This window comes from Rhizobium sp. P1_B8 (assembly GCF_056406515.1).
In genome coordinates, this window is record NZ_JBFTZZ010000004.1 from 165,383 (window position 1) to 221,445 (window position 56,063).

Sequence of the window (56,063 nt, forward strand, 5' to 3'; positions counted from 1 at the left end):
TCGTCGTTTCGGGATCCGAGTGAACCAATGCTGACGAGATGTCGCCGCCGAGAGCGTTGTTCCCATTACCGCCGTTGCCGCCGACGCCGGCGAGGATGGTGGCATGCTGATCGGCCACGAGCTGCGTATATTGTGTCGCGGTCGTAGCCGCATGCACGGAGGCCGTGTCGCCGCCGCTCGAGTTTCCTTGGCTGCCGTTGGAGTGGGAATCTCCCCCCGCGCCGCCGTCGCCGCTGTTCGTGACCTTCGCCAGGAAGCCGTTCTTGGCCTGAGCAAAGCCACCGTCTCCGCCACTGCCGGCGTCCCAATCTGCCTTCTGCCAAACGTGATCGCCATTGTGCAGATGGGTATCTGCCCCGTAGACCGTTTGCACGGGGTCTACATATGCAACCGGGTTGTAGTTGATGTTCCCATCGTTGTGGCCATCACCGCCGTTGCCGGCATTCGCGTCACCGGCATCCGGGTTATGGAGTTGAATCGTGTCAGATATCTGTGGAATAGGCATTGATGTCACTCCTTCTACTTCGTTTCGTCAGCGTTACTTTTACGGCGTGGGTATCCAGCATGTCACCGCCAGCCAATACAACCGCAATCGAATAATGCATGCGATTTAATCTGTGAACTATCTAGATATTCGGTGGTGCTCATTCGGATATATACTTGCAGGCGGCGGAACGTTATTTATGATTAGTACGAAGTGATTTGCGGCCGGATGGCATGGTCATGATCATGTCTGCGACCTCGTCGAAGCGACGCCGTTTTTCGGAGCAACGGCCACCCAAGCGAACCGGCTGCATTCCGGGGTTCTGATCAGGCTGCGCTTGGCGCAGGAGACCCCGCTTGGAGGTGAAACGCTTTCATGATCCGCCGCGAGAACGAGTGTGCAAGATGTTGGGCCTCTAACCCAAACGGGGATTGAGTGCTTGCAAACTCGCGCAACGGGCGCCGCGGCCATGACAGCCAAATGGCTACAGTACTAGCCGATGAGATGTAGACGAATTGCAGGCTCTGCTTTTCCGGCGTTCAGATGCACAATGCCTGAACAATTCAGGCTGCAGAGCGCCGCACGCTCGGTGGCCGTGCGGTTGACCGCGAATGGAGACGGTAATGGCGGAAACTCGTTCCTCATCGGAAGACTTGCCCAAGGCGGGCACCGATCAACACCTCGTCTCCAACGTGGCCGCGGGGCACCTGGCGCTGATGCCGACCTGGCTTCCATTGGATGTCGCTTCCGGTCCAAGCTATAATTCCGCCGGCAGCGGTGGCGATGGAATAAGCGAAGGCGTGATCAGCAGCAATTCATTGGCCGTCTTCATGCCGTCCAATGCCGCTATTGCAGGACCTCATTCGGGTGCCGACGCTTTCCAAGGCAACGATGCGCTCATCAATCAGCATCCCACCGAAATGGCTGGGATAGGCGGGAATGGTGGAAGCAGCAATGTTGCCATCGGCAGCGGCGATGGCGTCAATCATGCCGGCACCGGCGGCAACGGGCTCTTCTACGGTGGACTGGTCAGCACCGAAGTCGCGCTGTTTGCCCCCGTCAATACCGCCGTGGCTGCAGGCCCTGGCGCGGAGGCTCACGCCGACCAATCGAACAACGCCCTGTTCCTGCAGGGCGCAACCCAGATCGGCGGCATGGGCGGCTCGGGCGGAGACCATAACGTCGCGGGCCATGGCCCGTCGATGAGCCCGGGAACTGCGCTCACATTGACCGGCGACTTTTATGCGGGTCATGGCGGCGATGGATATTTCGTCGGCACTATGGTCGACGTGAGTATCGCCATCTTCTCACCGATCAACATCGCCGTCGGCGCCGCGGGCGGCTCGGCGGAGGCCCATCAGACAAACAATGTCATTTTCGATCAGGGTGCTGTGCAGATCGCAGGCATCGGCGGCAATGGCGGTGGCTTTAACCTGTCGTCAGATACGATTTTTACCGGCAATCACGCGGGTGGCGGCGGTGGGGACGGATCGTCAACCGGCAGCATGGTCGATGTCAATTTCGGCTATTTCCATCCCATCAACATTGCCGTTCCCGCCGGCGGGACGGCGGACGCCCAGCAGATCGATCATGTTCTCTATGACCAGCATGCGCTGCAGTTGGCCGGCATCGCCGGCCACGGCGGAGAGGGCAACCTCACGGACGCCCATTCGGCTCTCGTAAACGACATTCTGGACTTCATGCACAGCTAGCAGATGGGCTCCACCTCGCGGAGGCTCAACTGCACGAAACCGTTCTTCATGCGATCTTTCAAGCCATATTGTTTCCGCCGCCCGGCATTCGCCTCCTTGGCCGCCATGGCACTGAACGGCGGGCTCACTGAGATGCTGAACCTTCCACCATGACCTCATCAGCATTGCCGCCGATTTCGGCCGCCAGAGGCCGTGGCCTCTGTCCGGTATCTGGCGGTGCCGGCGCAGTGCTGCCTGAGCGAAACAACTGGTATTAACGCGTCATTAGAGCGCCGTTTTACTAATCATAACGGGTAATCAGCGATCTCAGGCTTTTGTTTCTTTTCGCGTTTGTCATTTTGCTGCCGGGTCTGCGACTGCTTTGAATTGAGGTATGGAAACAACGCCCGGCCGATCGGCAGTTCGTTCTATCCAATGGCTCTTTCCTAAATGGGTCTGTCGCAGATCGGTTGCATTTACAGTGCCTTTGAAAGCTTTGTTGACCCGCTTGCCGTACGTGAATTCGGCGAAGGCTGATAAGTCTGCAGCGACAAGTCGAACCAGAAGGCCATCATGAACAATCCCTTAAATGTTCTCTGCAAGCCCAGTTATCTATCGATGAAATCTTATAGACTATAAGAATTATCATGAGAGATCAGACTATTGATATCTGAAATACACTCACTTTTTATCATGACATGTAGTGAGAACAGGAATAATATGAATGGCTGTTGCGTTGCAAATATTCTTGGGGAGCACGCAAGTGTCCGACATTGCTACAGCTAGGCGCCGTACGGGGCGCAATGCACCAACTGTGATCATCATTGAGCATTCTACATTGGCGCGCACCACCGTGGTGAAGCTTCTTGAGCGTGAACTCACCGGGTGGAACGTTATAGATCTGATCTCGACCGAGAGTCTCGATCGAGCTCTTGGATCCGAGGTGCGTTTGATTGTATTAGGTCTGGCCGGCGGAGGTGTTGAGAGCACCAGCCTGCGGGATGATCTCGCGGCGATTGCTGCACGTTTTCCTGAGGCTCCTGTCACGTTGCTCTCAGGTACGGATGACGCCATCATAGCCCGTCAGGCACTCAAGATGGGCATCCGCGGCCTTTTCTCGACTTCACTTCCCATTGACATTGCCCTTGCCGGTCTTCGCCTCGTCCTGGCAGGAGGAACATTTTTCCCGCAGCTATTGGGAGCTGGTACAAACGGCTCGAGCGAGCATAGTCCGGCCCGAAATGAGGCCGAAAAGAGCTTGGATGATAGGACGCAGTACTTGGCGTTTGCTGATTTCACTCCCCGGGAAGCGGATGTCCTCGCAGAGCTGCAATGCGGCTGTTCAAATAAGGTAATTGCAGGAAAACTCAATTTATCGGGGCATACGGTGAAGATGCATTTGCAACACATAATGCGCAAGTTGCAGGCGCAGAACCGCACTGAAGTGGTTGCCCGCTTAATTCAAAGAGCCGCCGGTGGGCCCGACGTCTCGCCGAGTTAGGCGGTGTCGTCTGTACCGGCGTGTATCGGCGGACGCTCGTTTCAGCCAGTCTCATATCGTGATGCCTTGATCGGAACCGCGACTCCGCCCGTCCGTTACCCATTGGTGGAACGGAGGATATGGACATGCGCAAGAGAAAAGCCATCGTCGAGGCGGCGCTCGAATCCGAGTACGAGCGCCAGGCACTGGGGATCATGAATACGGAGCAAGCTCTAAAGCTTGAGGATTCCGACGGACTTGTCTTCAGTCATCCGGATAAAGAGGCCGGCGTAACCGATCATTTTATTGATCAAGATGAGCTGCGCCGGTTGGTGCGGCGGTCAACGTCGCCGCTTCCCGTATTGCAATCGCGGGCTCGTACCACGCGGTAGTCCTGAACTTCAGGCGATCATGTAGCCGCCGTCAACCGGCATCGATATCCCGTTCACCATCGCAGCCTCGTCGGAGAGCAGGAAAAGAACAACCTCGGCAATGTCTGCTGGCTCGGCGAAGCGACCGACGGGAATTCGTTTCATCATCCCCGCGGCCTTCTCGGGATCGCTCCATGCCTTCACCGCCATCGGGGTCAGCGTCACCGTGGGATGGATTCCGTTCGCGCGGATGCCGTGCGGTGCAAGCTCCTTTGCCATGACCCGGGTCAAGCCATCCAATCCACCCTTCGACGCGCAATAGGCAGCGTGGTCGGCGAGGCCGACGAAGGAGGCGACCGACGAGACATTGACGATGGCGCCTTTGCGGCCCTGCTTGATCAGCGAACGGGCATATTCCTGGGCGACGATCATCGGAGCACGCGTGTTGACCGCGACAAGACGGTCGAATGCTTCGACGGTTGTCTCCAGGAATGGCTGGAGCTCGGTCGTGCCGGCGCAGTTGACGAGGAAATCGGCGGGAAGGGCAGCGATGGCAGCCTCTCTGGTCGCATCGGCGTCCGCAAGATCGACCTGTATAGCCCGGCAGCCGGATTCCCCTTGCAGCGCTTCGACATCGGCAGCACTCCGGGTCAGGGCGACGACTTGCGCTCCCCGTTCGGCGAGCATCCTTACAATTTCGCGTCCGATGCCTTTGCCGGCGCCGGTAACGATGACCGTCTTTCCTTTGAAGTCCATGGGCCGTCCTCCTACAGTCTCTGGCCTGTTTCCCGATCGAAGATGTGTGCACGCCGGGGATCGATATGGAAGTACATTGTCCGTCCAGGGTCTACCTCTATGCGCTCGCGGATCAGCGCGTCGATCGGCACGCCTCCCGTGCGGCCGAAGATCAATGTCTCCGAACCCGTGGGCTCGAACACCGATACCTCCACCGGAACGCCTTCATCGCCGATCGTGATGTGCTCCGGTCGGATGCCGTAGGTAACGGCTCTTCCTTCATCCGCATTTGTGTCTGCCATCGGAAGGGTGATGCCCTGGTCGGTGACGACGACCTTCCTGCCGTCGCTGGTGGCGATGCGGCCCTGAAGGAAGTTCATCGATGGGCTGCCGATGAAGCCGGCGACGAAGAGGTTTACCGGGAAGTCGTAGAGATCGAGAGGCTTGCCGATCTGCTCGACCCTGCCGTCGCGCATCACCACGATCTTGTTGGCCATCGTCATGGCCTCGATCTGATCGTGCGTGACGTAGACGGTGGTAGTCTTCAGCCGCTGGTGAAGCTCCTTGATCTCGACACGCATGGTGACGCGAAGCTTGGCGTCCAGGTTCGACAACGGCTCGTCGAACAGGAAGACCTTCGGATCTCGGACGATGGCACGACCCATCGCCACGCGTTGACGCTGTCCGCCCGACAGTTGCTTCGGATAGCGGTCGAGATAACGCGTCAGGTCGAGTATCTCGGCTGCCTTGCCGACCTTCTCGTCGATCTCCGCCTTCGGACGCTTGGCCATCCTCAGTGGAAAGCCCATGTTTTCGGCGACCGTCTTGTGGGGATAGAGCGCATAGCTCTGAAACACCATCGCGATGTCACGCTCCTTTGGAGGAGCGTCGGTGACGACACGGCCGCCGATCCGGATGTCTCCGCTGCTGACCGTCTCAAGACCGGCGATCATGCGGAGCAGGGTGGATTTGCCGCATCCGGATGGACCGACGAGCACGACGAATTCGCCGTCCTCGATGTCGACGCTGACGCCGTGCATGACCTGAAGAGAGCCATACCTCTTGGTGACGTCGCTAACCTGTACGTTTGCCAATGTCGTTCCTCCCTAAAGCAGCACGGCTTTGATGTTGTTGATGGAATTCATCGGCTCATCCCTTCCAGACGATGTAGGCGCCAAGGACCGCCGAGATCGCTGCCGCGAACCATACCGAAAGCCCGAACGGCTCGATGAACCGCATCCAGAACAGCGAGAGCGCGACCCAGATCACGATCGAGATGAAGAGCCGGTCGAACCAGTTCGTTTCGATCGGCAGAAACCCCGGCTTGCGTTCGTTATTTCCTGATTGAGACGTCATCTTTTCATCCTTTCACGGCACCGAAGGTCAGGCCGGCGACGATGTGACGCTGCACCACCGAAAAGACGATGAGCGCCGGAACCAATGTCAGCATCGAGATCGCGGCCATGATGCCCCAGGCCGTCCCCGTCGTCGTCACGTATTCCGACAAACCGGTGGTCAGAGTTCGCGCATTGAAGTTGGTGAGCGTCGCCGCGAGCAGGTATTCGTTCCACGCGAAAACCCAGGTCAGGATCAGCGTCACCGCAAGTCCGGGCCGTGCCAAAGGAAAGATGATGTCATAGAGAACGGTCCATGGGCTCGCGCCGTCCATATAGGCCGCCTCGTCCAATTCCTTCGGAATGCCTTCCACGGTCGGGCGTAGCGTCCAGATGGCAAAAGGAAGATTGAAGGAGCAGTAGACCAGGATCATGCCCAGCCGGGAATCGGCGAGCGAGAAGTCGCCGATCCTGTAGACCTGCGTCAGCAGCAGGAAAAGCGGCAGGAGGAAGACCGCCGGCGGCGCCATGCGGTTGGTGATCGTCCAGAAGAAGATGCTTTCCTTGCCGGCGAGATCGAAGCGCGTCAGGGCGTAGCAGGCAAGGAAGCCGAGCGTGGTGACGAGCAGCGCATTGCCTGACGAAATGATCAGCGAGTTGAGCATGTATCCGCGCAAGGTCGGATTGGTCAGCACGTCCTGGTAATTCTTCCAGAAGAAGCTCCGCAGAATGACATCGGGCGTCGAGAACAGGTCGAAGGGCTGTTTCACCGATATGACGAAGAGCCAGTAGATCGGGAAAAGGGTCACAAAGCTTATCAAGGTCCACAGGAGGACCGGAAGCCAGGGATTTTTGGTCTTCATCGCTTCAACCTCTCTTCACGCGGGGCGCAATCAAGCCGACATAGAGCAGCCAGCAGACGACGATGGTGAGGTAGAGAACGATGACGGAGATCGCCGAACCGTAGCCGTAATTCGTCTTGGGAAAGACTTCCCTGAAGATATGGACGCCGATGTAGCGGGTTGAAGAGCCCGGGCCGCCTCCGGTCAGCATCAGGACTTCGTCGACGGTGCGCAACGCGTCCATGAGCCTGATGAACACAGTGGCCAGCATGGCCGGGCGGATCAAGGGGAGCGTGATGTGCCAGAAGATCTGGCTCTTGCCGGCGCCGTCGATCTGCGCCTGCTCGAACGGGTCTGATGGAAGCGAGACGAGTGCGGCGATCAGCGAGAGGGTGACGAGCGGCGTCCAGTGCCAGATGTCCATTATGACAGTGACAGTGAAGGCCGCAACGGCGCTCTGGCCGATATTCAGATCGTACCCGAACCAGCTCCTGAGGAGATAGGGAATGATGCCGATGGATGGGGTGGTCATCAGCTTCCAGACTGAGCCGACGATGATCGGCGCCATGATCAGAGGCAGAGTGTGGATCGTGCGAAACACCGCTTTTCCGGGAAAGTCCTTGAGCAGCGCCTGGGCGAGGATGTAGCCGAGGACCAGCTCCGACACGACCGCGAAGAAGACGAATGCCAGGGTTATGCCAAGCGATGCCAGGAACTGTGGGTCGAAGACGAGCCGCCGATAGTTTTCAGCCCAGTTGAAGATCATGCCCGGATTGGCCGCGAACGGGTTCCATGAATGGAAAGAGACCCAGAGGACGTAGATGAAAGGAAAGATCCCGAACAGTCCGAGGATCACTATGGTCGGTGACAACAACAGCCACCCGAGCTTCTGCGAATGCATCGCCTATCCCCCATTGAACGCTATGTGGACGTCCGCTCCATCAGGGAGCGAAAGATGACGGGTCGTCGGAACGACCCGTCAGTTGGGGAGGATATTTTATTTGCGATAGCCGAGCGAGGTGAGCTCCTCTTCGGCCTTGGCCGCCATCTGGTCGAGGCCTTCATCGGGAGCGATCTTGCCGGTCAGGATGTCGTAGAAGATGGGAGCGGTCGCTTCACGCACCTGAGCGTGGAAGGGGTAGGGAGGAGCGCCGGCGAAGAGCTTGCCCTCGTCCTTCAGCATCGTGTAGAAGCCGCCGAGCTTGACGTCCATTTCCTTCACTTTTGGATCATCGAATGTCGCCGTGTTGGTGATGCGCGGTGCGGCGATAGCCCAATCGGGCTGCACTTCGTTCTGACCGATGAATTCGAGGAAGAGCAGCGACGCATCCTTGTTCTTGGACGTAACCGGCACGCCGAAGGCGCCGCCATCATAATAGCCGATATAGCCCTTACCGGCTTTCGCGTCGTCCAGCACGCCCGGCTCGAGCGGCGGCAGAGCGAATCCGACCTGGCCGACCACCTTCGACTGCGCTGGATCGCTTGCGATCCACGCGGCGTTCTCACCGTAGATCAGCCCCTGGGCGACACGGCCGGCGGCGAAGGTCGTTGCCGTTTCCGTCCAGGTTGACTGTGTCGATTCCGGAGGAGCGATGTCGCGCAGGTGCAGCCAATACTTCAACGCCGCCTTCGCTTTGTCGCTGTTCATCGCGCCGCCATGTTCGACCGTCGCCGCATAGTTGTTCTTGGCGTCGATGCCCCAATTGTAGACGCCGAAAGTCGGCACGATGGACTCGAAGAATTCATACCACGACGCCGGATGGCCTGTATGTGCCTGAGCGGTCGTGCCCCAGAGCTCCATGCCATTGTCCTTGCCGTACTTCGTGAAGAAGTCGGCGATCTCGGTGTATTCCGCGTGTGTGGTCGCCGGCTTCAAGTCCTTGCCGGTTTCCTTCTTGAAGGCTTCCTTGATCTTCGGATCGTCGAAGAGGTCCTTGCGATAGAGATACGTCTTCAGGAAGGCTTCCATCGGAACGCCGAACAGATCGCCGCTCGTGTCCTTGAAGTAATTGGCAAAGCTGGTGAAGTTCGCATCGTCGTAGGTCGGCGCCTTCAGATCCGGCTGGTCTTTCAGCGTCTTCGTGATGTCGACGAGGAAATTCCTGGCCAGATAGGAGTAGATGATGTCCTGCTCGATGTAGACCATGTCATAGATGCCGGTCTTGGCTTCCATGTCCTTGATGGCCTTGTCGTACATCTGATCCCAGGATGTCGTCTCGATGTCGACCTTGATGCCGGTCTTCTTTTCGAATTCCGGAGCGAGCACGTTCCTGATGTAGTTCGATGGCGGGGTGCTTTCGGTGACGCCGTGCAGTGTGACGCCCTTGAATTTGGCTCCGGCGTCGGACCAGAAGTCAGCCCAGGCCGGCGAAGCGGCAGTAGCGAGGCTGAGCGTCAGCGCAAGCGCGCTAGCCTTCAAAGCATAGTTCATTTTCAATCCTCCCAAAGTGCAGCGAGATCATTTCGCCGGTCTTTTGTGTAGGCCAAAAAAACTTCCAGCGCAACATTTGTTGTCTAAACATGCAAATCATGGATCTATCTCATTGATTTTTGCAGAAACTAATTTCCGCCGGCGGGAGAAATGCAGTGATGAGAAGCGTAAAATATTGCATTGCAAGGTAATTTTGCAAAGCAGCAAAAAAATTACACCAAAAATTATTTGTTGTCTTGCCAAACTAAATGGCATAGCACTGTGCGCAGCCAAAGATATTTTTTGGAGGAAAAGGCTATGCGTCGATTGGGTATCCATTCATTTGTATGGACAGGCGGCCAAACGCAGGAAGGGCTGGAGATGGCCCTCAACAAAACGGCTGAACACGGATATCGCACTATCGAATTTGCCTATCTGCGCCCCGAGAAGTTCAACCTCGATAGACTGGCAAAGCTTGCGCAGTCGCTTGACGTCGAGATTGGCGTGACGATGGGTCTGTCGCTCGACAAGGACGTATCGAGCGAGGACATGTCTGCGGTATCCGCTGGCAAGCAGACACTGGCCGACGCCGTTCGTGCGGTCCGTGATATCGGCGGCAACAAGCTCGGCGGGATTCTCTATTCCGCGCACACCAAGTACAATCGCCAGCCGACGAAGAAGGGCTGGGACAACAGCGTCGCTGCGATCGCCGCGACCGGCGAAGTCGCCAGGCAGGCGAACGTCGACCTCGTGCTGGAGGTTGTCAACCGGTTCGAGACGAACCTGCTGAATACGGCGGCGCAGGGATTAAAGTTCATCGCCGAGACCGGATCGGAGCATGTCCGTCTCCACCTCGACACGTTCCATATGAACATCGAGGAAGCCAATCCGGCCGCGGCGATCCGTCTGGCCGGCGACAAGATCGGCTACTTCCACATCGGCGAGAGCAATCGCGGCTATCTCGGCGACGGTGTCATCAACTTCGATCTGATCTTCGACGCCCTGCTCGACATCGACTACAAGCGCGACGTCGTGTTCGAGAGCTTCTCGACGACGGTCGTCGACGAAGGCCTGTCGCTCGCCTGCGCGATCTGGCGCGACACCTGGGAGGATAATGATCCGCTTGCCGCGCACGCGAAGCGCTATATCGAGCTGAAATATGACGAGGCCAAGCGTCGCCGCGCCACAAACGCGCGGCCCTAATTATCCTTCTGACAGCCTGTTCCAGTCGTGTAAGGGTTGGGCCGACTGAAGGGAATTGAAATATGAACGACACCGTCTCCATCGGAAGTTCGCCGCGCAGGATCCGACAGAACAATATCGTCGCCGCCTTGCAGACGATCTACGCCCACCGAAGCCTCAGCCGGGCCGACCTGGCCCGGAAGCTCGGGATGAATCGCTCATCCTCGGGAGAGATCGTCGCTGAACTGACGGAAGGCGGGTTCGTTCAGGAGTCGGACGAGAGCGGCAAGCAGCGCCTGGAGCATTCCCGTGCCGGCCGTCCGGGCATCATGCTCGAACTGGTCCCCGATGCCGCATTCTTCGTCGGAATCGAGATTGGCGTCGAGCATATATCAGCTGCAGTTGTCGATCTCTCCGCCGACGTCCGGGCATGTCGGAAAATAGCGTTCGACACACCATCTTCGACGGTGGAGGAGGCTGTGTCGCAGGGCGTCGAGCTGATTGTCGGCGCGATGGCGAAAGGGATGATCGGACGGTGCAAGGGTCTGGGCATTTCGGCGCCGGCCCACATCCGGCCGGACGGAATTGTCACTCTCGCCCCCATCATCGGCTGGCGAGACGTGTCGTTGAAGGAGATTGGGCGGTCAGCTTTCCCGGCGGCCGTGCCGATCGCGGTCGAAAACGACGCCAATGCCTTTGCGATCGGTGACAGCTATCGTCACGGTGCGGCAGGCGTGACCCTGTTCCTGCTGATGGAGACGGGCGTCGGCGGCGGCATCATGATCGATGGCAAGCTATTCCGGGGCGGCCACGGTCTGGCCGGAGAAATCGGCCACACTCTGGTGCCGGGAAGCGGCGGTCAGAAGTTTGAACAGCTGATCGGTCGCGAGGTGCTCATCAGGCAGTATCGTGAGGCCGTCGGACGTAAACACGCTGATCTGCAGGAATTCCTCGGCGGCGTTCGTGACCGTGTCCCGGCTGCGGTCAATATAGCCGAAACCTGGTCGCGCCATCTCGCATATGCATTGCTGCAGGCCTGTCGTCTGCTCGACCCGGACAGGATCGTGCTGGGTGGCTCCGTGGCGTCTCTCTACCCGATGGTGGCCGCCCGCGTGGCGGTCCACATGTCGGAGGGCCAGAATATACCTTTCCCCACGCCTGAGATCGTCGTGGACGATGATGCGGAATTCGGTTCCGCCTTCGGAGCGGCATGCATGTTGCACCAGCGCTTTCTGTCATTGGAGAGCGAGGAGTTCGGCAGCGAGGACGGTGCGCCGGTCCAATCGGCGACAAGTTGACGACAAGAACGATCGAAAGCAGGATTGCAAATGACTTCAGTACTGGCTCCGGACCAGCTTGGTCCCACGGTTTGCGTAGGGGAGATCCTCGTCGAGATCGTCGCCACGACGGTGGGAGACGGTTTTCTCGAAGCCCAGCCGCTCGTCGGTCCGTTCGCGAGCGGGGCGCCGGCGATCTTCATCTCGCAGTGCGGCCGCCTGGGCGGCAAGGCCGCCATGGTCGGCGCGGTCGGCGATGACGATTTCGGTCGTGTCAATACCGATCGCCTCAAACGTGACGGCGTCGATGTTTCCACGATCTCGATCGATCCGGACTATCCCACAGGAAGCGCGTTTGTTCGCTACCGCAAGGATGGCTCCCGGGATTTCGTCTACAACATCGCCACATCAGCAGCTGCGCGATTCGGCTGGTCTCAAACGGTCGGCGATCTCATCAATCGGAGCGGCCATCTTCATGTGATGGGTTCGGCTCTGTCTGTCCCCAGTGCGCGCGCGGTGATCGACAAGGCGGTCGACATCGTCAAGGCCCGCGGGGGAACGCTCTCGGTGGATCCGAACATTCGCAAGGAATTGAAGCTAGACGCGGACACCGAGCGCCGGTTTTCCATGCTCGTCGCCGCCGCCGATCTGCTTCTGCCGTCCGGAGAGGAACTTGAGCGTGCCGCAGGTGTCGAAGGCGAGGCAGAAGCGATCCGCCGCTTGTTCGAGATTGGCGTCAAGGAGATCGTGCTGAAGCGCGGAGCCGAAGGCGCGACCTACTTCGGCAGGGAGGGAGACCGCATCGACGCTCCGGCATTTGTCGTTCAGGAGGTCGACCCCACGGGCGCCGGCGATTGCTTCGGCGGTGCCTATCTCACCTGCCGGCGGCTCGGAATGTCTCAGAAGGAAGCGCTTACCTATGCCTCGGCCGCTGGCGCCCGCAACGTGACGGTCCTCGGTCCGATGGAAGGTGCCGGCACTCAGCAAGAACTCGATGCGTTTATCGCTTCAACGGAAAGGCGCCCGTGATGCAGGTGCATCTCAACGAACTGGCCAAGGTGAGGATCGAAGGCCACCCAAGAGGCGTGACCTCCGTCTGCTCCGCCCATCCGATCGTGCTTCGAGCCGCACTCCGACACGGGCAGCGAGAGGGAAGCACCGTCCTGATCGAAGCGACCTGCAATCAGGTCAATCACTTCGGCGGCTACACCGGAATGACGCCAAGCGACTTCGCGTCCCTCGTAATGAAGATCGCGGCGGAGGAGGGGTGCCCCGAAAAACTCATCGTTCTCGGCGGCGATCACCTCGGCCCCAATCCTTGGCGCGACCGCCCGGCGGAAGAGGCCATGGCCGAGGCGGAGAAGATGGTTGCCGCCTATGTCGACGCCGGATTCCGCAAGATTCACCTCGACGCCTCGATGGGCTGCAAGGGCGAGCCGGTGGCGCTCGACGACGAAACCACGGCGCATCGTGCCGCCCGGCTTGCGGCGGTCGCCGAGGCCTCGGCGAAGAAGAGCGGCGGCGCAATGCCGGTTTACGTCATCGGCACCGAAGTGCCGCCGCCAGGCGGGGCCGATCATGCCCTGACAACCATCGAACCGACGGCTGCCGCAGCGGCGCTGAAGACGATCGAAGTCCACCGCCGGATCTTTACGGAGGCAGGACTCAGGCAAGCGTTTGGACGGGCCATCGGGCTGGTCGTTCAGCCGGGTGTCGAGTTCGGCAATCACAATGTCATCCTTTATGATCACAGCAAGATAGACGCGCTGAAATCGGTGCTGACCGACGAGCCGCAATTCGTCTTCGAGGCCCACTCGACGGACTATCAGGGGACCCGGCCCTTGACCGAACTGGTGGAGGACGGGTTTCCCATTCTGAAAGTCGGTCCCGAGTTGACCTTCGTCCTGCGCGAGGCGCTCTATGCGTTGGATGCGATCGCGTCGGACCTCTTGTTCGACTACGGCCAGCGTCCGCTCTATGCCGCAATGGAAGCGCTGATGCTCGATCAGTCCGGCAATTGGAGCCGTCACTACCACGGGACAAACGCCGAGATGCGCTGGCTGCGGCACTATTCGCTGTCTGACCGCATCCGCTATTATTGGGCGTCGGCTGAAGCACAAGAGGCCGTCCGGCGCCTGTGCGAGGCCCTTCGAGGGCAAACCGTACCGCTGCCATTGCTTTGGCAGCATATGCCGGCCGCGCAGGATTTCGCAGATGCGCCGCTCGATCCGGAACAGGTTTTGATCTGGAGAGTGACGAAGAGTCTCTCAGACTATCACGCCGCCTGCGGCGTCGGGAAGAATTGACAATCAGGATCAAGACAGGAGGAAAAATCGATGAACGAATTGAATGGGAAGATTGCGGCGGTCACGGGCGCAGCATCCGGAATAGGACTTGCTTCGACGGAGGCAATGCTCGCCGCTGGCGCGACGGTTGTGCTGGTGGACCGCGATGAGAAGGCCCTTGAGAGAGTTTGCGCCCGTCTTGGCGAGCGCGCTATTCCGCTCAAGATCAACTTGCTGGATCCCGGCGAGTGTGCGGGATTACTCGAGGGCATTCTGTCGAAGACCGGCAAGCTCGACATCCTGCATGCCAATGCAGGGACCTATATCGGTGGCGACCTGGTGGAAACCGACCTCGATACCATCGATCGGATGCTCAATCTCAACGTCAATGTCGTCATCAAGAACGTTCGAAATGTCATTCCGCACATGATCGAACGTGGCACTGGCGACATTGTCGTCACCAGCTCGGTCGCCGGACATTCGGCGATTCCATGGGAACCGGTCTATTCGTCATCGAAGTGGGCGATGACGTGCTTCGTCCAGACGATGCGACGCCAGCTTCTGAAAAGTGGCATTCGTGTGGGGTCGGTGTCTCCAGGACCGGTGATCAGCGCTTTGCTCGCGGACTGGCCGGAGGAAAACCTTCGCAAGGCCAAGGAGGCCGGGGCTCTGATCGAGCCCAAGGAAGTCGCCGACGCGATCATCTTCATGCTGACCCGGCCGCGCAACGTCACCATCCGTGATATCGTGGTGCTTCCAAGCGCCTTTGACATCTGAAGGAGCCGAACATGAGTTACCAGCAGAAATTTCGCCTCGACGGCGAACGTGCGGTGGTCACAGGTGGAGGGCGTGCGATCGGGCTCTGCTGCACTGAGGCGCTGGCGGAGGCGGGCGCCGCCGTCGTCGTCATCGAGCGAAACGAGGCCGACGCTGAGCAAGCGCTTGCGCTGCGCGACAAGGGGTACGAAGTCGAAGTTCGGGTCGGCGACGTCACAGACGCGGCCCGAATGGACGCAATCGCAACCGAGCTTGCCGATGGCGGCCGGCCGGCAACGATCCTCGTGAACAATGCCGGAATTGGCCAGAGTGGCATCCCGGCGGAAGAGCTCACCGACGCGGATTGGCTGCGCATGATGGACGTCAATCTCAACGGCGTCTTCTGGTGCTCGCGCGCCTTCGGTCGTCCCATGATTTCGATGAAACGCGGCGCCATCGTGAACCTCGGCTCGATGTCGGGTCATATCTGCAACCGGCCTCAGCCTCAGACGGCCTATAACGTCTCCAAGGCAGCAGTCCATCACCTCACGCGCTCTTTGGCCGCCGAGTGGGCGCCCCACGGCATCAGGGTCAATGCTGTCGCGCCCACCTACATCGAGACGCCGATGGTGGTGGCCGTCGAAGCCAATCGCGAGCGTATTCCGCTCTGGCTCGCCGACACGCCGATGGGCAGGATGGGAACGCCGGAAGAGGTTGCAAGCGCCGTCCTCTTCCTCGCGTCGGGCGGCGCCAGCCTGATGACCGGATCAATCGTCAACGTCGATGCAGGGTTCACCTGCTGGTAGTGCTTGCGCGGGCGAGGCGCGAGCGGCGCCTCGCCCGCATGGGAAGGCCGGCTACGGACAAATCAACGAATGTGGAAACGTTACCACATTTTCTTGACTCGCAATTCTGCTCTGTTTATTCGAATGTGGAAACGTTGCCATATCTGGGAGGAGCATAATGAAATCCGCGCGGTTGAACCGACTTTTCGGCGTGTCTGGAAATTGTTTTGACGTTGCTATCGATCACGGCATGTTCAATGAACGGACTTTCCTTGCCGGCATCGAGAACATGAAGACTGCCATCGAGGTGATCGCGGAAGCGGCGCCGGATGCCATTCAGCTGCCGCCGGGGACGGCACCCCTTCTGCAGGCTATTCCCGGCAAGCAGCGCCCGGCACTGGTGCTGCGCACCGACATCGCCAACATCTATGGCAATCCCTTACCGTCTCAGCTGTTTTCAGAGATGATCGACAGGGCGGTGGAACAGGGCGTTGCATTGGATGCGGCCTGTGTCGTGGTCAATCTCTTGATGCTGCCGGACCAGCCGGACGTCTATCGCGCCTGCGTGCGGAATGTGAACAGCTTGAAACGCGAATGCGAGATCTACGGCATGCCGCTGATGGTCGAGCCGCTTGTCATGCGGGACAATTCCAAGGGCGCCTACATGGTCGACGGCGCGATCGACAAGATCCTGCCGCTTGTGCGCCAGGCCGCCGAACTCGGCGCCGATATCATCAAGGCCGACCCCTGCGACAATGTCGAGGAATATCATCGCGTAGTCGAGATCGCTCAGGGCCTGCCGGTACTCGTGCGCGGCGGCGGGCGCGTTTCGGATCAGGAAATCCTGATCCGCACCAAGCAGTTGATGGAGCAGGGCGCCCGTGGCATCGTCTATGGCCGCAACGTCATTCAACACAACAATCCCGGCGGCATGACGCGGGCCTTAATGGCGATCGTCCATGACAAGGCTTCCGTCGAGCAAGCCTCGCTGCATATTGCCTGACGCGCCTGGGGAGGAGATGTCATGACGAAAATATTCCGCTTCGGCGTCATCGGCTGCGGTCTGATGGGGCGCGAGTTCGCGAGTGCTGCGGCGCGCTGGCTGCATCTGTCCGATGTGAAGGCGCGACCGGAAATCGTCGCCGTCTGTGATACCAACGCGACGCTGCTCGACTGGTTCAGGCATCATGTGCCGACTGTTCGCCAGTTCACCGCCGACTATAAGGAGCTTCTGGCCAATCCTGAGGTCGATGCGGTCTATTGCGCAGTCCCGCATGTGCTGCACCAGCAATTCTACATCGACGTCCTGAAGGCGGGAAAGCATCTTCTCGGCGAAAAACCCTTCGGCATGGACGCCGCTCAGAACCGGGAAATCGTGGCGGTTCTTGCTGAGCATCCCGAACTCCTGGTCCGCTGCTCGTCGGAAATGCCTTTCTTCCCCGGCGCACAGAAGGTCATCGCGCTCGCAAAAAGCGGCGAGATGGGGGATATTCTCGAAGTCGAGGCGGGTTTCCTGCACTCTTCGGATATTGACCGGCAGAAGCCGATCAACTGGAAGCGCAGGGCCGAGATCAATGGCGACTATGGCTGCATGGGTGATCTCGGCATGCATGTGCTGCACGTGCCGCTGCGTCTCGGCTGGCGCCCGACGACCCTGCATGCGCAACTGGTCAAGAAGGTTACCGAACGTCCCGACGGCAAGGGCGGCATGCTGCCCTGCACTACCTGGGACAATGCCACGATCAGCAGCCGCGTACGCACCGGGGATCAGGATTTCCCGATGGTGCTGAAAACCTGGCGCATCGCGCCCGGCGAATCCAACACCTGGTACATCAGGGTTCTCGGCATGAAGAAAAGCGCCTTCTTCAGCACGAAGTCGCCACGCCAGTGGCAATGGATGGACTATAAAGGCGGTGCGCAGGCCTGGAGCACCGAGGATCTCGGCTATGGCTCGCTGTTTCCAGCCATTACAGGCAAGATCTTCGAATTCGGTTTTGCCGACGCCATACAGCAGATGTGGGCGGCCTTCGTCGATGAGCTTGCCGGCGGGAATGCGAACGGTTTCGGCTGCGCGACCCCGGCGGAGGCGCAGGCGCATCATGCGGTCCTGACGGCTGCCCTCAAATCCGGTCGCGAGGACGTCGTGGTGCCGGTCGCGTATGATGGGGCGTCCGTCTGATGCAGCGCTCCGAGATCAACGCCGCGTTGCGGCGGGCAACCGAAACTCTCGAGCGCTGGCACTGGTCCCTGCCGGCATGGGGGTATTGGATGGCGGCGGATTTTGCCTCTCATCCGGAGGCCTCGGCCTATTTGCGCGCCCATCAGCTGGGTTGGGATGTCACCGATTTCGGCTCGAACCGGTTCGCCGAATGCGGCCTCGTGCTGTTCTGCCTGCGCAATGGCATCGTTGATGTCGAGGGGGAGCGGACCTATGCCGAAAAGCTGCTCTTCGTTGGGGAAGGGCAGGTCACGCCGACGCACCGTCATGCGGCGAAGATGGAAGACATCATCAATCGCGCCGGCGGCGATCTCATCATCGAATTCGCCGCAACCGATGCCGATGGCAATGTGCTGACGGAGGATGTGACGGTTCCGGTCGACGGGCTGCCGCGCCGGCTCGCTGCATGGGAACCGCTGGTTCTCCAGCCTGGCCAGAGCGTGACGATCCACACCGGGATTTACCACCGCTTTTACGGCAGGAAAGGGGGCGGACCTGTCCTTGTCGGCGAGGTCAGCCAGGTCAACGACGACAACAACGACAATGTCTTTCTGGAGCCGATCGGGCGCTTCGCCGCGATCGAGGAAGATGAGCCGCCGCAGAGACCCTTGTGGAACGAAGGAGTCAGCTGATGCGAGCCGGGGAGGAGGTTTGCGATCGCGACAGCCAGAAGCAGGGCGGCATCGTCTGCGCGGGAAACTTCATTGTCGATCGCGTCCACACCCTGTCCTATTGGCCCGTACAGGGCAATCTCGCGCATATCCTGCACCAGGATCTGGGCGTGGGCGGCGGGGCGGCCAATGTCGTCACCGATCTGGCCTCGCTCGGATTTCCCGGAAAGCTGGCGGCGGCCGGATGCATCGGCGCGGATCAGGACGGGGAGATAGTCAAGGGCCGCCTTACGGTTGCCGGCGTCGATGTCGGTGGGTTGACGGCGCTTGCCGACCGGGTGACGGCGCATACGCATGTCATGAATGTGCCCGGCCAGAACCGGACCTTCTTCTATCATGGCGGCGCCAACGATGCCGTGACGGATGAGCTTGTCTCACCAGCAGCCTTCGCCAAGGCCGGCTATCGGCTGTTCTATCTCGGTTATCTCATGCTGTTGCCGGGTCTCGAACGGATTGGCCCCGACGGTCGTTCGGGAGCGTCGCGCCTGCTGGAAGCCGCACGCCGCGCGGGGCTGACGACCTGCGTGGATTTCGTATCGAGCGAAGACCCGGAATTTGCGGCCAAAGTCGGCGTCGCTCTGCCCTTCTGCGATTTCCTGATCATCAACGAGATGGAGGCCGGTCGGGCAACCGGCGTCATCGTTCGTGATACGAAGGGAGATTTGATCGAGGCGGGGATTTTGGAAGCGGGCAAGCGCCTGCTGGCCGCAGGCGTCACCAAAGGCGCGATCATCCATGCGCCGGAAATCTGCTTCTGGTTTGCATCAGGCGCCTCCCCGATCATGACGCGTTCACGACCCGTCGATCCCGATGACATCGTCAGTACGGTCGGCGCAGGAGACGCCTTCTGTGCCGCCGTGCTCTACGGCCTGCATGAGAACTGGCCTGTCGAGCATATTTGCGCCGTTGCCCATGCGGCGGCTGCGCATTGCCTCGCGGGTGCGACGGCCACCGACGGCATCCCCGACATGTCTGTGCTCCTTCGGGAGGCGCAGGAGGCGAGCCCGCAATCCGCATAGCCCATTGGCGTCGTCTCAGGAGAGGGCGGTTCCAATCACCATCCAGTCAGAATGGAGGAGCACACATGAAGCTATTCACTATGGCAGCCGCGCACGGCACCCTTGCCGGCGCAGGTCCGAGCGGGGAGGCAGTGCGATGACCCATACGGAAACGGCGCGGCTCTCGGGCAAGGTGGCATTGGTCACAGGGGGAGCGAGCGGTATCGGCAAAGCAGTATGCGAACGCTTCGCCGCCGAAGGCGCTAGGGTTGTCGTGGCGGATCTCGACGGTGAACGATGCGCACGGGTGGCGGAAGCGATCGGTCCGCATGCCTGGGGTGTGGCGCTTGACGTGACCAGCCAGGACAGCATCGAAGAAGCTGCACGCTTCGCCATCGCCACTGCCGGCAAGATCGATATCCTGGTCAATGCCGCAGGCATTTACGAGGTCGAGTCCATTCTGGAAATATCCCGGGAGCGCACCGCTAGGGTATTTCAGGTCAATATCGAAGGCGTGATTTTCATGACACAGGCCGTTGCCCGGCACATGGTGGAGAGAGGGGAGGGTGGACGCATCATCAACTTCTCTTCCCAGGCGGGGCGTCGGGGCGAAGGACCTGCTGTGGCTTACTGCGCTTCCAAGGCGGCCGTCATCAGCATCACGCAAAGCTGCGCTCTGGAGCTGATCCGTTACGGGATCAATGTCAACGCCATCGCTCCCGGCGTCGTCGATACGCCGATGTGGGACGTCGTCGATGCAAAACTGGGCAGCCGGGAAGGTTTGAAACCCGGTGACGTCAAGCGCCGCGTGGCCGCCGCCGTTCCCGCCGGACGATTTGGCGCGCCCCAAGAACAAGCTGCAATGGCCGCCTTCCTGGCCGGGCCTGATGCAGCATACATCGTGGCGCAGTGCTACAATGTCGACGGCGGCAATGTCATGAGCTGAACGCTTGAGCCGCGCGTCGCAGGCGGCTTCATCAGCACGATAGGCAATCGAACTTTAGGTCTGGAGGAGTGGAATGAAGGCTGTACGCTTGGAGTCGATCGGGTCTTTGACCATGCGCAACGTTGAGAAGCCGGTTGCCGGGCCAGGCGAGCTGCTTGTCCGGGTGGCAGCCGCCGGCATCTGCGGTTCCGATCGCCACATGTATAAGGGCGAATATCCGACTGCGATCCCCGTCACGCTGGGCCACGAATTCTGCGGCATCGTGGAAGAAATCGGCGATGGTGTGACACGGTTTGCCGGCGGGGAGCTCGTGACGGTCGACCCCAATATCGCCTGCGGCATCTGTCCGGCTTGCACGCAGGCGCGGCCGAACCTGTGCGAGAGCTTGACTGCCATCGGCGTGACGCGGGATGGCGGCTTTGCGGAATATGTGGCGGTGCCGCACGCGCAGGCCTTCAGGTTGCCGGCCGACCTCGATCCCGTTCACGGCGCCTTCAGTGAACCGCTGGCCTGCTGTATCCACGCCATCGACAAGGCAAGGATCCGTCCGGGCGACAGCGTCGCGATCCTCGGCGGGGGCGTGATCGGTCTGCTGATGGTGCAACTGGCCCGCCTGGCGGGGGCGAGCGAGATCATTTTGATCACGCGCCAGCAGTCGCGACGCCAAACCGCTCTGCGCCTGGGGGCGACGCACGCCTTCGACCCGGCCTCCTCGGACACGATCGCTTCCGTGCGAGAGGTTACCAAAGGCGGCACAGACGTGGTCATCGAGTGCGCCGGCGTGCCCGACACGCTTCAAAGCGGTCTGAGGATGGCGCGGCGCGGTGGCACATTCGTGCTTTTCGGGGTCACGCCGGCAGGTGTCGAGGTGCCGGTTCTGCCCTTCGATCTGCTGGTGAACGAAGTCGATATCAGGCCGGCCTACCTCAATCCTTTCACCCATTCGCGCGCTGCTGCAATGGTAGCAAACGGGGCATTGGAGCTGGACGCGCTGGTCACCAAAACCATCGGTCTCGAGGAGGTCGCCGACGTGGTGGGCAACGCGCCATTACCGGGCGAGATCAAGGTCATCGTCCGACCCTAGCTCACGTCGCTCATCTCCGATCGACACTGCCGCTCAGTTGCGGACGGGGCCGGTGGAATCACGCTCGATCAGCGTGACCGGCACTTTTACGACCGCGCCTTGAGATCCGTCCCCTGTCTGGTGCTCCTCGATCAGCGCTTCCAGCAGCCGTGCTGCCTGCCGCCCGACATCGCGGATCGGCTGCGCGACCGTTGTCAGCCGCGGAAAGACATAGGCTGCCTCCGGCAGGTCGTCGAAGCCGACGACCGAATAGTCGTTCGGAACGGAAAATCCGCGATCCTGAATGGCGTGGATTGCGGCAATCGCCGAAACGTCGGTTGTGCCGATGATCGCGGTGACCTCAGGTCGAGACGCCAGCAATTCTCGCGCCAGTCGGTAGGTTTCCGCAAAGCTGTGCTCTTCCGCCATCGCCACGATGGCAGGTGCGATGCCATCCTTGGCCATTTCCGCCGTGATGCCCTGAAGGCGAAGCTGGATAGGTTGGCTGTGTGCCGGCGCGCCGACGATGGCGATCGCCCGGTGGCCGAGGTCGATCAGATGGCGCGCCATCAGCCGTCCGCCTTCCGCATGATCGGCCATGACAGCGTCGTCTGCAATGCCGTTCAGCTCGCGGTCAATGGCGATGATCGGAATGTGGGCGTCCCTGAGCACTCCGAAATGCTCGATACTGCCGAAGGCGCTCGCCACGATGACGCCATCGACGCGCTGGGCGAGCAGCATGGAGATATAGCGCACCTCGTGGTCCATGTTTTCCGCCGTGCTGCAGATCAACGTCTGATAGCCGTGCTGGAACAATTCCTGTTCGATGGCATGGGCCAGGATGCCGAAGAAAGGCACTTCAATCGACGGCAGCATCAGTCCGATCATCCGGCTTGGTGCACCCCGCAGCATACGTGCACCCTTGCTGGGCGTGTAGTTCAGTGTTCGGATAGCCGCCTCGACCCGGTCCCTGAGCTCAGGCGAGGCATAACCGCTGTTGTTGAGAACACGCGAGACCGAAGAGACTGACGTTCCTGCAAGCTTAGCGATATGTCTGATGCTGGTCGTCACGTGCTCGCATTTCTTTCTCTACGGCGCCGCGCGTCTTTTCAGACGCGCATAGGACGCTAGCACAGGAGCGGTCGAACATTCATGAGACGGGCTGCTGAAGTTCACCTTCATTTCATCATCCACTAGATCACTAGCGGGACGCCGCATCAAGCGCGCCGCTGGTGCACTCCCGTGCAGGCTCAGCAAAGACTTTTCCAGGTGCCGAATATTTTGGCGATCACTTTCCCGTTCTCGCGTCGCAACTGCCCATGGACAGTTCTTTGCTCGTCGGAAAAATCAACAAGGTCGAAGAAAACGCTTTCATTTCGTTCGATATTTCCCAGGAAGAAGACGTCCTTACGGACTGCCGGCCCCTTGCAGGGAAACCAGTTTTCCAAGGCGCGATCGGCGAGAGCCTGATACTCGGCAAAGTAAAATAGTCCCGCGCCGTTGAACTCCTGCGAGGCGCTGGGATCAAACCGAAAAGTTCGGAGCACTTTGTTGGCGAGGACGGAAAACCCGAAATGCGTTGCTAACCGCCCATTCCGGATGCCTGCAGCGTTCTGGGCCAGAAGGCTGGGCTGGAACCGCTGTCCCGGCGGCTCAGGCAACGTCACACGCGCTATCGAGTGATTGTTGTCTTTGATCGTTCTGTAAACGAAGGTTGAGATGAGTTCGACCGCGCCGACGCTTCGTCCGTGGACAGACAATTCATGTCGGGTCGAAGTCCGGGTTCGCGAGACTGCGGACAGTCTCGAATGGATGGTCAAAATATTGTTCGCCTGCACGAGGTCGAAACGTGCATCCGTAAGTGACGTTGCACAGATCGCGGCATAGGCCTCCTCTCCGTCGGCCGTTCTGAAATCCGCATTGTCGATCCCGAGATGACAGGCAAGCATCAGCCAGTGACGATGGCCGAGTTCCTTCATCAGCCAGGTCTCCGATAGCCCGTTTCCATTCAAATGGGGCATGCCGAGCAGCATGTGCGGATCAAGGGCACGTTCCATCAGGTCGCGTGCCGAAGGCCCCGTGGGCGGAAAATCGAGAAGGGCCGCGCTCATGATCAGGCGCTGACCGATTGCTTGAGAGACGATGTCTGCGCCGAACGTCGAGCTGCCAGATGCCCGACCACATGTTCGGCATCTCTGCCGACGCTGAGGAACCGGCCCGAGCCCCAGGTCCAGAGCCAGGGAAGTCCCAGCACGTAGACGCCATCGACGGCAGTGACGCCGCGGCGATGAACGGGATAGGCGTTGCCGTCGAAGATCGGCAGTCCGACGAAGGACCAATCCGGGCTGAATCCCGTGGCCCAGATGACCGAGGTGATCCCTACCGCCTTCAGGTCGAGTTCGGCGATCTCCGCCTCAGGCTCCCAGACGGGGATATAGGGGGACCCGGCCGGAGCCTCGATGCCCTTTTCGGCGATGTGCCGGTCAATCAGGGCATTGATGCCGTTGTAGACACGGTCAGCGCCGTCGAGATTGGCCTTCAGGTTCGGCTCGAACAGCATCCGGCCGGCGGCGACGCCGGACATGCGGCCATAAAGCGCCATGCCCTCCAGCGCGAACTTGCGCAGATCGATATCGCGTCCGCCGTCGCGTCCTGTCAGGTAATGGTTGGTGTCGTGCTTCTTCTTCGTCATGCCATCATGTTCGACCGTGATGTCGTACTGGCCGATATCGGAAAGCCAGTCGACCACATCGCGACCGCGATAGAACCGGGCGCAACGCGGCGCGTTGCCGGTGACGAGATGCACCTTGCGGCCGGCAAGATGCAGATCCTCTGCAATCTGGCAGCCGGACTGGCCGGAGCCGACCACGATGACGCCGCCGTCCGGCAGGTGATCGGCGCTGCGGTAGGCGGCGGTATGGATCTGCATGATGTCCTCCGGCAGGCGCTCGCCAGCACGCGGAATGGCCGGATCTGCATAGAGGCTGGTGGCGATCACCACGGCATCGGCGGTCACCGCGCCAGCCGAAGTCTCGAGCCGGAAGAGGCCGCCATGCTTTTCGAGCGAGGTCACGCTGGTTTGCTCGAAGACCGGCGCATCGACCTTTTTCACGAAGCGATCGACATAGGCGAGTATCTCGTCCTTGACCATAAAACCGTGCGGATCCGTGCCATCATAGGGATGGTCGGGAAGCTGGCATTGCCAGTTCGGCGTCACCAGGCAGAAGGCGTCCCAGCGTTCGTACTTCCACTTATGCGCAACGGTCTTCTTCTCGAAGACCACGTGATCGATGCCGTGCCCCTTCAGATAATGAGAGGCCGAGAGCCCGGCCTGGCCACCGCCGATGACGACTGCACTGTAATGGCTCTTGAGGAATGGTGTGGTCATGGTGGGTCCTTTCAAAGGATGAAGCTTTCGCAGCGGACTTCGGCCCCTGCGTCGGTGAGATAGGGAGTGGCGGCCTGTTCGATGCGCGACAGCTGGCCGAGCGCCAGGGAACAGGGATAGCCGTATTTCGCCTTGACCCTGTCGCTGGCGATGGTCAGTGCCGTGCGGCTGCGATCGAGAAAGTCGGACAGCGGATAGCTTCGGCCCTCGGCGAAATAGTCCTTGATTACCAGCGAGGGCGAGTAACAGGTCTCCTTGCGGCCATCCGGCCAGGCAATGACGAACCGCATTTCAGGCATGGTTGGGCTCCAACAGACTGTGATAGCGGGCAAGATGGGCTATTGCCGTTTGGTGCCAGCCATGGCGGGCGGCAACCTCGAGACCACGGGGAATGATCTGCTCGCGGATCGGTGCGACCAGCGCCAGCGCCATGCCCTCGGCAATCGAGACGGGATGGTGCGGATCGCACCAGATCGCATCGCCGGGACCCAGATATTCGGTAAAGGGCGCAATCGAGGACGTCACGACCGGAATGCCACTGGCCATGGCTTCGAGAACGACGAGGCCGAAACCTTCCTTGAACGAGGGAAATACCAGCGCATCCGCCAGCCGGTAGAGGCTGGGCATGTCGGTATCTGCTATCGGACCGGTGATATGCACCGCCGCGGCGTCCCGACCGAGGCAGGCGAGGCAAGAACGGAACTCTTCCTGATAGTCGCCATGGTCCAGGAGCGAGGCGCCCCCGGCAATGACGAGCTGGGCATCAAGCCGGATGGCGCGGACCTGACGAAAGGCTTCGAGAATACCAAGGGTGTTCTTTCGCGCCTCGATGCCGCCGACACTGAGGAAGATCGGCCCGCTTCCCAGCTGCAGCCTGTCGCGCAGAGCGACCTGCTCCCCGCTCCAGGCAGGCGAGAAGCGGTTGGTGTCGACGCCATTGCCGACTACCACCGCATCAATGCCGCGATCCTCTCTCAGCTTGTCCCGCCAGAGGCGGCTGACGGCGAAGACGATATCGGCCGCGTCGATCGCGCGATCTTGCAGAGCCATCAGACGCGGATCGGCGAACTGGTCGATGTGGTGGACAGTGCGGGCAAAATTCGGGATCAGGCCCTCCAGCTTGAGGGTTGCCAGCGCATTGCCGGAAATGCCGTCATGGGCGTGGAACAGGTCGAAGCCATTGGTTCCGGTTCTTCGGAAGTAACCGACATAGTCAGCAATCCGCTGCTCGACCATTTGCGTCATGTCCGCGGGTGCCGGCCGCACGGCAATGCAGGCCGTGCCGCAGGAGGGCTGACGAAAGAAGCCCGCCCCCTTGGCATCAGGCGCATGCAGGACCACCTCATGACCGAGCGAGGTCAGCGCTTCCGAAAGCTGCATGGCATGAACCACGCCGCCACGCGGGTTGGTGGAATGGCTCAGCATGGCAATGCGCAGGGTTCGGTGCGGCGGGAGGCTCATGCGGCGACATCCTGCCGACCGAGCTGCAGCAGGGGTGTTTCGGCATGATCGCGCACCACTGCACGGCTCTCGCCATCGACCAGTGCGACCTCGGCACCAGCCACGACTGCGCCGATGACCGCGGCGCTGATGCCGCGCGCGGTGAAGCGGGTGACGACATCGGCCGCATGTTCCGGCGCGACCGAGAGCAGATAGCCGAAGCTCGGAAAGGTGACGAGCCAGCGGTCAAGGCTCACACCGGCGGGCAGGGGAATGGCGGTGACGTCGATATCGATGCCGACATGCGAACATTCGGCCAGCATGATGGCCGTGCCGATGATGCCGCCCTGACTGATATCCTTCGCAGACAGCGCCAGCCCGGCCTCGGCGATCTCGGGTAGCAGCTGGAGGTCGCCGCGCAGGCGCGCCGGCGCGGCATCGGTGGCGGCTTCCCAGTTGTTGAAGGGTTCGCGGTAACGGCCGCGATGGTCGATCGCTGCAACCAGCACATCGCCCGGCTTTGCATCGAAGCTCGTCAGCAGCTTCTTGGCACGACCGAGAATGGCGACCGACAATTGGCCGCGTTCGGTGCGGATATTGGTGTGCCCGCCGACGATCGGCACGCCAAAGGCGCTGGATGCCGCCCGCATGCCTTCGATAACGGGTGTCGCGCCAGCCTCGCCATTGGCCCAGACGGCATCAACCACGGCGATTGGCCGGCCGCCCATAGCAACGACGTCGGAGATATTGACCATGACGCCGCACCAGCCGGCGAACCAGGGGTCGGCGGCGACGAACTCGTTCATGAACCCTTCGATGGCAAAAAGCAGATAACCGTCGCCATCGCGCAGCGCGGCGCAATCGTCGCCGACGGCAATCTGCTGCCCTTGCAGGCCGAGCCTTGCCGCGATAGTGCCGATATCCTGCTTGGCGGCGATGCCACTGCTGGTCGAGAGTTTTGCCGCCAGGGTCTTGATGTCGATCGCGACCATTCTCACGCCGCCTTTCTGGAAAGGGCGGTGAAGCCTGCCTCGGGTGTGACGCAGGGCGGATAATAAGCAAGGTCGGCCTTCATCCTGAGATGCGGCTTGCCGTAGACCTCGAACTCCTCGATCACATCCCAGTGCAGCCTGCGAAACAGCAGACGGTTCTGAACCTGCACATTGGCGAGAAATGTGTGGCATCCGATCGCATTGGCGGAGGATACGGCGAGCTTGATCAGGGTCGCCCCCAGGGCGCCGATCTTGCGAAAATCCGGATGGACCGCCAGTCGCGAGCCCCACCAGAGGCCGGGTTCGGCCTGATGGATGCGCACCGTTCCGACCAACTGGTCGGCGGCAATGCCGAGCATGGAGAGAGCCACGATCGGGATGGCGTCGTCGTCGATCGCGTCGCGGTCATCGCCTTCGAAGATCTGCTGCTCCTCGCAGAAGACGGCACGACGCAGCGCATGCGCTTGGCGGCGCTCCCAGGCGGAGGTTGCGAACTTCACCTGGAATTCGCTCGAGCGATAGGGAGCAAAGGCTTCGAGCATCATTTGGTGAGCATCCTTTCATAGGTGGAAAGGGCGGAGCAGGCGCCGCATTTGCCGCAGCCGGCTTTGATGTCGACGGCCTTCAAGCCGCTGGCGACCAGCATCCTGGACAAGGGTCCGAGGATCGAGTGCATGAAGTCGGGCCTCGGCGCCGGGTGGCTTTCGAGCGGCGTGCCGGAGATCGGTACGAAGGGCACGACGAAGGGATAGACACCGAGCGCAACCAGCTTTTCGCAGATATCCAAAATGGCTTCACGGCTGTCGCCGAGACCCGCCAGAATGTAGGTCGAGACCTGGCCGCGCCCGAAAACCTCCACTGCGGCCCTGAACGAGGCCATGTATTTGGCGATCGAGACCTGCGCCTTGCCCGGCATGACGCGGGCGCGCACCTCTGGCGTCACGGCTTCCAGATGCATGCCCAGTGCATCGACGCCGGCCTCCTTCATGCGGGTGAACCATAGATCGTCTTCCGGCGGTTCGCATTGCGCCTGGATAGGAATGTTGACGGCCGCCTTGATGGCGCGGGCGCTGCCGGCGAGGATCGCAGCGCCGCGGTCGTCGCCCTTCGGCGTGCCGGTGGTCATCACCATATGCTTGACGCCGTCCAGTTCGACGGCGGCCCTGGCGACTTCCGCGAGCTGCTCTGGCGTCTTGTGGGCGATAGTGCGGCCGGCGGCCAGCGATTGGCCGATGGCGCAGAACTGACAGGTCTTGGTGCGGCTCTGATAGCGGATGCAGGTCTGCAGCACGGTGGTAGCGAGCACGTCCTTGCCGTGCAGAACGGCGATCTGCGAATAGGGAATGCCGTCAGCGGTCGAGCGCTCGTAGAAGCGCGGGCGCAGGGGAAAGGAAACCTCGCCCAGCACCGTGCCATCCCGGCTGATACGGCTGTGGCCCATCTCGTCCGGCTTTTCCACCAGATAGGGGCTCTCGAACGCAGGTGCGGTGTGAACCGGCACCATCACCGTCATGCCGTCAATGGTCAGCGCCTTGTGGTCGGAAGGTCCGGCACCACCGCGGCGGCTTTCATGTCCGGCTTTGGGGTCAACGAGCCGGGCTCCGTAGGACTGCAATTCGTTGATCAGAATCTCGGTCGGCAGACGTATCGTATTCTCCATCGAAAAAGGTCCTTGCTTCGGCTGTGGGGAGGGATGGCTGGGAGGTGGTGACCATTGGCGCCGTGGCGCGGCCATCCATGACAAGATGCAGCAGCTCGGGTCGGGCATAATGGCCGACCGAATCCATCATCCGCTTGCGTTTGACGATCAGGCTCATGTCGAGATCGGCGATCAGGATGCCTTCGCCTTCTGTGAGCGGCGGCACGACGTGTTTGCCTTCGGGCGAGATGATCGCGGTCATGCAGCCGCCGCGCAGCGCCTTCTGCAGGCCGGCGTCGGACGTGATGGAGGCAATCTGCTCGTCGGTCAGCCAGCCTGTGGCATTGACCACGAAACAACCGCTTTCCAGCGCGTGGTGGCGGATGGTGACTTCCATCTGGTCGGCAAAGATCGGTCCAACCATCGAGCCCGGAAACTGGGCGATATGGACATCCTCGTGCTGGGCCATCAGGGCGTAGCGGGCCAGAGGATTGTAATGCTCCCAGCAGGCCAGCGCCCCAACGCGTCCGACGGCGCTGTCGACCACCTTCAGGCCGGAGGCGTCGCCCTGGCCCCAGATCATTCGCTCATGAAAGGTTGGGGTGATCTTGCGACGCTTGAGGAGGAGCGTGCCATCGGCATCAAACAGCAGCTGGGCATTATAGAGCGATCCGTGGTCACGCTCGTTGACGCCAAGCGCCACGACGATGCCATGCTGGCGGGCGGCTGCCGAGACGGCATCGGTGGCAGCACTCGGCACCGTGACGGCTTCCTCATAAAGTCGCACATGCTCCTTGCCGGAAAGAACCGGCGGCAACACGAAAGAAAAATAGGGGTACCAGGGGACGAAGGTTTCGGGAAAGACGATCAGCTCGGCGCCTTTGGCGGCGGCCTCACGAATTGCGTCCAGCACGCGGGCCAGTGTTTTCTCGCGCGAGGTCAGATCCGGCGCGATCTGCGCAGCGGCAACCCGGACGCTCGGTTTTTTCTCCATGACGAAATCCTCGATTGACGGGTGGGGAGGCGGAGCCGCTAAGGCTCCGCCCTTTTATTCTTTGGGGCGCCTGATGCTCAGAGCGTCCAGGTATCAAGGATGAAGGCGCCGTCGCGGCGATGGATCAGGATCAGGTCGAGAACGTCGAGCGGACTGATCGGCGTGATGCCGGGGATCAGCGCGCCTTCGCCATGGCCGTAAAGCGCCTGAAGGGCAAAACGGCACGCATAGACTTTGCCGCCTTCTTCCATGAACTTGACGATCTGGTTGTTGAAATTCAGATGGCCGGGAAAGGCCTCCGCCCCGAGCGTCGGAAAACCGCGCTGGACGCCGAGCGTGACGCCCGGGCCGTAGAGAAGGACCGAGGTTTCGAACCCCTTCCGCTTCAGGCGCGTCGCCTGCAGCAGGTTGACGAATCCGATCGATCCTTCGAAGGCCACTGTATGGAAGGTGACGAGGGCCTTTTCGCCTTCGCCGGCCTGTACGTCCTCAAAAACCTTGTCCTCGTAATCGACAAGAAAGTCGCCTTTTTGATTGGCTGGCTTGGTCACTGCGGGCATGGATGGCTCCTTGATTGAAATCCGATCCCCATCCGGGGAGCATCCATCCAATTGCAAGCGCTATGCCAGATTGATTATGCGCAAATAGCAGTCAAATATGACGATAATGCATTCAATTATGCTATCAATAACGAAAACGAAAATTTTAGAGCTAATTTTCTGAGCGACGGCGTGCAAAAATCGAATGCACGAAAGCTCAAAACAGGTGCATTCAATTAGTCGTCAATCATTGCAGGAAGCATTAATACTTGCCCGGCGCGGGCCAGGATCGAAGCCGTTGTCCGAGTTGAGGCCGCCTTTCCGGCGGCGTCGCAATTCAATGGATGCGTCTCGGTTCGAAGAAGGGCTACGCGTCAACAGGCATTATCGCATCAATCGAAAAAATCTAGCTATATTGAATGCAATCAATTAAAGCGGTTGGAAACCGTTCTTCCGCCGACAGAGGATATTTGGAGTCCGTTCTCGCCGATCACGGTCGTATCGTTCTTTTCAGAAAACAGGAGAAACTAATGAGTCATAAACCCACGATCATTCTGGTGCACGGCTTTTGGGGCGGGGCCGCCCATTGGGGAAAGGTGATACTCGAGCTGGCGCATAGGGGCTATCAGTCCGTTCACGCGGTCGACCTGCCGTTGACGTCGCTCGCCGAGGATGCCGAACGGACATGCAAGATGGTGGCCCAACAGAAAGGACCGGTCCTGCTCGTCGGTCATTCCTACGGCGGTGCGGTCATCACCGAAGCCGGAGATCAACCGAATGTAGCCGGCCTTGTCTATGTCGCCGCATTCGCCCCCGATGCAGGCGAAAGTCCAGGCAGCATCACTCAACAGCATCCTCCTGCGGCACTGGCCAATATCGAGCCGGACAGCGACAACTATCTCTGGCTGAAGGCCGACAAATTCCATGAAAGCTTCTGCCAGGATCTGCCTCCCGAAAAAGGTGTCGTTCTGGCGGCTACCCAAAAAGCGCCGCTTGCGGGTACCTTTGGTGACGTCATCACCGCGCCCGCCTGGCGGAAGAAGCCGTCCTGGTATCAAATAGCAAGTGAAGACAGGATGATTGCTCCCGAAAATCAGAGGGCAATGTCGGCTCGCCTCAATGCTCGGAAAGTCATGACCTTGGAAGCAAGTCATGCTTTGCCGCAATCAAAGCCTCTGGAGGTCGCGGCTTTTATCGATGAGGCGGCCATGGCAGTCTCAAAGTAAGAACAAGGCGCTTGTGGCGGGGGCGTGAGAATGAGCGTCTCCGCGCGAGCCGCTCGATCATCTGCTTGATCGCTTCCGCCTTCCATGCTCCGGCTTAATCCCTGCTGCGCCGGTATCGATGGGATCATTTCAACTAAACGAGCGATGATGGGCACGCTCTTATCACTGAACGACGAGGGCTTGCTTAACTCTTGAAATCAGAACGCGGGAGCCGTCGGCGGTGAAGTGCCCATAGTCGAATTGGACTGGGTCTCCGCTGTTTGTCCACACCACACAATCTGGATTGCACATCGTCTTATAGGTAGAGATGTATGTTGCCCCGCTTCCGGCCAACGCGTCTTGAATGTCCAGACCGATGTGTTGTCGAGGCACCAGATGATCGGCGGCTTTAAATGGTTGCTTGTCGTAGAGACTGTGTGCGAGCAACCGCGGCAGGGAAGATTTATACTCTGCCACTGGTCCGAAGACGACGATCTTTTTGGCAAACGGTGATAGGTAATCCACCGTCTTTCTGATGAGTTTCACGTCATCTTTTGTCCAGCGTCCAGCCAATACGAGAACATCGACTTTATGGCTCGGCAAGAAATCCTTGAACATGTAGTTCATGAGTTCAATGCAGCGTTCCTCGCCTTCGGCGTCGAGGGTGGGACGACACCCTGATGCGTTCGCTTGAATGACATTGGCCCCCGAAAGCGCCCTTAGCCCGGGATATAGATGAGCGGCGTGACTATCACCGACAAGCGCTATGTTTTGCTGATTGTTTGATAGAGCCAGGCAGGCATCACGATCATATTTTTCGATGCCGTCGTTTGACGTGAGGAAGCATTGTCCACTGCGAAAGGCTTTCGAAGGGTCGTAGTCAGCAAATTCCGCCACCCGTTCAACAGCCGTGTTGTCCTCTTTCATTTGATCGGCAGCGAGTTGCCCGACAAATGCCAGCATTGCTACGGATGCGATTGAAGCAGCTCCGGCGGCTACGGACACGAGAGGTCGGTATCTCATTGTTCGGAACGGCGTTTCGACAAATCGCCACGAAACATATGCGACGATGAAACTCAAAGCGATCGGCACCAATTGCCAGCCATGCTCCCAAGCTCCGTACTGGTTCGAAAACACCCAAATCGGCCAATGCCACAGATAGAGGGAGTACGAGATCAAGCCTATAGCAGTGGCGACCCTCAATGAGAGAAGCTTGCTGACAAGGGTGCTTGGGCCCGTCCAGATGATCAGCGCCGTGCCTGCGGTCGCGGGCAACGCCGTCAATCCGGGAAACTCGGACGTCTTCGACAGCAGCAACGCGCTGAGGCAGATGAGCAAAGCACCGATTGCCGAAAGCACATCGTTGATCCGCGCATCAGAGAATTTCGTCAGTGCCGGTCCTGCGATGAGAGCGCCTACGAGCAGTTCCCACGCGCGATACTGTACAAGATAAAAGGCTGCGGAGCGGTTGATTGGAACAGTGATAATGGAAGCAATGATGCTGACCGCAAAAAGCCCCGCTATGGCCATCCCGGTTGCCCTGCGCCCATATCGGCTTGCCAACATGACGATCAGTGGAAAAAAGACGTAGAACTGCTCTTCGACCGACAACGACCATGTGTGCAGGACTGGATTGAATTCCGAGGAATCATCGAAATATCCAGTTGTAAAATAGAAATAAGCATTTGAGGCAAAAAGCGCGGAGGAAGTGACAGACTTAAAGACCCGCAAGCTTTCGTCAGGCAGCATCGTAAAATAAGAAGCCGCCATCACAACGGCATACATGACCACGACAGCGGGAAGAATTCGTTTTGCGCGGCGACCATAAAAGTTGCCAATCGAGAATCGGCCATCCCCAACGTCAGCAAGAATGATTTTCGTAATCAGGTATCCTGAGATCACGAAAAAAATGTCCACCCCGATAAATCCACCGGGGAGAATGCGGTCAAATCCACAGTGATAAAGAATCACAAAAATTACGGCTACGGCACGCAGGCCGTCGATATCTTGACGATGCGTAATCATTTGGGCCTCGATATTTGGCCTCCCAGGATTTCGTACCGTGAGACCGGTCAATATGCAATCAGCATCAGGGTGAAATGAAAACTACTCGCCTTAGACGGGCTTCTGTCCACAGCGAGAAACGGCCTCGAGAGCCGGCGGAGGGGCCGCAAGGGTCATCGGTGTTTTCGGAGTATTGCTTATTTTACCATTCGTCCGATGAAGCTGGCGAGAAGGAGAGCGATGTCCATCCGCTTCTCATTTCGACGGTGATTCGACTAAAGGGCACATTTTACAGCTGCCTTTCAACGGTTCCACAACTCAGCCCATAAGGCTGACGGGCGATTTAACATTGACTGCCGAAACGCAGCGCGGCATTGCAAGGACGGCTTGCAGGCCAAATTGGGCGAACGTGTGACCAACAGAGTGCCGGAAGGCGATCCCAGGGCAGAGCACGCAGCTGGACGGACACAGTTTCAATCGATGTGGCCGGGACGTCATGGGTCTATTTACATGGATTTCTCAGCGGTCGTTCAGTTTAGGATAATTTCCAGATATTCAAACATCCGCCACACGACCCCTCATTATTAGAAGCTGTAACCGTATCGAATGGAGATCCGATGCCCGCCATCTTGCGAAAGAAAATTCACGGTGCATCTACGCGGGGACAGGTCATCGACGGCGCTCCGGACATCGGCGTCGCCTATCAGGTGTTTTCCGATACGGTGGTCGAAGACGTGATCGTCAAGAATTCTCCCCGCGGCTTCAAATTTCACAATGGCAGGAATCTCGTCATACGGCGCTGTGAGACCGAGAATGTGAACGGCGACGGCATTTACCTAACCATGACGTCGGACGTGTTGCTGGAGAACAACCGCGTCGGCCCGGCGCCCGGCCAGGGGGCGGATTGTTGCCAATTCGCCTACGAAAACGACGATCGCAATGTGAGCTCCAATGTGGTGGTTCGGGGCAACCTTTTTCTTCAGTCGCCGACCAGCACATCCAACAAGGGGGCGCTGGTTTGCGGTAGAACGCGACAATACCTTGTTGAATACAATTTCATCGGGGGGAAAAATTTCTCCTTTTCATCGATCGGCGACGATGCCGTCGTGCGCAGTAACGTCATGCGCGACGGGAAGATGAATGATTATTCCTTCGGGTATGGGGTTGGCGATCAAGTCGACCATGCTGGCCACCATGTTTATGACAACAGGATCGAGAACAGCAATCGTGGCGTGAGTTTGAGCGGTTACTCGGACCAGAGCCTGGCATTTCGCAAAGACATGGATATCCACGATAACGTGATCAGCGAATGTGAGATTGGGTTTTTTGCCAATCGGCCGTGGTCTGGAAGCTTTCGACGCAACATATTCTTGCGGTGCAAGCAGGACATCTTTCTAAAAGGAAACGGCAGAGCGACTGCGGGGGAAATCGAAGACAACTATCTCAACGACGGCAGCTTTCTGAACGTCACGCCGCCGCCGCTTCGCGTCAAGCCGGACGGAAAGGCTTCCGTTTCCTCCGGCGAATGGACATCCGAGCCCGACGAAATCCGCATCCAGTGGCGGAACAAAGGGATCGATATATCAGGCGCCAACCGGCCCTCCATTGCGATCGAGCCTGGCATGGAATTGTCATGCGTATTGCTGGCCCGCAAGGGGCAGAATTGGATGTTGGCGATTGCCGAGACGGCCTATGACGATTTCACGCCGCGTGCATGGCAAGAAAACATGCTGCCTTGGCAGAAGCGCTATCTCTCTATTTAATCGCCACACTGAGGCCAGGCGGAGCCTCCGTGAAGCCTCCGCGTCTCAAGCCTCACGCGGTCTCCGGTTTGCCAACAACCTCGGACGCAGCTCGGAGAGTGCAATCACCGTGTGTGGCCAGAGGATAAAGGGTGCGAGCATCATCCCTGCCTCTGTCATGGATCCAAGCATGATCAGGATGATAATCACGATCTCCTTCCGTCTGGCGCCCGATTGCTCTTGATCGGATTCGACGATTGTCATCTTCCGGAAAAGACGAGTCACCAAAAACACAACCCATGCACCGACACCGGGAATGCCGATATTGAGGGCAAGTTCGAGATAGGTGTTGTGCGTCGACCGCGCGTCGAACGTCACCTTGACATATTCCTCCATGACATCAGGCTGGCGGAACATCGCAAAGCCGTAGCCGGTTATGGGCCTATCCCATATCAGCGGAAACAGCTGTTCCCAGATGTTGGTGCGCCCCGAGAAAGTAAGGTCTTTGCCGAAAGCTTCAGCAACGGCAGAGGCCACACCTAAATAAATGAAACTGGCCGCAAAACCCACAAGAAGAAACAGCAGAGCGACGACAAATGAGCGAAAAAGGCGATTTGGGTAGACGTGGATAATCCGGATAGCATACAGCATGACACTGCCGAACATCGTCAATACAACCGCTGTCGAGGACTTTGTCGCTACAATCAAAGCGAGGAGGCAAAGCATCGCAGCCCATCGAACAAGCGTGCTGTAACGAAGTCGACCTAGCTTCTGCGTCGACAACAGGCAAACAAAGCTGACTGAGCAAAATTGTCCCAATGTATTCTTGTGGTAAAACGCTCCCTTTACCATACCGGCATAGCTGCCGCGCATGATTGCAAATTGCGGGAAAGCGGCAGTATAGAGAACATTGATAAATGCCGCCGCGATCGCAAAACGCCCCAGGATGCGAAATGCTTCCACGTTGCCATAGCGCGCGCGATAAAGAAGCGGCGGGACCGCAAGAACGATGACGGCGGCCAATCCCTTTAAAGATGCACCTTTGTCAATCGAGAAGACGATTGATGTCAGACAGGAAATGGCAACGACCCCGATGAGCGGTGAAATCCTTGAAAAGGTTCTTATGAATTGCCGTTGTTCCAACAGAAAATACAGACCGGACAATGGGATAAGGCTGTAAAGCATTAACTTCATCGGAAGCGGGTCTACCGACGCGCCATCATCGAAATTTGCAGGCAGGCCGTACCACATGCCGGTCGCCCGCCAAAGCGCCGCATAAAATGCGACAGTAAGAACCAGCTTCGCCAGCACGTCTCGCCTGACGCGCCATCTGGACGCAGTGCGCCGACGGTGGCTGCCTTGATAATAGTCTCGTGCTATAGACGCGTCTTGTATCGCCATTAAGAGCTCTTCTATCTCATGTTCGGGGATGTTCCTATTCGAAATAGGACTGAGCCAAAATCACAATTTACCTCTGCCGGACTCTGTATGCGACATGAAATCATCGACACTGGTTTCTGTCTACAATCCATCACAAATCGATACGGTTCGATTGGTTCGCCACTCCCACAATCCAAAACAGCCGGCACGTAGCTCTTTTGCAGTGTGTGTGGTTGGCGTGCAATTCATGAACCAGATCAATAAGTTATTGCTTCAATTTCTGCTTAAGCCGCCATGTGGGCGCCACTCTAAGCCATATTATTCGTCGAATCCAGTTTGCTAAACCTTCCAATATGTCGCGCCAACTGGTCCTAGCCATCCGCTGCCACACGCTCGCAACTGCGTAACGCCACTATCATTCAATGTGGGTATGATCTTGTCCAACTTCCCCGGCGGGTACGATCGCACCCCTGACACGCACGCCGGGAGGTTGGCTGTTGTCGCCAATCGAAACTTCGTTCAGCTCGCGGAACCAAAGACCGAACCCGCCGTTGATAGCCATGCCCAACCGTGTCCGGGAGGCAGGACAGACATGGCACGTCAGACATTCTGGAAAGGCTATCTCAAGCTCTCGCTCGTCACCGCCGCCGTCTCGCTGACGCCGGCGACGACCGAAAGCAACAAGGTCCGTTTCCACGTCCTCAATCGCCAGACGAAGAACCGCGTCGAAAGCCGCTATGTCGATAGCGTCACCCATAAACCGGTGGCCGAGAGGGACCAGGTGAAGGGCTATCCGCGCGGCGAGGACGACTATGTTCTCCTCGAAGACGAGGAGATCGAGGAAATCGGGCTCGAAAGCACCCGCACCATCGAGATCGACAGTTTCGTGCCGCGCGGCTCGATCGATTGGATCTGGTACGATAAACCGCATTTTCTGGCGCCCGAGGACAAGGTCGGGGTGGAAGCCTTCTGCGTCATCCGCGAGGCGATGAAGGCGAATGAGGTCGTCGGCATCGCCCGCCTTGTCCTTTATCGTCGCGAGCGTGCCGTGCTGCTGGAGACGCAAGGCAAAGGCATCGTTCTCTGGACCCTGCGCTACGGCGACGAGGTGCGTGATCCCATAGCCGAACTCGACGATAAGGCCGAGATCGACAGCAAGCTGCTGACGCTGATGACGCAACTGGTGAAGGAAGAGACGAAGGATTGGAGCCCGAGCATGGTGCAGGACCCGGTCCAGAAACGCCTGAAGTCGATGATCCGCGGCAAGCAGAAGAGCCTGAAGAAGGCAGCGCCCGTGGCAAAACCCGTACCGGTGAAATCGACCGGCAACGTCATCAATATCATGGATGCGCTGAAGAAGAGCCTCGCAGCGGAAGGCGGCCAGAAGCCGCGCCAATGAAAAAGTGGCCAGCGATTTTGGGAAACGATATACATAAATCAAAGACTTAAAGCATCGCGGGAATCCTTTGACGCGCTTCAGGTCCCGCGGCTTCGCCGGCGCGACAAACCGTTGTATTCGCGCGAGGTCGGGTGCGCTTGAGATTGCCCATCGCCCGCCAGGGGGCGAGGCCATCTCAGCTTGCCTTCTTGCTGCGGCTGTCGCCGCGCGCCGGCGCCTTCTTCTTCGCCAGGGCCTTCTTTGCTGGCGCCTTGCCGCTCATCTTGGCACTCTGGCGCAGTGCCTCCATCAGGTCGACGACCTTGCGTTCCGGGGCCTGTTTCTTCTTCGGTGGCGCCCGGCCTTCGATCTTCGCCTTCACCAGTTCGACGAGGGCAGCCTCGTAGCGATCCTCGTACGTGCTCGGTTCGAAGCTGCCTTGCTTGGTGCCGATGATATGGCCCGCAAGCTCGATCATTTCCTTGTCGAACTTGATGTCGGGGATATCCTTGAAGACCGTATCGGCAGAACGCACCTCGTGGTCGAAATTCAGCATCGTCGCGACGATGTAGTCGTCATGCGGACGGATCAGCAGCGTCCGGATGCGCCGGAAAAGCACGGCTTCGGCCAGAGCCGCGACCTTGCCGTCACGCATGCCCCTGGCGATCAGCGACAGCGCCTCCTCGTCATGTTCGTCGACGGGCGCGAGATAGTAAGGGCGGTCGAAATAGAGCTTGTCGATATCGTCGAAGGCGATGAAAGCCTTGATATTGAGGATCTTGTCGCTTTCCGGCATGATTTCGGCGATCTCGTCGCCCTCGATGACGATGTAGTCGCCATTCTCCATCTGGTAGCCCTTGATCTGGTCGCCCCGCTCGACCGGTTTACCGGTCTCGCTGTCGACGAATTGCCGTTCCACCCGGTGGCCGGTCCTGCGGTTGATAATGTTGAAGGAGACGCGGTCAGAGGAGGAAACAGCGGTGTAGAGCCCGACGGCGCAGGCAAGGTCGCCTACCTTCAGATGACCCTTCCAGCTTGCCCGAGCGGCCATTCCATCCTCCGTCGCAAATCAGAGCCGGCTGCCGCTCTTGTCGGTTTCGAGTTCCTGAAATGCCCAGCCGCAGCCGTCGGGTGCGGGATAGGCGAGCAGCGCATCGCCATTGCCGATCTTCTGGCGCGATGCGGCGTCCTTGGCATGGACAATCGCTTCGTCAGCTGTCGCATAGGTTTCCGAAAGTGTGTCGCCGAGCTTATAGGCCCAGCCATTGTCATGCGGCACGACCTGATAGGTGATATCGGCCATTTCGGATCTCCTCTTCTCAACTAAATAGGGTGCATGATGTCGTCGGCTAGTTCCGCTTTGATTTGCGCCGTTCATCGAGCGCAATGATCTTCTCCAGCGATGCGATGTCCTCGCTGGTGACGACGGGAACCGGATCGGCAGCGATGGCTTCCAGCACCGCCTGTGAGACGGCGCCATTTCGGATCGCCCATTCCAGCGTTTCGCGGGTTTCCCGCTCGGCCTTCAGCTGCGCATAGAGCGCAACGATCAGCCGATCGCGAGCATCCATCCGCCGGCCTTGGTTATCCATGCTGCGGACGTCAGGCATTGCAATCCACCTTTGTCACTGATTTCGTTCAGGTGTATTCAACTGATGACGGATGGAAAGGTTCCGAAACCCATGGCGGCGTTTGCCATTGCCGCCTCGGGCGGAAATCACCATCTGCAAGATATTCGCAAGAGGATTTCAACATGGCCGATCTCAAGGCTCGTCCCCGCCCGACCGGCGCCACCGCCGTTCTCGGCCGTACCGGTTTCCCGCACGTCACCTCCGCCACCAAGGGCGAGATCGATATCGTCACCGCGCCGTCGCAGCCGGGTTTCAATCCGCTCGATCTGCTCTATTCCTCGCTCTCGGCCTGCCTGGTGCTCAGCGCCCGCATCGCCGCCAGCCAGATGGGCGTTCTCGACAAGATCAGCGAGATCACTGCCGAGGTCACCGGCGAGAAGGCGGCGGAAGGCCTTTCGCGCGTCGCCAAGTTCAACATCGCCTTTTCGATCAAGGGCGATATCGACGAGGAAACCCGACAGAAAATCGCCCATGCCGCCGAAGACGAGATCTGCACGGTGAGCAACACCATCCGCGGCAATCCCGAGTTCTCGACGACGATATCGGGATAAGGTTAAATCTGCATAATAATTATAGACAATAGAGGGCGGAGGATTGCGTGACCAATGCCCGGCTTATATGCTCGGGCATCGAAAGCAATGATCCCGGCCACCATGCAGCCCAAGCCTCTCCCGACGTCTGAACAGCCCGTCGTCGCCATTATCGGCGGCGGTGTCTCCGGCGCCGGCGTCGCCTATCATCTCGCGAGAGCCGACTGCGGCGAGCGCCCTGCCATCATGGTCTTCGAGCCGCGCGCCGAACTCGGCCGCGGCCTTGCCTATGACACGGCCGATCCGGCCCACCGCATCAATGTTCCCGCCGCCAAGATGAGCCTGCAGCCCGATGACCTGGGCGAATTCCTGGCCTGGATCGAAGCCCGCGACGCCGTCGCCGGCGACCCTGAGGCCAGGCAGCCCGATGGCTCGCTCTTCCCGCGGCGCCGGCTCTTCGGCGAATATGTCGCCTCGCTGCTGAAGCCGCTGCTGGAAGACGGTAGCGTGCGTCATTGCCGCGCTGCGGTGACGGCTGTCGAAGCCCGTGCCGGCCGTTGGTCGATCCGCGACGACAGAGGCGGCGTGACGGAGGCCGATATCGTCGCGATCGCCACCAGCCATCCGCCGCCGGTAGCCCCCGGCCGGCTTGCGAGCCGGCTTGCCGCCCATCCCCGTTTCGTCGCCGACACCACCAAGCCGGATGCGCTCGACGTGATCCGCCCGCATGACCGGGTGCTGGTCATCGGCAATGGCCTGACGGCCGCCGATGTCATTGCCTCGCTGGCGCAGCGCGGGCATGACGGTTCGGTGACCGCGATCTCGCGCCGCGGTCTGCGGTCTCGCGGCCATGCGCCGGTGCCGCAGGAGCTCTTCGGCGATTTCGTCTCCAATGCCGCCCATTCCGCCATATCGTTGTTGGCAGCGATCCGCACTGCCATAAAAGCGGCGAAGGCAGAGGGCATAAGCTGGCATGGCGTGATCGATCAGGTGCGGGCGCAGGGATACGATCTCTGGCAGGCGCTACCGGTTGCCGAACGACGCCGTCTCGTCCGCCATCTGCGTCCCTATTGGGATGTGCATCGTTTCCGTATCGCCCCGCAGGTCGAGGCCGTGCTCGACGCAGCGATTGCCTCGGGCCGTCTGGATATCCTGGCCGGGTCGGTTGCCGATGCGCGCATCGAGGGCGAACTCATTCTTTGCACCCTGCAGCCGCGTCATCAGCGTCAGCTGTTGGAGCGGCGCTATGACGCCGTCGTTGTCACCACCGGCCCGGCGCATGGTGGCATTCTCGAAACCCAGCCCTGGCTCGCGGCACTTGCGGCAAGCGGCCACCTATCGCTCGATCCGACCGGCCTTGGCCTTGCCTGTAACCAGCATTCGCAAGCGATCGGCCCGTCCGGACATGCAGATCCTTCGCTGCTGATCTCCGGCCCGTTGGCACGCGGCACGTTCGGCGAGCTGATGGGCCTACCGCAGGTGACCGAGCATGCGTTCTTCATCGCCGGCGAGATCGCCGAAAAGCTGCGGACCAGCGCGACGAATAGGCATCCTGCCTGATTTTCCACCAATATGTCGCTCTTCGACTGTCCCCGGTGAGCGACTTCTGATAGTCACTCGGCCACCAATTCCCGCCCGGCATTCGGGCGGCCAGAAATATCGAGACCATGTCGCAGGCTGCCTCCACCCTTTCCGAAGCCTCGCCTTCCAATCGTTTCGCCCTCGCGGCGCTGCTTCTCGGCGGGGCGGCGATCGGCGGCTCGCCGATCTTCGTCAGACTGTCCGAGGTCGGACCGATGGCGACGGCCTTCTGGCGCGTGGCGCTGGCGCTGATCCCGATCCTCATCGTCTCGCTGCTGAAGAAGGATGCGGGGCCAAAGCCGCAGAGCCTTTCCGACTATGGCATGCTGATTCTGCCAGGCGTCATGCTGGCGCTCGACCTGGGCGCCTGGCACCTTTCGCTCACCATGACGTCGGTCGCCAATGCGACGCTGCTGGCCAACCTCGCACCGGTTTTCGTCACGCTGATCGCCTTCCTCTTCTTCAGCGCGAGGATCAGCCGCATCTTCATGCTCGGACTTGCCGTGGCTCTCTCCGGCCTCGTCATTTTGAAGGGCGGGCCCGCAGCCATTGGCAACGGCGATTTCAGCGGCGATGGCATCGCGATGATCGCCGCCTTCTTCTATGCCTGCTACATCCTGGCGATCGGCAGGCTGCGCAGCCGGTTCGATACGATCCGCATCATGTTGTGGAGCACAGCCTGCGCTGCGGTCTGCATCTTTCCGATCGGCCTGATCTACGAGGGCCATATGCTGCCCGCAACCGTCTACGGCTGGTCGATCGTTTTCGGCCTGGCCTTTATCAGCCATGCCGGCGGGCAGGTGGCGATCACCTATGCGCTGGCCTATCTGCCGGCGGCCTTTTCCTCGCTGACGCTGCTGTTGCAGCCGGTTGTTGCGGCCATTCTCGCCTGGGCGTTGCTCAACGAGGCGATCGGGACGATGCAGGCGCTCGGCGGCGGCGTCGTGCTGGCCGGCATCATGGTTGCCCGCCGCGGTTGATCGTCAGCGATTTTCCTGCAGCAGCCATTTCTGGATGATCGGAATGTCGGCATCGCCGAGATCGTGGCCGCCGGGGATGACGTCGGAATCGACGGTGGCGCCTGAACTCTTCAGCCTCTCTTCCAACTCGCTCGCATATTTGCCGTAGGCATCCGTCTTGCCGCTGATGACGAGCAGGTCCGTGCCTTTCAGATCGGCATGCGGATAGTCGCTGAGCACAGGCATGGAGCGCAGCAGCACCGCCTTGTGAACCAGGTTCGGGTGCAGGTAGAGCAGCGAGTTCAAAAGGTTGGCGCCATTCGAGTAGCCGACATAAACGACCTTCTGAGGATCGAGCCCGTAGGATTTGACGGCGCCCTCGATGAAGGCCGCGAAGGCCTCCGCCTCGGTCTTGATGTCGTTCTGGTCGAAGGAGAAGGGAGTAATGCGCTTGTACCAGCGTGGAAACCCTTCCTCCGTCGCCCGGCCGCGCACGCCGAGCAGCGTCGCCCGCGGCGCCGCCTTGTTCAGCAGCGGCATCAGCGTCGTCTCGTTGCCGCCGGAGCCGTGCAGCAGCACGAAGACGCTGCCATCGGGGTCCGGGGGCGTATAGAAGCGATGGACGAATGGCAGCTCGCGATAATTGATGCGCGGCTGACCGGGCATTGAAAATTGCGGCAGCATCACCTTCAGGTCATGGAGATTGGTGATGGCTTCGGGTGGCGCGAAGAGCTTGCCCCCGAGGGCGGCGTGCTCTTCGTCCACGGTCATGCCCGGCTTGTCGGTCGCAAGCTCCACCAGCGTGCCGCCGGGCTCGCGCGCATAAAGCGAGCGGAAATATTTGCGGTCGTGCATATTGGTCGGCGACGCGTCGGTCGCCTCGAGCGCCTTGCGCACCGAAAGCAGCGCCTCCTCGTCGGCGGCGCGGAAGGCGACGTGATCGACCGTGCCGGTGCCCGGCGCACCGGACCAGAAGCCACGTGCATCGCGCACGTCGATAATGTCGCCGGACTGCGACACCAGCCTGTCGATCGTGCCGCGGCTGGCCTGCAAACGGTAACCGAAATGGCTCTCGAGGAAGCTGCGGCTTTCGGCGGGCTTCTCCGTCAGCATGGTGGCGCCGCGCACCCGCTGGATGGCATGCTCGACCGGGATCGAGGCGCCGTCCCAGGCGGCCGGCGATACCAGGTTCTTTGCGCCTGCGAGCTTGAGGATGATGTTATCTGGGTCCTTCAGCCGCAGGACGGGCTCACCGAATTCGTCGGCCGGGCCCTCTGAGCGCAGGCCGAAACTCATGGCGCGCGTCAGCCAGTAGCCGATGCTGGCAGGGTCGATCGACAGCGATATTTCGCTGATCTGGCCATAGCCGGCCCGGCCGGGCGCGCCATCTTCCCAGGCGAGGAAGGTCAGCAGCGACCCCGGCGTCCCTGCCGCATCGCCATAGAAGAGATGAAGTTGCGTCGCGTCCTCGTAACCGGCTGTCTGCTTGACGAGCCGCATGCCGAGAAATCCCGCGTAGAAGTCCACGTTCGCCTGCACCTTTCGGGTGACGGCCGTGACGTGATGTATGCCTGATACCATCGAGAGCAGTCCTGATTGAAGCGGCGTCGTCAGGAGCGCGAGTATGAGAGCTGCGAAGGTCATACCGTTGCCAATGACGATCGCTTAGTTTTGTTCCGCACAAAGCGCAAGCGAATCGCCGCGCTGCAACAACTCCAAATGTTCAACATCTTCGAGCGCCTCTTCCAGTTGCTGCAGGGTCGGCGGCTTGACCATATAGGCGCGCGCGCCGAGATTTCTGGCCCGTCGCATGTCGCTCTCGTCGCTTGACGTGCTGAGGATGCAGACGGGAATTTGCTTGAGGCGGACGTCGGCTGAAAGCGCATGCAGCACCTCGAAGCCGTCCATGATCGGCATGTTGATGTCGAGCAGCATCAGGTCGATCTGCGGCACATCGGCGATGCCTGCGCGTTCTTCGAGCAGCCGCATTGCCTCGCGTCCGTTGGTGGCGACATGCAGGTTGAAATTCACCTTCTCCCGCCGCATCAGCTTGATCTTCAGAATCTGGATGTCGGCCGGGCTGTCTTCCACCAGCAGCACCTCGGCCAGCCTGCCCGAACCTTCGCCTGGCTGCTCCGCCGGCTTGGCGCTGTGCGGGATGACCGACGCGGCAGGCGGCGTGGACCTCACCTCGGCGAGCGGCACTTCGAGAATGAAGGTGGCGCCCGGCCCATTTTCCGCCTCGCACCAGATCGAGCCGCCATGCATCTGCGCGATGCGGCGGCAGATGGCAAGGCCGAGCCCGGTGCCTTCGATGCCACGACCGACGAGGCGCTTGAACGGCTGGAAAATCAGTTCGCGATGCTCCGGATCGATGCCAGGCCCGTTGTCACCCACGGTGAGGCGGCAGATATCGCCCTGCGCTTCGCCTATGATGCTGATCTCCGGAACCTTCTGCTCGCAATAGCGGATGGCATTCGACACCAGGTTCTGCAGGAGCTGGGTCAGCAGCGTCGCATCGCCCATGACCTCCGGCAGCGCCCCGCGGATGATGACGGCGCCGCGGCTTTCGGTCTGCTGACGCAGATTGTCCTCTACCTGGTCGAGCACGGCCGATAGCGAGACCGGCCTGAGCTCCAGCCCGCCGTAGGCCTCGAGCTTGGTGAAACCCGAGACTTTGACGATCAGGTCTTCCATATGGTCGGCGGCGCTGAGTACGTAATCAAGCAACTCCCGGTCTTCGGCCGGGAGCGCGGCAGAGCCGTGCAGGATGCGGCTGAAGGATTTGATCGTCCGGAGCGGCTCCTTCAGATCATGGGCCATGGCGCGAGTGAAGATCTCCAGCGATTGTCGCTTCTGCTCCAGCTTTGCTTCCAGCATGCCGTGCATGATGGCGTTCTGTATGCAGCGATGCAGTGTTTCAGGCGAAAGCGAATCCTTTGTCAGATAGTCGCGTGCCCCGCTCTTCATCACCTCGACGGCGACGGTTTCGTTGCCCTGGCCGGTCAGCATGATGACGTTGGCGGCGGGGTCATCCTCCAGGATATCGGCAAGAACGCCGAGCCCGTCGCGCCCAGGCAGCGAATAGTCGAGCAGGATGCAGTCCGGCCGTTTCCGGCCGTTCAGTGCAAGGCCCTCTTCGCCCGTCTCCGCCTCCACGACGGTATAGGCGGTGCTGGAAACGCGGCCCAATATGCGGCGATAGACCTCGCGATCGTCGATGTTGTCGTCGATGATGAGAATGGAGCAGTGTTCCGCCAATCTGTCAGTCCTCGAGCGGCAGGATGGCGATTTCGAACCAGTATTCCTTCAGCCGCTGGATCGCGGCGAAGAGCCCGTCGAGATCGACCGGCTTCTGCACATAGGTATTGGCGCCGAGCGCATAGCAGCCTTCGATGTCACGTTCGTCGTCGGAGGTCGTGAGGATCACCACCGGGATCTTGCGCCAGCCGGCATTCGACTTGATCGCCTCCAGCGTCTTGCGGCCGTCAAGGCCCGGCATGTTGAGATCGAGCAAGATCAGTCCCGGTTTCGGCACCATCGAGGCGAGCATGTCGAGCGCTTCCTGACCGGAAGCCGCCCAGCGGATCGAGTTGCGCAGGTTGGTGCGTTTGAAGGCGCGCATCGTCGCTTCGAAATCGTCTTCGCTGTCTTCGACGATCAGGATCGGTTGCGTGTCACGCTGCTGCATTTTGCCCCTCGCGCTTTTTTCCCAAGGTGAAATAGAATGTTGTGCCGGTGCCGACCTCGGATTCCAGCCAGATATCGCCATTGTGCCGCGCGATGATCTTGCGCACGAAGGTAAGGCCTGCTCCGGTGCCGTCGTCGGAATCCTGCGACTTTTCCAGCCGCTTGAAAATGCGGAAAATATCCTCGTGGAATTCCTGCGGAATGCCCTTGCCGTTATCCTTAACGAAAAACACGTTGCGGGCAACCGTGCCGTCCTTGCCGACGAACCGGTCGAGGTAACCGATCGAGACGAGCGGCGCCGGCTTGTCGTTGTATTTGATCGCATTGGTAATGAGATTGCGGAACACTTCGGTCAGCCGCGGCGCGTCGCAGACCACCTCCGGCAGCCGGCCGTCAATGATGACCTTGGCATGCCGCTCCTCCAGCAACAACTCCATCGTCGCGACGACATCCTTGACGATCAGGCCGATATCGGTGCGTTTGACCGCCAGCTGCTGACGCCCGAGCCGGGAGAAATAAAGTAGGTCGTTGACGAGTTTCTCCATGCGTTGGCTGAGACGCACGAGCCGGTTCAGCCGGCGCACGCCGTCCTCGTCGAGCTTGTCTTCATAGTCCTCCAGAAGGAAGCGGGAGTGGTTGTGCAGGCCGCGCAGCGGCTCTTTGAGATCATGCGAGGCGATATAAGCGAATTCATCGAGGTCGTGGTTGCTGCGCTCGAGCTCGGCCGTATAGGCCTCGAGCTGGGAAAGCGTCGTTTTCATCCGTTCTTCCTGCCGGACGCGCTCGCTGATGTCGCGCACGATACCGACGAAGGTCTTTGTCTGGCCGGTGACGACGGCGCTGATGGAAACATCGATCGGAAAGACGATGCCGTTCTTGCGTCGTCCGGAGACCATGCGCGTCGTGCCGATGATGCGCTCCTCGCCGGTCTGCCGGTAATGGGCGAGATAGCCGTCGTGCTCGGAATGGTAGGGTTCGGGCATCAGCATCTTGATGTTCCGGCCGATGGTCTCCTGCGGGGAGTAGCCGAACATGCTTTCAGCCGCCGGATTGAAATTCTTGATCGTTCCACGTTCGTCGATGACGACGACGGCATCAGGGGTGCCGCGCACCAGCGCGCCGAAGCGGACGCGCTCGCCTTCCAGGTGATGGGTGTTGCGCCTGAAATAGTAGACGAGGAGCGCGATCAGCCAGAGCGTGGCAGCCGTAATAGTGCGGTTGGCGATCTCCTGCCAGAACGCCGCCTCATTGTGCCTGACGGCGAAGAAGCCGAGCATCAACAGCACGGTGCAGGCAAAGGCGAAGAAAAGCGGCGCATTTCTGTTGCCGAACCAGAGCGCCGTCAGCACCAGCGGCACATAGAGGATGCCGTTGGCGACACCCAGCGGCGTATAGAGATCGACGAGAAGGCCGGTGAAGCAGACCGCGGCCGGGATCCAGAGCGGGATCTGCGCCCGGTTTGCCGGCTGCATCCACCAGGAGCGGGCGAGAAGCCCCGAGCCGAAGATCACAATGCCGATCGCCGTATGCAGCGCCATTGCCGCATAGGGACCCCAGCGGTAACCCTGTTCGGCATCGGTGACATAGCCGGCCAGCGCGATCATGCCGAGCGTGACAACGACGTAGCTCGTCAGTTCCTGCACCACCTGGCTTTTTTTCTCCATGTGGAGCGAGAGCAGCAGCGAAAGATTGGCGAGCAAGAAGACCAACGCCGTGTTCGGTCCCATGCCGCCGCCGATCTTGGCGATGAAATCGGGCGGAACCAGGAAGCGCGTGATCAACACGTCGACATTGTGAAAAGTCCGCCCGATCGTGACGATTTCCACGAGCCGGGCCGCAGCGATCGCCGCCGCAAGCCCCGCCGTGATCGTTGCCGTCACCCGAAAGCGGCGGGCCGCCAGTGTCGAGGCGGCAAGCCCCACGCCGGAAAGCACGAAGCACAGCGCGGTGTTGAAGGCCATCGACGGAAAGCCAGGAACCAGCGAAATGACAATCTCGACCTGCAGCAGCCAGCCGGCAAGGGCAGTCACGCCGAGAAGGAACATCAGGCAGCCGACCGCAATCGCAAAGGCACGGTAGTGCCGCCTTGGCTGGTCCTGCAGGTCCACGTTGCCCTGATCCTGCACCCGTGTGTCCTCCTTCGGTTCGCGCGGCCATCTTTTCCGAAATCGAGGAATACTCAATAGGCAAGGCGGGGCGGTGCCACGCTTTTTGCGAAATGATCTGCGATGAGGTATATCGAATTTCAGTGGAACCGCGATATGGTGATGTCGAAGGACAGCGAGGTTCATTCGAACAATATCCAAATTTCGGTGCTAGATGACCACCCTATTTTATGTCGACGACAGCAAGGATGACCTCTTCTATCTCGACTATATCTGCAGAAAGCAGCAGATAGACGTCGATCTATTCTGTTTCTCCGCAGCCGAAATGGCGCTGGAGGCGCTGGAGACGCGCGCGGCGGAAGGCAAGACACCGCCTGACGTGCTGGTCGCCGATCTCTACATGCCACTCGATAGCGGCATCGGCCTGATCACTCGGTTGCGCCTGGATGATCGTTTCAAGGCGATGCGGCTTGCTATCTGCAGCGGATCGGATGCTGCCGAGGACCGCGCGCGCTCACTCGATGCCGGCGCCGATGTCTATCTGGAAAAGCCACTTGACCTTGCCTCGATCATTCTCAATCTTGAGATGTAGAATACGGCGAAAGCCGGATGACCTGTTCCCCCTCATTCGTCCAAGCCATATGACGAACCGCAATTGACAAGGTCGAGGACGCATCACAAGATGCAACCGGAGCGAAGAATATGGAACGCAAAATAAGCGCTGAGAGAACCGATCAACCCGCGTTCGCCGCCACGAACATCAGCCAACCCCTTAGCTGAATGGGTCTATCGGCTCTCTCGCGCTTACGTCTGGCACTGCCTTCTCGCATTCATGGATGTTGAATGCAGGAAGAATACGATACCCAGGTAAGAACTACTGCCCCTCAGTAAAATCTGCCCGTGCATCACCTGTCGTTGAGATAATTGATGATTTCCGCCTTACATATCGAAAGTCCCCGTTTTCGATATCCCTCATCAACCGTCTCGCAATTTTTGTAGCTCTTCGCGTTTAAGACGTATATCCCAAGATTTCGGGATTAGAGGTATTGGCGGGAGGAGAGGAAGAGTTGGAATGAGCAATGCCCCGGCAATTCCCTTTCATGCCGGACCGGAGCTTAGCCGGGCGATCAACCGCACCGATTTTTTCCGTCTGCTGAAGTCGGCGGCGCAGCATTACAACTTCAACAATTTCGCGCTTGCCCGCATTTCCGAGGCTTCGGCCCCTTTCGGTGAACGTGATATCGTCATCACCAATGTCGCTGAGCGACGTGTCGGCCTTTTCATCACGACGTTGAAGGAAGCGCTCGGGACCGTCCGGGCAAAGAGCGCCCAGTTCCTGGCAACGCCGGTCCATGGCAGGAGCGCACAGCCGGAAGCTTACCCGTCCAATCTTGTTTTCAACGAATTCCTGAGCGGCGTCTTTCTCTTCATCCCGCTATTTACGCCGGAAGGGCGGCGATATTGCCTCGTGCTCAGCGGCGAGCGTCAGGAGCCGGATCAGAGTGAGATCGCCGACATGCTTCTCGACGCCATGCGCATTTTCGACAAGCTCTACGAGGAAATCCTGACGCCGGAAATGTCCGGACGGCTGACCCAGCGCGAATCGGAAATCGTCAAATGGACGAGCGAAGGCAAGACGTCGGCGGAAATCGCCATCATTCTCGGTCTGTCCGAACATACGGTCAATTCGCACATCACCGCGGCCGCGCGCAAACTTGACGCTGTCAACCGCGTTCATATGGTGGCGATCGCCTTGAGGAATGGTTTGGTTTCGTGAAGTTGGTTTCGGGATTGGGGAAATGAGACGATGATCACCGAAACGAGCCGAAGGAACACTGTCAAGGTTCTCTTTGTCGATGACGAATTCATCGAATTCCGTGCGCTCAAGAAGAAGATCGCCGATCTCTCCGAGCCGGCCGTCGAGGTTGAATATTCGCCATCGATCGGTGACGCGCTGGAAAAGATCCGCTTGGCGCGCTTCGATCTCATCCTGCTCGACAACCGCCTGCTGCCCAATGCCGATTTTCGCGAAACGGTGCCGGAGCTGCGGGGCATCGGTTACACCGGCCCGATCGGCGTTGTCTCGACCGATATATCGGGCGGCTATTTCCAGGAATTCCCGGATTACGGCGTCGATTTCCGCATCGGCAAGGACGAAATCGATGCCCAGGCGCTGCAGCACATCATCCGCGAATATGTGACCTATGACGTCCCGGATTTCTGGAAGGACGATTACAGCATCTAACCATCAAGCGATGGGAAGGCGGATGATGAAACAGCTGCCGCTTGCATCCGAATGTTCGAGGCTGATATCGCCGCCAAGCGCCGTCAGAAACTCCCGCGCCGTCGTCAGTCCGAGACCGGCGCCCTGGACTGCTCCCGGCTTCGGCAATTTCCAGAACGGCTCGAATATCCGCTCCCGATAAGCCGGATCGATGCCCATCCCATTGTCGGCAATCCGGATGAACCAGTCCGTCCCCTCGCGCTCCGCGGCAATGGCCACACGCGGCGACACTTCGCTGCGATAGGTGAGGGCATTGGTCAGCAGATGCCGCAGCACCAGACCGAAGAGGGCAGGGTCGGTACGGATGGAAGGCAGGCCGTCGCTTTCAAGCGTTGCCTCACGGACCGCCGTCTCATCGGTCAGTTCGCCCCAGACATTTTCGGCCAACGCCTGCAGATCGATCTCTTCAGGCGTCACCTGAGGTGTGCCGCCGGCAAGGCTCATCAACGCCTTGGTGAGACGCTGCGCCGTCTGCGCCTTTTCCATGATCATCCGGAGGCTCTGAAGCTGTTCGCCGTCGAGCGTCTCCTCGAGATCGTCGAGCAGCAGCTCGGCATACATGGCGATATGACGGAGCGGCGATTGCAGGTCGTGCGAGGCGGTTGCGAGAAAACGCTTGATGCGCTCCTCGCTGTCTCCGGCAACGGTGGTTTCCGGCGGTCTCGTCGGGTCGGATGACATCTGGCGGTTTCCCCGATCTCAATTGCAGCGCCGCGCGTCTTCTCAGACGCGCTAAGGACGCTCTAACACTTTGAATTGGCACATAATGCAGCAGCCGACAATAGAAAGAGGGCGCCGGCTCTGCAACCGGCGCCCTCTTCAAAGATGCGTTAAATACGGGGATTTAGCTGGCGGACTTGCGCGGGCGACCCTGTTCCGGAGGGATGATCTCGACTGCCGCATCGGTTGCCGGTGCCTTGGCATGGCGCCGGCGCCAGTCGCCCAGGAAGAGCAGGATGGGTGCTGCGATGAAGATCGACGAGGCGCCGGCCACGAGAATGCCGAAAACCATCGGGATCGCGAAGCTCGAGACGGCACTACCGCCCCAGATCGCCATCGGCACCAGAGCGAGGAAGGCCGTCGCATTGGTGTAGAGGCTTCGCGCCAAGGTCTCGTTGATCGACTTGTCGATGATCTCGCGCAGCGGCATCGACTTATAGAGTCGCATGTTTTCGCGCATGCGGTCATAGACGACGACCTTGTCGTTCACCGAGTAACCGACGAGCGTCAGAATGGCGGCGATCGCCGTCAGATTGAAGTCGAGGCCGGTGATCGCGAAGAAGCCGATCGCCTTGGTGACGTCGAGCACCAGCGTGACGATGGCGCCGACGGCAAACGGCCATTCGAACCGTACCCAGATATAGATGAGCATCGCGAAGCTTGCGATCACGACCGACAGGATACCGGCCCAGGCAAGCTCGCCGCTGACCTTTGGACCGATGACGTCGGTGCCCTCGATAGTGGCGGTCGGATCGATCTTGGCGACTTCGGCCTTCAGCTTGGTCACCGCTGCCGTCTGTGCCTCTTCGCCGCCTTCCTGTCGTTGGGCACGAACGAGAATGCTGTTCTTGTCACCGAAGGACTGCAGCGAGATTTCGCCGAGACCGAGGGTGTTCAGGCCTTCACGGAACGTCGCGAGATCAGCCGGGGCGGTGGTCCTGACGGCCATCTGGATGCCGCCGCGGAAATCGACGCCGTAATTGAGGCCGGGATGAATGAAGAGCACGACCGAGGCGATCGAAAGCAGTGCCGAAACGGTGACGCCGAAGAAGCGCGCCTTCATGAACTGGATGTGCTTGTCATAAGGGCTGAACGGGATCAACGGCCGGATATTCAGCACTTTGAGCTTGCTGCGGCGGGTGATCTCGATCATCGCGACGCGCACGAAGGCGACGGAGGTGAACATCGAGATGATGAGGCCGAGCGCCATGGTCACGGCAAAGCCGCGAACCGGTCCGGAGCCGAAATAGAACAGGATGGCTGCAGCAATCAGCGCCGTCATGTTGCCGTCGATGATGGTCGAATAGGCACGGCGGAAACCGGTGTCGATGGCGGCGAAGGCGCTCCTGCCCTTTCGCGTTTCTTCGCGGATGCGCTCGTTGATGAGAACGTTGGCGTCGACCGCAAGGCCGATACCGAGAACGATACCGGCAATGCCCGGCAGCGTCAGCGTCGCCCCAACCAGCGTAAGCGCCGAGAAGGTCAGGATCGTGTGAATCAACAGTGCGATATTCGCCAGGAAGCCCCAGGTGCCATAGAGGACGAAGATGAAGACTGCGACGAGGACAAAGCCGACGATGCCGGAATAAATGCCCATCTTGATCGCGTCGGCGCCGAGGTCGGCGCCGACGGTGCGCTCTTCGATGACCGTCAGCTTGGCGGGCAGGGCGCCGGCGCGCAGCATGGCGGCAAGCGTCGTGGCGCTGTCGGCCGAGAAGCTGCCCGAGATCTGGCCGGAACCGCCGGTGATCGGCTCGCGGATAACAGGCGCGCTCAGCACCTTGTCGTCGAGGACGATGGCGAAGGGATTGCCGACATTCTGGCGGGTAATCTCGGCAAAGCGGGTGGCGCCGGCGCTGTCGAAGCGGAAGCTGACGACCGGCTCATGCGTGTTCGGGTCGAAGCCGACGCGGGCATCCGAAAGGCGGTCGCCGGAGATTTCGACGCGGTCGAGGACCGGATAGGATCGGCCTTCATCGTCCTTCAGCATGGTCACGCCGGGTCCGGGCGCATTGTTCGGCGCCAGCATGTGGAACGACATCTTGGCGGTGGAACCGAGAAGTTCGCGCAGGCGTGACGGATCCTGCGCGCCCGGAAGCTGGACGAGCACGCGGTTGGCGCCGATGCGCTGAATGGTCGGCTCGGAGACGCCGACCTGGTCGACGCGCTGGCGGATGACTTCGAGGCTCTGCTGGACGGCATTGTCGACATTGGCGGAGATGCCGGCCGGCGAGAAGCCGACGGTGATGGTGGCGCCGTTCGCAGTGACATCAAGATCGGCCTGGCCGGCGCTCAGGCCGGTGCTGATCGGGTTGGCGAGCGTCTTGAGTTCGGTGACGGCAGCATCGCTCTGCGAGGCATCGGCGAGCGTCACGACGATCTGGTTCTGGCTGCGGACGACGGCTTTCGGCTGGATGCCCTTTTCGCGCAGCACGCGGCGCGCGTCCTGAAGCAGCGATTGCAGCCGCTCCTTGGTCAGGTCGGCTTCGTCGACTTCCAGAACGAGGTGCGAGCCGCCGCGAAGGTCGAGGCCGAGCGACACCTGCTCATGCGGCAGCCAGGCCGGCACGCGCTGGAGGACGGATTGCGGCAGGACGTTCGGCAGGGCGATCAATAGGCCGAGTAGGATGATCACCGTATAGGTGAACACCAGCCATGGTGAAGTACGCATGTTGTATTCCTTGATATCGAGGGCCGGCGCTCGGGCGCTGGCGGCATGTCGTCAATGTCGGAAGCGCCGATCGGCGCGAGCGTCAGGCAGCGACCGGCGGTGCGCGCGGCTGATGGGTCCTGGAGACTGCGGCGTGAAGCGAAGCTTCGAATGCCGGAAAAGCGGCTGATATGTTCCAGCCGGCGAAATCAAGGGCCGGAGCGGCGGCAAGGGCAGGCGAGCCGGCGTCATGTGCCGTCTGCTTCGGCGCAAGCTTGCGCTCCGTGGCAAGCAGCCCACGCACGGTGTCGCGCGCAGTCAACTGCGGCGGCTGCGGATCTCGACCGGAAGAGGAAAGCGTATTGACGGCAGCGGCTGGCGAGATCACCAGATTGCCGCCGAAAAGCAGGCCGAGATAGGCAAGGATGGCGACGAGGAGAGAAGCGGCGATACGGCTCGTCAGACGGTGCTGGTCCAGCTCCATCTTCTCCGTCCCGGCGATGTCACTCCCGTATCGGCTCAAAAGCGCGCCAATCTCTCATTCTCTTCCCGGCGGAGGGTCATCCGTCGGCATAATTGTATCAGGCCCATGCCCGTCTTCATAGGGCACACTCTCATGATGCACTTGGGCGAGCCGGTCAACCATGCCAAGCGCGATTTCACGCTCGCCCATGATGACGGTGTCGGCGCCATAGTGCTTCAGCTCATCGACCTCGGCGTCGGAATGGGCGCGGGCGACGATGAGGATCGACGGATTGACGCCGCGCGCCTGCTCGGCAATGCGGCAGGCCTCGAAGGCGTTGGGGATGGCGATGGCAATGCTGCGGGCGCCGGAAAGATTGGCAAGGTCGAGCGTTTCCCGCATCACTGCATTGCCCGCCAGGGTTTCGATACCCTGCACCTTCAGCTCGCCGATGCGCTTGTCGGAGTCCTCGATGACGAGAAAAGGTGTGGCTGACGACTTGAGATTCTGTCCGACGATGCTGCCAACCCGCCCGTAGCCGACGAGAATGGCGTGGCCGCTGAGAGCCGTCGGGTGCACCTCGTCATCTTCAGACGCCATCTCCTCCTGCGCTGCTATCGCATCTGCAGCGGGAGCAGGGTCCGCCACGACGTCTTCGCGCTTTGCACCATCCAGCAGCGGCCGCATGCGGTCGCAGAGGAAAAACAGCAGCGGATTGAGGATGATCGAGATGATGGCGCCGGCAAGGATCAGATCGCGGCCTTCCTCCGGCAGCAGTCCCAGTTCGACGCCGAGGGCGGCGAGGATGAAGGAGAATTCGCCGATCTGGCCGAGGCTGGCCGAAATCGTCAGCGCGGTGCCGAGCGGTTTCTTGAAGGCGAGCACGATCAGGAGCGCTGCGACTGACTTGCCGATGACGATGATGAAGATGGTGGCAAGGATCGGCAGCGGTTTGTCGATCAGGATGTTCGGATCGAACAGCATGCCGACAGAGACAAAGAACAGCACGGCAAAGGCGTCGCGCAGCGGCAGGCTTTCCTGTGCTGCGCGATGGCTGAGCTCGCTTTCGGCAAGCACCATGCCGGCAAAGAAGGCGCCGAGCGCCAGCGATACGCCGAAGAGCTTTGCCGCTCCGAAGGCGACGCCGAGCGCGATCGCCAGCACTCCAAGCCGGAAGAGCTCGCGCGAACCGGTATGGGCGATGCGGTGCATCGTCCATGG

The 56,063-nt window shown here is 60.0% G+C and carries 54 protein-coding genes (2 of these 54 running past the window's edge); 24 read left to right on the top strand and 30 right to left on the bottom strand.

Annotated features, from left to right (window positions below; translation table 11 throughout):
* Positions 1-505, bottom strand: the 5' portion of a protein-coding gene (locus AC1D2N_RS07680) for a PE-PGRS family protein (protein ID WP_130651702.1). 71 nt of this gene lie to the left of the window's left edge; 505 of the gene's 576 nt are visible here — the first part of the coding sequence; it begins with the start codon at positions 503-505; its stop codon lies beyond the left edge, outside the window.
* 602 nt (positions 506-1,107) lie between these two features.
* Here AC1D2N_RS07680 and AC1D2N_RS07685 point away from each other — a divergent pair.
* The 3 genes from AC1D2N_RS07685 to AC1D2N_RS07695 all read left to right on the top strand — a co-directional run bounded on the left by AC1D2N_RS07685 (position 1,108) and on the right by AC1D2N_RS07695 (position 4,047).
* Positions 1,108-2,196, top strand: a complete 1,089-nt coding sequence (locus tag AC1D2N_RS07685) for a hypothetical protein (RefSeq protein WP_130651703.1) — start codon at positions 1,108-1,110, stop codon at positions 2,194-2,196.
* 715 nt (positions 2,197-2,911) lie between these two features.
* The gene (locus AC1D2N_RS07690) at positions 2,912-3,676 is read left to right on the top strand and encodes a LuxR family transcriptional regulator (RefSeq protein ID WP_130653497.1); all 765 of its coding nucleotides are present in this window, start codon (positions 2,912-2,914) and stop codon (positions 3,674-3,676) included.
* Between the two features lie 119 nt (positions 3,677-3,795).
* Positions 3,796-4,047 (top strand): hypothetical protein, encoded by a 252-nt coding sequence (locus tag AC1D2N_RS07695; protein ID WP_018447080.1) that lies wholly within the window; start codon positions 3,796-3,798, stop codon positions 4,045-4,047.
* A 9-nt stretch (positions 4,048-4,056) separates the two neighbouring features.
* Here the strand turns inward: AC1D2N_RS07695 and AC1D2N_RS07700 are convergent, their stop codons facing one another.
* The 6 genes from AC1D2N_RS07700 to AC1D2N_RS07725 form a co-directional block, all read right to left on the bottom strand.
* Positions 4,057-4,782 carry an SDR family oxidoreductase gene (locus AC1D2N_RS07700; protein ID WP_112905922.1) on the bottom strand — a complete coding sequence of 242 codons (726 nt, stop codon included), beginning with the start codon at positions 4,780-4,782 and terminating at the stop codon, positions 4,057-4,059.
* An 11-nt stretch (positions 4,783-4,793) separates the two neighbouring features.
* Positions 4,794-5,855 carry an ABC transporter ATP-binding protein gene (locus AC1D2N_RS07705; RefSeq protein ID WP_112905923.1) on the bottom strand — a complete coding sequence of 354 codons (1,062 nt, stop codon included), beginning with the start codon at positions 5,853-5,855 and terminating at the stop codon, positions 4,794-4,796.
* Between the two features lie 55 nt (positions 5,856-5,910).
* Positions 5,911-6,117: a DUF2160 family membrane protein gene (locus AC1D2N_RS07710; RefSeq protein ID WP_027686047.1), complete on the bottom strand. Its 207-nt coding sequence runs from the start codon at positions 6,115-6,117 to the stop codon at positions 5,911-5,913.
* Positions 6,118-6,121: 4 nt separating this feature from the next.
* Complete coding sequence (locus tag AC1D2N_RS07715) at positions 6,122-6,958, bottom strand: carbohydrate ABC transporter permease (protein ID WP_112905924.1); 837 nt, start codon at positions 6,956-6,958, stop codon at positions 6,122-6,124.
* Between the two features lie 4 nt (positions 6,959-6,962).
* Positions 6,963-7,838 (bottom strand): carbohydrate ABC transporter permease, encoded by an 876-nt coding sequence (locus tag AC1D2N_RS07720; protein WP_017966968.1) that lies wholly within the window; start codon positions 7,836-7,838, stop codon positions 6,963-6,965.
* Positions 7,839-7,934: 96 nt separating this feature from the next.
* Positions 7,935-9,368 carry an extracellular solute-binding protein gene (locus tag AC1D2N_RS07725; RefSeq protein WP_130651704.1) on the bottom strand — a complete coding sequence of 478 codons (1,434 nt, stop codon included), beginning with the start codon at positions 9,366-9,368 and terminating at the stop codon, positions 7,935-7,937.
* 297 nt (positions 9,369-9,665) lie between these two features.
* On the opposite strand from AC1D2N_RS07725, the gene AC1D2N_RS07730 reads away from it, so the two are divergent.
* The 12 genes from AC1D2N_RS07730 (at position 9,666) to AC1D2N_RS07785 (ending at position 21,549) form a co-directional block, all read left to right on the top strand.
* Entirely contained in the window at positions 9,666-10,550 is an 885-nt protein-coding gene (locus tag AC1D2N_RS07730; protein ID WP_130651705.1) for a sugar phosphate isomerase/epimerase family protein, read from the top strand.
* Positions 10,551-10,612: 62 nt separating this feature from the next.
* The gene (locus AC1D2N_RS07735; RefSeq protein WP_018244745.1) at positions 10,613-11,827 is read left to right on the top strand and encodes an ROK family transcriptional regulator; all 1,215 of its coding nucleotides are present in this window, start codon (positions 10,613-10,615) and stop codon (positions 11,825-11,827) included.
* Positions 11,828-11,857: 30 nt separating this feature from the next.
* Positions 11,858-12,835: a tagatose kinase gene (locus tag AC1D2N_RS07740; protein WP_130651706.1), complete on the top strand. Its 978-nt coding sequence runs from the start codon at positions 11,858-11,860 to the stop codon at positions 12,833-12,835.
* A complete protein-coding gene (locus AC1D2N_RS07745) occupies positions 12,835-14,112 on the top strand; it encodes a D-tagatose-bisphosphate aldolase, class II, non-catalytic subunit (RefSeq protein WP_130653498.1) in 1,278 nt (425 codons plus the stop codon). The genes AC1D2N_RS07740 and AC1D2N_RS07745 overlap by 1 nt, the downstream gene beginning before the upstream one ends.
* A gap of 30 nt (positions 14,113-14,142) precedes the next feature.
* Positions 14,143-14,868, top strand: coding sequence for an SDR family oxidoreductase (locus AC1D2N_RS07750; protein ID WP_130651707.1), 726 nt, complete (start codon positions 14,143-14,145; stop codon positions 14,866-14,868).
* An 11-nt stretch (positions 14,869-14,879) separates the two neighbouring features.
* A complete protein-coding gene (locus tag AC1D2N_RS07755; protein ID WP_130651708.1) occupies positions 14,880-15,653 on the top strand; it encodes an SDR family NAD(P)-dependent oxidoreductase in 774 nt (257 codons plus the stop codon).
* 157 nt (positions 15,654-15,810) lie between these two features.
* Positions 15,811-16,635: a class I fructose-bisphosphate aldolase gene (locus tag AC1D2N_RS07760; protein ID WP_282680704.1), complete on the top strand. Its 825-nt coding sequence runs from the start codon at positions 15,811-15,813 to the stop codon at positions 16,633-16,635.
* Between the two features lie 21 nt (positions 16,636-16,656).
* Positions 16,657-17,811: a Gfo/Idh/MocA family protein gene (locus tag AC1D2N_RS07765; RefSeq protein WP_130651710.1), complete on the top strand. Its 1,155-nt coding sequence runs from the start codon at positions 16,657-16,659 to the stop codon at positions 17,809-17,811.
* Entirely contained in the window at positions 17,811-18,482 is a 672-nt protein-coding gene (locus AC1D2N_RS07770) for a D-lyxose/D-mannose family sugar isomerase (protein WP_130651711.1), read from the top strand. Before AC1D2N_RS07765 ends, AC1D2N_RS07770 begins: the two co-directional genes overlap by 1 nt.
* Positions 18,482-19,540 (top strand): carbohydrate kinase family protein, encoded by a 1,059-nt coding sequence (locus AC1D2N_RS07775; RefSeq protein ID WP_130651712.1) that lies wholly within the window; start codon positions 18,482-18,484, stop codon positions 19,538-19,540. Before AC1D2N_RS07770 ends, AC1D2N_RS07775 begins: the two co-directional genes overlap by 1 nt.
* A gap of 136 nt (positions 19,541-19,676) precedes the next feature.
* A complete protein-coding gene (locus AC1D2N_RS07780; RefSeq protein ID WP_130651713.1) occupies positions 19,677-20,465 on the top strand; it encodes an L-iditol 2-dehydrogenase in 789 nt (262 codons plus the stop codon).
* A gap of 73 nt (positions 20,466-20,538) precedes the next feature.
* Positions 20,539-21,549 carry a zinc-dependent alcohol dehydrogenase family protein gene (locus tag AC1D2N_RS07785; protein ID WP_028734064.1) on the top strand — a complete coding sequence of 337 codons (1,011 nt, stop codon included), beginning with the start codon at positions 20,539-20,541 and terminating at the stop codon, positions 21,547-21,549.
* A gap of 33 nt (positions 21,550-21,582) precedes the next feature.
* On the opposite strand, the gene AC1D2N_RS07790 is transcribed toward AC1D2N_RS07785, so the two are convergent.
* From AC1D2N_RS07790 to AC1D2N_RS07835, 10 genes are all read right to left on the bottom strand, one after another.
* Positions 21,583-22,599, bottom strand: coding sequence for a LacI family DNA-binding transcriptional regulator (locus AC1D2N_RS07790; RefSeq protein WP_130651714.1), 1,017 nt, complete (start codon positions 22,597-22,599; stop codon positions 21,583-21,585).
* A 179-nt stretch (positions 22,600-22,778) separates the two neighbouring features.
* Positions 22,779-23,639 carry a Pnap_2097 family protein gene (locus AC1D2N_RS07795; protein WP_130651715.1) on the bottom strand — a complete coding sequence of 287 codons (861 nt, stop codon included), beginning with the start codon at positions 23,637-23,639 and terminating at the stop codon, positions 22,779-22,781.
* Between the two features lie 2 nt (positions 23,640-23,641).
* Positions 23,642-24,916 carry an MSMEG_0569 family flavin-dependent oxidoreductase gene (locus AC1D2N_RS07800; RefSeq protein WP_130651716.1) on the bottom strand — a complete coding sequence of 425 codons (1,275 nt, stop codon included), beginning with the start codon at positions 24,914-24,916 and terminating at the stop codon, positions 23,642-23,644.
* A gap of 11 nt (positions 24,917-24,927) precedes the next feature.
* Complete coding sequence (locus AC1D2N_RS07805) at positions 24,928-25,215, bottom strand: MSMEG_0570 family nitrogen starvation response protein (RefSeq protein WP_018445851.1); 288 nt, start codon at positions 25,213-25,215, stop codon at positions 24,928-24,930.
* Complete coding sequence (locus AC1D2N_RS07810) at positions 25,208-26,377, bottom strand: MSMEG_0565 family glycosyltransferase (RefSeq protein WP_130651717.1); 1,170 nt, start codon at positions 26,375-26,377, stop codon at positions 25,208-25,210. The genes AC1D2N_RS07805 and AC1D2N_RS07810 overlap by 8 nt, the downstream gene beginning before the upstream one ends.
* Positions 26,374-27,348, bottom strand: a complete 975-nt coding sequence (locus AC1D2N_RS07815) for a sll0787 family AIR synthase-like protein (RefSeq protein WP_130651718.1) — start codon at positions 27,346-27,348, stop codon at positions 26,374-26,376. Before AC1D2N_RS07815 ends, AC1D2N_RS07810 begins: the two co-directional genes overlap by 4 nt.
* Positions 27,349-27,350: 2 nt before the next feature.
* On the bottom strand, positions 27,351-27,893 hold the full coding sequence (locus tag AC1D2N_RS07820; protein WP_130651719.1) for an MSMEG_0567/Sll0786 family nitrogen starvation N-acetyltransferase: 543 nt from the start codon (positions 27,891-27,893) through the stop codon (positions 27,351-27,353).
* Entirely contained in the window at positions 27,890-29,008 is a 1,119-nt protein-coding gene (locus tag AC1D2N_RS07825) for an MSMEG_0568 family radical SAM protein (protein ID WP_130651720.1), read from the bottom strand. The genes AC1D2N_RS07820 and AC1D2N_RS07825 overlap by 4 nt, the downstream gene beginning before the upstream one ends.
* Positions 28,935-29,981 (bottom strand): Nit6803 family nitrilase, encoded by a 1,047-nt coding sequence (locus AC1D2N_RS07830; protein WP_130651721.1) that lies wholly within the window; start codon positions 29,979-29,981, stop codon positions 28,935-28,937. Before AC1D2N_RS07830 ends, AC1D2N_RS07825 begins: the two co-directional genes overlap by 74 nt.
* A gap of 77 nt (positions 29,982-30,058) precedes the next feature.
* Complete coding sequence (locus AC1D2N_RS07835; RefSeq protein WP_018244765.1) at positions 30,059-30,541, bottom strand: MSMEG_0572/Sll0783 family nitrogen starvation response protein; 483 nt, start codon at positions 30,539-30,541, stop codon at positions 30,059-30,061.
* A 509-nt stretch (positions 30,542-31,050) separates the two neighbouring features.
* Here AC1D2N_RS07835 and AC1D2N_RS07840 point away from each other — a divergent pair.
* Positions 31,051-31,746 (top strand): alpha/beta hydrolase, encoded by a 696-nt coding sequence (locus AC1D2N_RS07840; RefSeq protein WP_130653499.1) that lies wholly within the window; start codon positions 31,051-31,053, stop codon positions 31,744-31,746.
* Between the two features lie 162 nt (positions 31,747-31,908).
* Here AC1D2N_RS07840 and AC1D2N_RS07845 read toward each other — a convergent pair whose 3' ends face one another.
* Entirely contained in the window at positions 31,909-33,750 is a 1,842-nt protein-coding gene (locus tag AC1D2N_RS07845) for an acyltransferase family protein (RefSeq protein ID WP_130651722.1), read from the bottom strand.
* 596 nt (positions 33,751-34,346) lie between these two features.
* Here AC1D2N_RS07845 and AC1D2N_RS07850 point away from each other — a divergent pair.
* Complete coding sequence (locus AC1D2N_RS07850; RefSeq protein WP_047622550.1) at positions 34,347-35,492, top strand: right-handed parallel beta-helix repeat-containing protein; 1,146 nt, start codon at positions 34,347-34,349, stop codon at positions 35,490-35,492.
* Positions 35,493-35,537: 45 nt separating this feature from the next.
* On the opposite strand, the gene AC1D2N_RS07855 is transcribed toward AC1D2N_RS07850, so the two are convergent.
* A complete protein-coding gene (locus AC1D2N_RS07855; RefSeq protein WP_047622549.1) occupies positions 35,538-36,872 on the bottom strand; it encodes an O-antigen ligase family protein in 1,335 nt (444 codons plus the stop codon).
* A 571-nt stretch (positions 36,873-37,443) separates the two neighbouring features.
* Here AC1D2N_RS07855 and ku (AC1D2N_RS07860) point away from each other — a divergent pair.
* The gene (ku, locus tag AC1D2N_RS07860; protein ID WP_130651723.1) at positions 37,444-38,250 is read left to right on the top strand and encodes a non-homologous end joining protein Ku; all 807 of its coding nucleotides are present in this window, start codon (positions 37,444-37,446) and stop codon (positions 38,248-38,250) included.
* Between the two features lie 175 nt (positions 38,251-38,425).
* Here ku (AC1D2N_RS07860) and ku (AC1D2N_RS07865) read toward each other — a convergent pair whose 3' ends face one another.
* Genes ku (AC1D2N_RS07865) through AC1D2N_RS07875 form a run of 3 tightly spaced genes read right to left on the bottom strand, consistent with a single transcriptional unit; the run spans position 38,426 to position 39,839 of the window.
* A complete protein-coding gene (gene ku, locus AC1D2N_RS07865) occupies positions 38,426-39,280 on the bottom strand; it encodes a non-homologous end joining protein Ku (RefSeq protein ID WP_130651724.1) in 855 nt (284 codons plus the stop codon).
* Between the two features lie 18 nt (positions 39,281-39,298).
* Entirely contained in the window at positions 39,299-39,532 is a 234-nt protein-coding gene (locus AC1D2N_RS07870) for a DUF2188 domain-containing protein (protein ID WP_047622573.1), read from the bottom strand.
* Positions 39,533-39,578: 46 nt separating this feature from the next.
* Positions 39,579-39,839, bottom strand: coding sequence for a hypothetical protein (locus AC1D2N_RS07875; RefSeq protein WP_018244776.1), 261 nt, complete (start codon positions 39,837-39,839; stop codon positions 39,579-39,581).
* A 143-nt stretch (positions 39,840-39,982) separates the two neighbouring features.
* Between AC1D2N_RS07875 and AC1D2N_RS07880 the strand changes: the two genes are divergently transcribed.
* The 3 genes from AC1D2N_RS07880 (at position 39,983) to AC1D2N_RS07890 (ending at position 42,951) form a co-directional block, all read left to right on the top strand.
* Entirely contained in the window at positions 39,983-40,411 is a 429-nt protein-coding gene (locus AC1D2N_RS07880) for an OsmC family protein (RefSeq protein ID WP_018445837.1), read from the top strand.
* 54 nt (positions 40,412-40,465) lie between these two features.
* The gene (locus AC1D2N_RS07885; protein ID WP_197728222.1) at positions 40,466-41,950 is read left to right on the top strand and encodes an FAD/NAD(P)-binding protein; all 1,485 of its coding nucleotides are present in this window, start codon (positions 40,466-40,468) and stop codon (positions 41,948-41,950) included.
* 107 nt (positions 41,951-42,057) lie between these two features.
* Entirely contained in the window at positions 42,058-42,951 is an 894-nt protein-coding gene (locus tag AC1D2N_RS07890) for a DMT family transporter (RefSeq protein ID WP_130651726.1), read from the top strand.
* Positions 42,952-42,954: 3 nt separating this feature from the next.
* Here the strand turns inward: AC1D2N_RS07890 and AC1D2N_RS07895 are convergent, their stop codons facing one another.
* From AC1D2N_RS07895 to AC1D2N_RS07910, 4 genes are read right to left on the bottom strand one after another with little or no spacing between them, the layout of a single operon-like run.
* Positions 42,955-44,574: a VOC family protein gene (locus AC1D2N_RS07895; RefSeq protein WP_197728223.1), complete on the bottom strand. Its 1,620-nt coding sequence runs from the start codon at positions 44,572-44,574 to the stop codon at positions 42,955-42,957.
* A gap of 21 nt (positions 44,575-44,595) precedes the next feature.
* The gene (locus AC1D2N_RS07900; RefSeq protein WP_018244781.1) at positions 44,596-46,191 is read right to left on the bottom strand and encodes a response regulator; all 1,596 of its coding nucleotides are present in this window, start codon (positions 46,189-46,191) and stop codon (positions 44,596-44,598) included.
* A gap of 4 nt (positions 46,192-46,195) precedes the next feature.
* A complete protein-coding gene (locus tag AC1D2N_RS07905) occupies positions 46,196-46,621 on the bottom strand; it encodes a response regulator (RefSeq protein WP_018244782.1) in 426 nt (141 codons plus the stop codon).
* On the bottom strand, positions 46,608-48,911 hold the full coding sequence (locus tag AC1D2N_RS07910; RefSeq protein WP_197728224.1) for a sensor histidine kinase: 2,304 nt from the start codon (positions 48,909-48,911) through the stop codon (positions 46,608-46,610). The genes AC1D2N_RS07905 and AC1D2N_RS07910 overlap by 14 nt, the downstream gene beginning before the upstream one ends.
* Before the next feature lie 28 nt (positions 48,912-48,939).
* Between AC1D2N_RS07910 and AC1D2N_RS07915 the strand changes: the two genes are divergently transcribed.
* From AC1D2N_RS07915 to AC1D2N_RS07925, 3 genes are all read left to right on the top strand, one after another.
* Positions 48,940-49,317, top strand: a complete 378-nt coding sequence (locus AC1D2N_RS07915) for a response regulator (protein ID WP_018445831.1) — start codon at positions 48,940-48,942, stop codon at positions 49,315-49,317.
* A gap of 480 nt (positions 49,318-49,797) precedes the next feature.
* Entirely contained in the window at positions 49,798-50,502 is a 705-nt protein-coding gene (locus tag AC1D2N_RS07920; RefSeq protein ID WP_018244785.1) for a response regulator transcription factor, read from the top strand.
* 30 nt (positions 50,503-50,532) lie between these two features.
* Positions 50,533-50,970, top strand: a complete 438-nt coding sequence (locus tag AC1D2N_RS07925; protein WP_018445830.1) for a response regulator — start codon at positions 50,533-50,535, stop codon at positions 50,968-50,970.
* Positions 50,971-50,973: 3 nt separating this feature from the next.
* Here AC1D2N_RS07925 and AC1D2N_RS07930 read toward each other — a convergent pair whose 3' ends face one another.
* From AC1D2N_RS07930 to ybaL, 4 genes are all read right to left on the bottom strand, one after another.
* Positions 50,974-51,690: a sensor histidine kinase gene (locus AC1D2N_RS07930; RefSeq protein ID WP_018244787.1), complete on the bottom strand. Its 717-nt coding sequence runs from the start codon at positions 51,688-51,690 to the stop codon at positions 50,974-50,976.
* Positions 51,691-51,853: 163 nt separating this feature from the next.
* Positions 51,854-54,400 carry a protein translocase subunit SecD gene (secD, locus tag AC1D2N_RS07935; RefSeq protein ID WP_130651728.1) on the bottom strand — a complete coding sequence of 849 codons (2,547 nt, stop codon included), beginning with the start codon at positions 54,398-54,400 and terminating at the stop codon, positions 51,854-51,856.
* Between the two features lie 82 nt (positions 54,401-54,482).
* A complete protein-coding gene (locus AC1D2N_RS07940; protein WP_018445829.1) occupies positions 54,483-54,863 on the bottom strand; it encodes a hypothetical protein in 381 nt (126 codons plus the stop codon).
* Positions 54,864-54,917: 54 nt separating this feature from the next.
* Positions 54,918-56,063, bottom strand: partial view of a YbaL family putative K(+) efflux transporter gene (gene ybaL, locus AC1D2N_RS07945; protein ID WP_130651729.1) — the 3' portion only. 675 nt of this gene lie beyond the right edge of the window; 1,146 of the gene's 1,821 nt are visible here — the last part of the coding sequence; its start codon lies beyond the right edge, outside the window — the gene reads right to left on this strand; the stop codon is at positions 54,918-54,920.

Bases quoted from the DNA above. Each gene is read 5' to 3' on its own strand.
- AC1D2N_RS07910 (WP_197728224.1), bottom strand. From the start codon at position 48,911: ATGAACCTCGCTGTCCTTCGACATCACCATATCGCGGTTCCACTGAAA.
- AC1D2N_RS07840 (WP_130653499.1), top strand. From the start codon at position 31,051: ATGAGTCATAAACCCACGATCATTCTGGTGCACGGCTTTTGGGGCGGG.
- AC1D2N_RS07780 (WP_130651713.1), top strand. From the start codon at position 19,677: ATGACCCATACGGAAACGGCGCGGCTCTCGGGCAAGGTGGCATTGGTC.
- AC1D2N_RS07755 (WP_130651708.1), top strand. From the start codon at position 14,880: ATGAGTTACCAGCAGAAATTTCGCCTCGACGGCGAACGTGCGGTGGTC.
- AC1D2N_RS07710 (WP_027686047.1), bottom strand. From the start codon at position 6,117: ATGACGTCTCAATCAGGAAATAACGAACGCAAGCCGGGGTTTCTGCCG.
- AC1D2N_RS07760 (WP_282680704.1), top strand. From the start codon at position 15,811: ATGAAATCCGCGCGGTTGAACCGACTTTTCGGCGTGTCTGGAAATTGT.
- AC1D2N_RS07725 (WP_130651704.1), bottom strand. From the start codon at position 9,368: ATGAACTATGCTTTGAAGGCTAGCGCGCTTGCGCTGACGCTCAGCCTC.
- secD (WP_130651728.1), bottom strand. From the start codon at position 54,400: ATGCGTACTTCACCATGGCTGGTGTTCACCTATACGGTGATCATCCTA.
- AC1D2N_RS07845 (WP_130651722.1), bottom strand. From the start codon at position 33,750: ATGATTACGCATCGTCAAGATATCGACGGCCTGCGTGCCGTAGCCGTA.
- AC1D2N_RS07700 (WP_112905922.1), bottom strand. From the start codon at position 4,782: ATGGACTTCAAAGGAAAGACGGTCATCGTTACCGGCGCCGGCAAAGGC.
- AC1D2N_RS07870 (WP_047622573.1), bottom strand. From the start codon at position 39,532: ATGGCCGATATCACCTATCAGGTCGTGCCGCATGACAATGGCTGGGCC.
- AC1D2N_RS07685 (WP_130651703.1), top strand. From the start codon at position 1,108: ATGGCGGAAACTCGTTCCTCATCGGAAGACTTGCCCAAGGCGGGCACC.
- AC1D2N_RS07775 (WP_130651712.1), top strand. From the start codon at position 18,482: ATGCGAGCCGGGGAGGAGGTTTGCGATCGCGACAGCCAGAAGCAGGGC.
- AC1D2N_RS07930 (WP_018244787.1), bottom strand. From the start codon at position 51,690: ATGTCATCCGACCCGACGAGACCGCCGGAAACCACCGTTGCCGGAGAC.
- AC1D2N_RS07925 (WP_018445830.1), top strand. From the start codon at position 50,533: ATGATCACCGAAACGAGCCGAAGGAACACTGTCAAGGTTCTCTTTGTC.
- AC1D2N_RS07820 (WP_130651719.1), bottom strand. From the start codon at position 27,893: ATGATGCTCGAAGCCTTTGCTCCCTATCGCTCGAGCGAATTCCAGGTG.
- AC1D2N_RS07825 (WP_130651720.1), bottom strand. From the start codon at position 29,008: ATGGAGAATACGATACGTCTGCCGACCGAGATTCTGATCAACGAATTG.
- ku (WP_130651724.1), bottom strand. From the start codon at position 39,280: ATGGCCGCTCGGGCAAGCTGGAAGGGTCATCTGAAGGTAGGCGACCTT.
- AC1D2N_RS07915 (WP_018445831.1), top strand. From the start codon at position 48,940: ATGACCACCCTATTTTATGTCGACGACAGCAAGGATGACCTCTTCTAT.
- ku (WP_130651723.1), top strand. From the start codon at position 37,444: ATGGCACGTCAGACATTCTGGAAAGGCTATCTCAAGCTCTCGCTCGTC.
- AC1D2N_RS07830 (WP_130651721.1), bottom strand. From the start codon at position 29,981: ATGGAGAAAAAACCGAGCGTCCGGGTTGCCGCTGCGCAGATCGCGCCG.
- AC1D2N_RS07855 (WP_047622549.1), bottom strand. From the start codon at position 36,872: ATGGCGATACAAGACGCGTCTATAGCACGAGACTATTATCAAGGCAGC.
- AC1D2N_RS07940 (WP_018445829.1), bottom strand. From the start codon at position 54,863: ATGGAGCTGGACCAGCACCGTCTGACGAGCCGTATCGCCGCTTCTCTC.
- AC1D2N_RS07880 (WP_018445837.1), top strand. From the start codon at position 39,983: ATGGCCGATCTCAAGGCTCGTCCCCGCCCGACCGGCGCCACCGCCGTT.
- AC1D2N_RS07835 (WP_018244765.1), bottom strand. From the start codon at position 30,541: ATGCCCGCAGTGACCAAGCCAGCCAATCAAAAAGGCGACTTTCTTGTC.
- AC1D2N_RS07885 (WP_197728222.1), top strand. From the start codon at position 40,466: ATGCCCGGCTTATATGCTCGGGCATCGAAAGCAATGATCCCGGCCACC.
- AC1D2N_RS07770 (WP_130651711.1), top strand. From the start codon at position 17,811: ATGCAGCGCTCCGAGATCAACGCCGCGTTGCGGCGGGCAACCGAAACT.
- AC1D2N_RS07740 (WP_130651706.1), top strand. From the start codon at position 11,858: ATGACTTCAGTACTGGCTCCGGACCAGCTTGGTCCCACGGTTTGCGTA.
- AC1D2N_RS07890 (WP_130651726.1), top strand. From the start codon at position 42,058: ATGTCGCAGGCTGCCTCCACCCTTTCCGAAGCCTCGCCTTCCAATCGT.
- AC1D2N_RS07730 (WP_130651705.1), top strand. From the start codon at position 9,666: ATGCGTCGATTGGGTATCCATTCATTTGTATGGACAGGCGGCCAAACG.
- AC1D2N_RS07920 (WP_018244785.1), top strand. From the start codon at position 49,798: ATGAGCAATGCCCCGGCAATTCCCTTTCATGCCGGACCGGAGCTTAGC.
- AC1D2N_RS07905 (WP_018244782.1), bottom strand. From the start codon at position 46,621: ATGCAGCAGCGTGACACGCAACCGATCCTGATCGTCGAAGACAGCGAA.
- AC1D2N_RS07800 (WP_130651716.1), bottom strand. From the start codon at position 24,916: ATGACCACACCATTCCTCAAGAGCCATTACAGTGCAGTCGTCATCGGC.
- AC1D2N_RS07695 (WP_018447080.1), top strand. From the start codon at position 3,796: ATGGACATGCGCAAGAGAAAAGCCATCGTCGAGGCGGCGCTCGAATCC.
- AC1D2N_RS07895 (WP_197728223.1), bottom strand. From the start codon at position 44,574: ATGACCTTCGCAGCTCTCATACTCGCGCTCCTGACGACGCCGCTTCAA.
- AC1D2N_RS07745 (WP_130653498.1), top strand. From the start codon at position 12,835: ATGCAGGTGCATCTCAACGAACTGGCCAAGGTGAGGATCGAAGGCCAC.
- AC1D2N_RS07750 (WP_130651707.1), top strand. From the start codon at position 14,143: ATGAACGAATTGAATGGGAAGATTGCGGCGGTCACGGGCGCAGCATCC.
- AC1D2N_RS07785 (WP_028734064.1), top strand. From the start codon at position 20,539: ATGAAGGCTGTACGCTTGGAGTCGATCGGGTCTTTGACCATGCGCAAC.
- AC1D2N_RS07765 (WP_130651710.1), top strand. From the start codon at position 16,657: ATGACGAAAATATTCCGCTTCGGCGTCATCGGCTGCGGTCTGATGGGG.
- AC1D2N_RS07815 (WP_130651718.1), bottom strand. From the start codon at position 27,348: ATGGTCGCGATCGACATCAAGACCCTGGCGGCAAAACTCTCGACCAGC.
- AC1D2N_RS07850 (WP_047622550.1), top strand. From the start codon at position 34,347: ATGCCCGCCATCTTGCGAAAGAAAATTCACGGTGCATCTACGCGGGGA.
- AC1D2N_RS07805 (WP_018445851.1), bottom strand. From the start codon at position 25,215: ATGCCTGAAATGCGGTTCGTCATTGCCTGGCCGGATGGCCGCAAGGAG.
- AC1D2N_RS07810 (WP_130651717.1), bottom strand. From the start codon at position 26,377: ATGAGCCTCCCGCCGCACCGAACCCTGCGCATTGCCATGCTGAGCCAT.
- AC1D2N_RS07715 (WP_112905924.1), bottom strand. From the start codon at position 6,958: ATGAAGACCAAAAATCCCTGGCTTCCGGTCCTCCTGTGGACCTTGATA.
- AC1D2N_RS07735 (WP_018244745.1), top strand. From the start codon at position 10,613: ATGAACGACACCGTCTCCATCGGAAGTTCGCCGCGCAGGATCCGACAG.
- AC1D2N_RS07875 (WP_018244776.1), bottom strand. From the start codon at position 39,839: ATGCCTGACGTCCGCAGCATGGATAACCAAGGCCGGCGGATGGATGCT.
- AC1D2N_RS07720 (WP_017966968.1), bottom strand. From the start codon at position 7,838: ATGCATTCGCAGAAGCTCGGGTGGCTGTTGTTGTCACCGACCATAGTG.
- AC1D2N_RS07795 (WP_130651715.1), bottom strand. From the start codon at position 23,639: ATGAGCGCGGCCCTTCTCGATTTTCCGCCCACGGGGCCTTCGGCACGC.